This window comes from Xanthomonas sp. LMG 12460, from assembly GCF_009192895.1.
Classification (GTDB): Bacteria; Pseudomonadota; Gammaproteobacteria; order Xanthomonadales; family Xanthomonadaceae; genus Xanthomonas_A; species Xanthomonas_A sontii.
The window spans coordinates 1-55,613 of record NZ_NKUH01000043.1; the positions used below are offsets into that span (position 1 = coordinate 1).

The 55,613-nt window shown below is 68.2% G+C and carries 54 protein-coding genes and 2 pseudogenes (1 of these 56 running past the window's edge); 24 read left to right on the top strand and 32 right to left on the bottom strand.

Annotated features, from left to right (window positions below):
- Positions 1-307: 307 nt before the first annotated feature.
- Positions 308-1,345 (bottom strand): NADP-dependent oxidoreductase, encoded by a 1,038-nt coding sequence (locus CEK66_RS09845; RefSeq protein WP_152236799.1) that lies wholly within the window; start codon positions 1,343-1,345, stop codon positions 308-310.
- Entirely contained in the window at positions 1,342-2,301 is a 960-nt protein-coding gene (locus tag CEK66_RS09850; protein WP_152236800.1) for an aldo/keto reductase, read from the bottom strand. Before CEK66_RS09850 ends, CEK66_RS09845 begins: the two co-directional genes overlap by 4 nt.
- Positions 2,302-2,476: 175 nt before the next feature.
- Between CEK66_RS09850 and CEK66_RS09855 the strand changes: the two genes are divergently transcribed.
- Positions 2,477-3,334 carry a class I SAM-dependent methyltransferase gene (locus tag CEK66_RS09855; RefSeq protein WP_043094171.1) on the top strand — a complete coding sequence of 286 codons (858 nt, stop codon included), beginning with the start codon at positions 2,477-2,479 and terminating at the stop codon, positions 3,332-3,334.
- A gap of 85 nt (positions 3,335-3,419) precedes the next feature.
- The gene (locus tag CEK66_RS09860) at positions 3,420-3,956 is read left to right on the top strand and encodes a pseudouridine synthase (RefSeq protein WP_017908156.1); all 537 of its coding nucleotides are present in this window, start codon (positions 3,420-3,422) and stop codon (positions 3,954-3,956) included.
- 129 nt (positions 3,957-4,085) lie between these two features.
- Here the strand turns inward: CEK66_RS09860 and CEK66_RS09865 are convergent, their stop codons facing one another.
- The 3 genes and pseudogenes from CEK66_RS09865 to CEK66_RS20810 all read right to left on the bottom strand — a co-directional run.
- Positions 4,086-4,496, bottom strand: coding sequence for a hypothetical protein (locus CEK66_RS09865; RefSeq protein ID WP_017908157.1), 411 nt, complete (start codon positions 4,494-4,496; stop codon positions 4,086-4,088).
- Between the two features lie 115 nt (positions 4,497-4,611).
- Positions 4,612-6,390: pseudogene (hrpB, locus tag CEK66_RS09870) on the bottom strand (ATP-dependent helicase HrpB); the annotation flags it as partial.
- A 117-nt stretch (positions 6,391-6,507) separates the two neighbouring features.
- Positions 6,508-7,212 (bottom strand): annotated as a pseudogene (locus CEK66_RS20810) (DEAD/DEAH box helicase); the annotation flags it as partial.
- Positions 7,213-7,309: 97 nt separating this feature from the next.
- On the opposite strand from CEK66_RS20810, the gene CEK66_RS09880 reads away from it, so the two are divergent.
- The gene (locus CEK66_RS09880) at positions 7,310-8,107 is read left to right on the top strand and encodes a TatD family hydrolase (RefSeq protein WP_152236801.1); all 798 of its coding nucleotides are present in this window, start codon (positions 7,310-7,312) and stop codon (positions 8,105-8,107) included.
- 330 nt (positions 8,108-8,437) lie between these two features.
- On the opposite strand, the gene CEK66_RS09885 is transcribed toward CEK66_RS09880, so the two are convergent.
- The 20 genes from CEK66_RS09885 to CEK66_RS09980 all read right to left on the bottom strand — a co-directional run bounded on the left by CEK66_RS09885 (position 8,438) and on the right by CEK66_RS09980 (position 25,957).
- Positions 8,438-8,983 carry a hypothetical protein gene (locus CEK66_RS09885; RefSeq protein WP_318526785.1) on the bottom strand — a complete coding sequence of 182 codons (546 nt, stop codon included), beginning with the start codon at positions 8,981-8,983 and terminating at the stop codon, positions 8,438-8,440.
- Between the two features lie 137 nt (positions 8,984-9,120).
- Entirely contained in the window at positions 9,121-10,065 is a 945-nt protein-coding gene (panE, locus tag CEK66_RS09890) for a 2-dehydropantoate 2-reductase (RefSeq protein WP_152236802.1), read from the bottom strand.
- Positions 10,066-10,093: 28 nt separating this feature from the next.
- Positions 10,094-10,744 carry a hypothetical protein gene (locus CEK66_RS09895; protein ID WP_226978559.1) on the bottom strand — a complete coding sequence of 217 codons (651 nt, stop codon included), beginning with the start codon at positions 10,742-10,744 and terminating at the stop codon, positions 10,094-10,096.
- Positions 10,734-11,414: a TadE family protein gene (locus CEK66_RS09900; RefSeq protein ID WP_152236803.1), complete on the bottom strand. Its 681-nt coding sequence runs from the start codon at positions 11,412-11,414 to the stop codon at positions 10,734-10,736. The genes CEK66_RS09895 and CEK66_RS09900 overlap by 11 nt, the downstream gene beginning before the upstream one ends.
- Positions 11,411-11,773: a DUF192 domain-containing protein gene (locus tag CEK66_RS09905; RefSeq protein ID WP_226978560.1), complete on the bottom strand. Its 363-nt coding sequence runs from the start codon at positions 11,771-11,773 to the stop codon at positions 11,411-11,413. Before CEK66_RS09905 ends, CEK66_RS09900 begins: the two co-directional genes overlap by 4 nt.
- Before the next feature lie 29 nt (positions 11,774-11,802).
- The gene (locus CEK66_RS09910; RefSeq protein WP_226978561.1) at positions 11,803-12,639 is read right to left on the bottom strand and encodes a type II secretion system F family protein; all 837 of its coding nucleotides are present in this window, start codon (positions 12,637-12,639) and stop codon (positions 11,803-11,805) included.
- 50 nt (positions 12,640-12,689) lie between these two features.
- Positions 12,690-13,541, bottom strand: coding sequence for a type II secretion system F family protein (locus CEK66_RS09915; protein ID WP_043094193.1), 852 nt, complete (start codon positions 13,539-13,541; stop codon positions 12,690-12,692).
- Positions 13,534-15,261, bottom strand: a complete 1,728-nt coding sequence (locus CEK66_RS09920; RefSeq protein WP_152236805.1) for an ATPase, T2SS/T4P/T4SS family — start codon at positions 15,259-15,261, stop codon at positions 13,534-13,536. The genes CEK66_RS09915 and CEK66_RS09920 overlap by 8 nt, the downstream gene beginning before the upstream one ends.
- Before the next feature lie 25 nt (positions 15,262-15,286).
- The gene (locus tag CEK66_RS09925) at positions 15,287-16,720 is read right to left on the bottom strand and encodes a pilus assembly protein N-terminal domain-containing protein (protein WP_226978562.1); all 1,434 of its coding nucleotides are present in this window, start codon (positions 16,718-16,720) and stop codon (positions 15,287-15,289) included.
- 57 nt (positions 16,721-16,777) lie between these two features.
- Positions 16,778-17,557, bottom strand: a complete 780-nt coding sequence (cpaB, locus tag CEK66_RS09930) for a Flp pilus assembly protein CpaB (protein WP_043094195.1) — start codon at positions 17,555-17,557, stop codon at positions 16,778-16,780.
- Positions 17,554-17,739 carry a hypothetical protein gene (locus CEK66_RS09935; RefSeq protein ID WP_052250845.1) on the bottom strand — a complete coding sequence of 62 codons (186 nt, stop codon included), beginning with the start codon at positions 17,737-17,739 and terminating at the stop codon, positions 17,554-17,556. Before CEK66_RS09935 ends, cpaB begins: the two co-directional genes overlap by 4 nt.
- Before the next feature lie 11 nt (positions 17,740-17,750).
- Positions 17,751-18,410 carry a hypothetical protein gene (locus CEK66_RS09940; RefSeq protein WP_226978563.1) on the bottom strand — a complete coding sequence of 220 codons (660 nt, stop codon included), beginning with the start codon at positions 18,408-18,410 and terminating at the stop codon, positions 17,751-17,753.
- A 4-nt stretch (positions 18,411-18,414) separates the two neighbouring features.
- Entirely contained in the window at positions 18,415-19,236 is an 822-nt protein-coding gene (locus tag CEK66_RS09945; RefSeq protein ID WP_152236808.1) for a TadE/TadG family type IV pilus assembly protein, read from the bottom strand.
- Positions 19,237-19,249: 13 nt separating this feature from the next.
- Positions 19,250-19,963: a hypothetical protein gene (locus CEK66_RS09950; protein WP_193312614.1), complete on the bottom strand. Its 714-nt coding sequence runs from the start codon at positions 19,961-19,963 to the stop codon at positions 19,250-19,252.
- 80 nt (positions 19,964-20,043) lie between these two features.
- Complete coding sequence (locus CEK66_RS09955; protein WP_226978564.1) at positions 20,044-21,573, bottom strand: pilus assembly protein TadG-related protein; 1,530 nt, start codon at positions 21,571-21,573, stop codon at positions 20,044-20,046.
- A gap of 118 nt (positions 21,574-21,691) precedes the next feature.
- Positions 21,692-21,964 (bottom strand): pilus assembly protein, encoded by a 273-nt coding sequence (locus CEK66_RS09960; protein ID WP_152236810.1) that lies wholly within the window; start codon positions 21,962-21,964, stop codon positions 21,692-21,694.
- Positions 21,965-22,576: 612 nt separating this feature from the next.
- A complete protein-coding gene (locus CEK66_RS09965; protein WP_152236811.1) occupies positions 22,577-23,623 on the bottom strand; it encodes an OmpA family protein in 1,047 nt (348 codons plus the stop codon).
- 29 nt (positions 23,624-23,652) lie between these two features.
- Complete coding sequence (locus tag CEK66_RS09970; protein ID WP_152236812.1) at positions 23,653-23,988, bottom strand: hypothetical protein; 336 nt, start codon at positions 23,986-23,988, stop codon at positions 23,653-23,655.
- A gap of 132 nt (positions 23,989-24,120) precedes the next feature.
- Complete coding sequence (locus tag CEK66_RS09975; RefSeq protein WP_010340543.1) at positions 24,121-24,936, bottom strand: ABC transporter permease; 816 nt, start codon at positions 24,934-24,936, stop codon at positions 24,121-24,123.
- 19 nt (positions 24,937-24,955) lie between these two features.
- Positions 24,956-25,957 (bottom strand): ABC transporter ATP-binding protein, encoded by a 1,002-nt coding sequence (locus CEK66_RS09980; protein ID WP_152236813.1) that lies wholly within the window; start codon positions 25,955-25,957, stop codon positions 24,956-24,958.
- Between the two features lie 137 nt (positions 25,958-26,094).
- Between CEK66_RS09980 and CEK66_RS09985 the strand changes: the two genes are divergently transcribed.
- From CEK66_RS09985 to CEK66_RS10015, 7 genes are all read left to right on the top strand, one after another.
- Positions 26,095-26,805 (top strand): FAD-binding oxidoreductase, encoded by a 711-nt coding sequence (locus CEK66_RS09985; protein WP_255424694.1) that lies wholly within the window; start codon positions 26,095-26,097, stop codon positions 26,803-26,805.
- A 326-nt stretch (positions 26,806-27,131) separates the two neighbouring features.
- Positions 27,132-27,710 carry a hypothetical protein gene (locus CEK66_RS09990; protein WP_193312615.1) on the top strand — a complete coding sequence of 193 codons (579 nt, stop codon included), beginning with the start codon at positions 27,132-27,134 and terminating at the stop codon, positions 27,708-27,710.
- Complete coding sequence (locus tag CEK66_RS09995) at positions 27,707-27,907, top strand: helix-turn-helix transcriptional regulator (RefSeq protein ID WP_152236816.1); 201 nt, start codon at positions 27,707-27,709, stop codon at positions 27,905-27,907. Before CEK66_RS09990 ends, CEK66_RS09995 begins: the two co-directional genes overlap by 4 nt.
- 90 nt (positions 27,908-27,997) lie before the next feature.
- Complete coding sequence (locus CEK66_RS10000) at positions 27,998-29,512, top strand: alpha/beta fold hydrolase (RefSeq protein WP_043094208.1); 1,515 nt, start codon at positions 27,998-28,000, stop codon at positions 29,510-29,512.
- Positions 29,513-29,543: 31 nt separating this feature from the next.
- Positions 29,544-30,290 carry an ATP-binding cassette domain-containing protein gene (locus tag CEK66_RS10005; RefSeq protein ID WP_017908432.1) on the top strand — a complete coding sequence of 249 codons (747 nt, stop codon included), beginning with the start codon at positions 29,544-29,546 and terminating at the stop codon, positions 30,288-30,290.
- The gene (locus CEK66_RS10010) at positions 30,287-31,468 is read left to right on the top strand and encodes an ABC transporter permease (RefSeq protein WP_017908431.1); all 1,182 of its coding nucleotides are present in this window, start codon (positions 30,287-30,289) and stop codon (positions 31,466-31,468) included. The genes CEK66_RS10005 and CEK66_RS10010 overlap by 4 nt, the downstream gene beginning before the upstream one ends.
- A 174-nt stretch (positions 31,469-31,642) precedes the next feature.
- On the top strand, positions 31,643-32,551 hold the full coding sequence (locus CEK66_RS10015; protein ID WP_152236817.1) for a CPBP family intramembrane glutamic endopeptidase: 909 nt from the start codon (positions 31,643-31,645) through the stop codon (positions 32,549-32,551).
- Between the two features lie 96 nt (positions 32,552-32,647).
- Here CEK66_RS10015 and CEK66_RS10020 read toward each other — a convergent pair whose 3' ends face one another.
- Together CEK66_RS10020 and CEK66_RS10025 are read right to left on the bottom strand one after the other, a co-directional pair.
- On the bottom strand, positions 32,648-33,670 hold the full coding sequence (locus tag CEK66_RS10020) for an energy transducer TonB (RefSeq protein WP_152236818.1): 1,023 nt from the start codon (positions 33,668-33,670) through the stop codon (positions 32,648-32,650).
- Between the two features lie 171 nt (positions 33,671-33,841).
- Complete coding sequence (locus CEK66_RS10025; protein WP_017908501.1) at positions 33,842-34,450, bottom strand: TIGR00645 family protein; 609 nt, start codon at positions 34,448-34,450, stop codon at positions 33,842-33,844.
- A 113-nt stretch (positions 34,451-34,563) separates the two neighbouring features.
- On the opposite strand from CEK66_RS10025, the gene CEK66_RS10030 reads away from it, so the two are divergent.
- The 4 genes from CEK66_RS10030 to CEK66_RS10045 all read left to right on the top strand — a co-directional run bounded on the left by CEK66_RS10030 (position 34,564) and on the right by CEK66_RS10045 (position 40,245).
- Positions 34,564-35,253 (top strand): glutathione binding-like protein, encoded by a 690-nt coding sequence (locus CEK66_RS10030; RefSeq protein ID WP_043094212.1) that lies wholly within the window; start codon positions 34,564-34,566, stop codon positions 35,251-35,253.
- Between the two features lie 70 nt (positions 35,254-35,323).
- Positions 35,324-37,555 (top strand): S9 family peptidase, encoded by a 2,232-nt coding sequence (locus tag CEK66_RS10035; protein WP_152236819.1) that lies wholly within the window; start codon positions 35,324-35,326, stop codon positions 37,553-37,555.
- A 52-nt stretch (positions 37,556-37,607) separates the two neighbouring features.
- Positions 37,608-38,192 (top strand): cytochrome c oxidase assembly factor Coa1 family protein, encoded by a 585-nt coding sequence (locus CEK66_RS10040; RefSeq protein ID WP_152236820.1) that lies wholly within the window; start codon positions 37,608-37,610, stop codon positions 38,190-38,192.
- Between the two features lie 247 nt (positions 38,193-38,439).
- Positions 38,440-40,245 (top strand): DUF885 domain-containing protein, encoded by a 1,806-nt coding sequence (locus CEK66_RS10045; protein ID WP_152236821.1) that lies wholly within the window; start codon positions 38,440-38,442, stop codon positions 40,243-40,245.
- A gap of 40 nt (positions 40,246-40,285) precedes the next feature.
- Here CEK66_RS10045 and CEK66_RS10050 read toward each other — a convergent pair whose 3' ends face one another.
- Both CEK66_RS10050 and CEK66_RS10055 read right to left on the bottom strand, forming a co-directional pair.
- The gene (locus tag CEK66_RS10050; RefSeq protein WP_152236822.1) at positions 40,286-40,639 is read right to left on the bottom strand and encodes a hypothetical protein; all 354 of its coding nucleotides are present in this window, start codon (positions 40,637-40,639) and stop codon (positions 40,286-40,288) included.
- 275 nt (positions 40,640-40,914) lie between these two features.
- On the bottom strand, positions 40,915-41,379 hold the full coding sequence (locus CEK66_RS10055) for a hypothetical protein (protein WP_017908506.1): 465 nt from the start codon (positions 41,377-41,379) through the stop codon (positions 40,915-40,917).
- Between the two features lie 172 nt (positions 41,380-41,551).
- Between CEK66_RS10055 and CEK66_RS10060 the strand changes: the two genes are divergently transcribed.
- Positions 41,552-41,800 carry a hypothetical protein gene (locus CEK66_RS10060; protein WP_152236823.1) on the top strand — a complete coding sequence of 83 codons (249 nt, stop codon included), beginning with the start codon at positions 41,552-41,554 and terminating at the stop codon, positions 41,798-41,800.
- A 207-nt stretch (positions 41,801-42,007) separates the two neighbouring features.
- The gene (gene hemB / locus CEK66_RS10065) at positions 42,008-43,000 is read left to right on the top strand and encodes a porphobilinogen synthase (RefSeq protein ID WP_152181559.1); all 993 of its coding nucleotides are present in this window, start codon (positions 42,008-42,010) and stop codon (positions 42,998-43,000) included.
- A 241-nt stretch (positions 43,001-43,241) separates the two neighbouring features.
- Here the strand turns inward: hemB and CEK66_RS10070 are convergent, their stop codons facing one another.
- Positions 43,242-44,231: an NAD-dependent epimerase/dehydratase family protein gene (locus CEK66_RS10070; RefSeq protein ID WP_193312616.1), complete on the bottom strand. Its 990-nt coding sequence runs from the start codon at positions 44,229-44,231 to the stop codon at positions 43,242-43,244.
- Between the two features lie 91 nt (positions 44,232-44,322).
- On the opposite strand from CEK66_RS10070, the gene CEK66_RS10075 reads away from it, so the two are divergent.
- Positions 44,323-45,210, top strand: a complete 888-nt coding sequence (locus tag CEK66_RS10075; protein WP_152236824.1) for a LysR family transcriptional regulator — start codon at positions 44,323-44,325, stop codon at positions 45,208-45,210.
- A 112-nt stretch (positions 45,211-45,322) separates the two neighbouring features.
- Here CEK66_RS10075 and CEK66_RS10080 read toward each other — a convergent pair whose 3' ends face one another.
- A complete protein-coding gene (locus tag CEK66_RS10080; protein WP_017909707.1) occupies positions 45,323-46,078 on the bottom strand; it encodes a DNA/RNA non-specific endonuclease in 756 nt (251 codons plus the stop codon).
- 200 nt (positions 46,079-46,278) lie between these two features.
- Here CEK66_RS10080 and CEK66_RS10085 point away from each other — a divergent pair, with 200 nt between their 5' ends.
- Positions 46,279-48,786 carry a sulfite reductase flavoprotein subunit alpha gene (locus tag CEK66_RS10085; RefSeq protein ID WP_152236840.1) on the top strand — a complete coding sequence of 836 codons (2,508 nt, stop codon included), beginning with the start codon at positions 46,279-46,281 and terminating at the stop codon, positions 48,784-48,786.
- A gap of 269 nt (positions 48,787-49,055) precedes the next feature.
- On the opposite strand, the gene CEK66_RS10090 is transcribed toward CEK66_RS10085, so the two are convergent.
- Entirely contained in the window at positions 49,056-49,946 is an 891-nt protein-coding gene (locus CEK66_RS10090; protein ID WP_152236825.1) for a PD40 domain-containing protein, read from the bottom strand.
- A gap of 52 nt (positions 49,947-49,998) precedes the next feature.
- Between CEK66_RS10090 and aroE the strand changes: the two genes are divergently transcribed.
- The 6 genes from aroE to CEK66_RS10120 all read left to right on the top strand — a co-directional run.
- Entirely contained in the window at positions 49,999-50,847 is an 849-nt protein-coding gene (aroE, locus tag CEK66_RS10095) for a shikimate dehydrogenase (protein ID WP_152236826.1), read from the top strand.
- A gap of 52 nt (positions 50,848-50,899) precedes the next feature.
- A complete protein-coding gene (locus CEK66_RS10100; protein ID WP_226978565.1) occupies positions 50,900-51,229 on the top strand; it encodes a hypothetical protein in 330 nt (109 codons plus the stop codon).
- Between the two features lie 130 nt (positions 51,230-51,359).
- Entirely contained in the window at positions 51,360-51,704 is a 345-nt protein-coding gene (locus tag CEK66_RS10105) for a hypothetical protein (protein ID WP_226978566.1), read from the top strand.
- Between the two features lie 43 nt (positions 51,705-51,747).
- On the top strand, positions 51,748-52,104 hold the full coding sequence (locus CEK66_RS10110) for a hypothetical protein (protein WP_152236828.1): 357 nt from the start codon (positions 51,748-51,750) through the stop codon (positions 52,102-52,104).
- 67 nt (positions 52,105-52,171) lie between these two features.
- Positions 52,172-54,301: an ATP-dependent DNA helicase DinG gene (gene dinG / locus CEK66_RS10115; RefSeq protein ID WP_152236829.1), complete on the top strand. Its 2,130-nt coding sequence runs from the start codon at positions 52,172-52,174 to the stop codon at positions 54,299-54,301.
- 210 nt (positions 54,302-54,511) lie between these two features.
- Positions 54,512-55,613: the 5' portion of an HlyD family efflux transporter periplasmic adaptor subunit gene (locus tag CEK66_RS10120; protein WP_152236830.1), read on the top strand. It continues 182 nt past the right edge of the window; 1,102 of the gene's 1,284 nt are visible here — the first part of the coding sequence; its start codon is at positions 54,512-54,514; its stop codon lies beyond the right edge, outside the window.

Genomic DNA, 55,613 nt, shown 5'->3' on the forward strand with positions numbered 1-55,613 from the left:
CCCTGCCTCGCGCCCTCCGCGCTGCGCGCTCCGGGTCCGCGTCCATCACGGGGATCCGCGGAAGGGGCATCCTGCCCCTGCCGCGGACGGCGTACATCCATGTACGCCGCCCTTCGGGTGTTTCCCCGCGATGGCCGCCGCTTCGGAAGGGAACCCAGTAAGTCAAAAACAAGGGCAACAGCAACATCCAAAGCCAAGCGATCGCGACTGCTACAGCGACTCGCGGTGATCAGTGTCCGGGCACGATGTGGGAAGGACTCTCGTGCATTTTGTGGGATCAGTCCCGACAGCCTCGGACCTTCTCGCCTCAGTCGCCCAGCCGCACCACCAGCTTGCCGAAGTTGCCGCCGCTCAGCATGTCGATGAAGGCCTGTGGCGCGTTTTCCAGCCCGTCCACCACGTGCTCGCGGTAGCGTACGCGGCCGTCGGCCAGCCAGGCGCCCATCTCGCGCAGGAACTCCGGGTACAGCTTGACGAAGTCGCCGACGATGAAGCCGCGCAGGGTCAGGCGCTGGCGCAGCACCTGGCCCATCAGTGCCGGCATCCGGTCCGGCCCCGGCGGCAAGGCGCCGTTGGCGTTGTAGGTGGCGATGGTGCCGCACACCGGCACCCGCGCGAAATCGTTGAGCAGCGGCAGCACCGCATCGAACACGTGGCCGCCGACGTTCTCGAAGTACACGTCGATGCCGTCGGTCGCGGCGGCGCGCAACTGCTCGGCGAAGTCCTTGGCGCGGTGGTCCAGGGCCACGTCCACGCCCAGTTCCTCGCGCAGGTAGCGGCACTTATCCTCACCGCCAGCGATGGCGATCACCTTCGCCCCGCGCAGTTTGGCGATCTGCGCCACGGTGGCGCCGACCGGGCCGGTGGCCGCGGCGACCGCGACGGTCTCGCCCGGCTGCGGCTTGCCGATCTCGTGCAGGCCGGCGTAGGCGGTGAAGCCGGGCATGCCGTACACGCCCAGCGCGGTGCTCGGCGGCAGCGGCGAGTTGGGGTCGAGCTTGCGCCGCAGGCTGGCGCCGTCGACGACCAGATGGGTCTGCCAGCCGCCGTTCTGCACCAGCACCAGATCGCCTGGTGCGTGGTCGGGGGAGTTGGATTGCAGCACCTCGGCCACGGTGCTGCCGACCATGGTCTCGCCCAGTTGCACCGGCGGCGCGTAGGACGGCGCATCGCTCATGCGCCCGCGCATGTACGGGTCCAGCGACAGCCAGCGGTTGCGCAGCAGCACCTGGCCGGGGCCGGGTGGCGCCAGCGGCGCCTGTTCGGTGCGGAAGTTGTCGGTGCCCGGTGCGCCCTGCGGACGCGAGGCGAGGACGATGCGGGTGGTGTGGGTGGGGGCGGTCATGCGGTTTCCTCGCTTGCGGTATTCAATTGCGCGATGTCCTCGGCCGACAGCTGCAGGCGTGCGGCGGCGAGCAGGTCCTGCAGCTGCTCCAGGCTGGTCGCGCTGGCGATCGGCGCGACGATGCCGGGCCGCGCCATCAACCAGGCCAGCGCCACCTGCGTGGGCGCGGCGCCATGCTTGCCGGCGATGTCGTCGAGCGCGGCGAGGATGCGCAGGCCGCGCGCGTTGAGATAGCGCGCGACCACGCTGGCGCCGCGCGCCTGGCTCTTGCCCGCGTCTTCGGCCTGACGGTACTTGCCGCTGAGGAAGCCGCTGGCCAGCGCGTAGTAGCACAGCACGCCCAGGCCTTGTTCGCGCACCAGCGGCTCCAGCTCGGCCTCATAGCCGGCGCGGTCGTACAGGTTGTACTCCGGCTGCAGCGTCTCGTAGCGGGGCAGGCCATATTGCGCGGAGACGTTCAGCGCCTCGCGCAGGCGCGCGGCGCTGTAGTTGGAAGCACCGATGGCGCGCACCTTGCCCTGTTCGATCAACCGCCCGAACGCCGCCAGCGTGGCTTCCAGCGGCACCGAATCGTCGTCTGCGTGCGCCTGGTACAGATCGATGACGTCGGTCTGCAGGCGCTGCAGCGAGTCCTCCGCGGCGGCGGCGATGGTGTCGGCCGACAGGCCCGGGCGTTCGGCCCACTTGCCGACCTTGGTCGCGATCAGCACCTTGTCGCGCTTGCCGCTGCGCTTGAGCCACTGTCCGATCAGCGTTTCCGATTCGCCGCCGTGATTGCCGGGGACCCAGGCCGAGTAGATGTCGGCGGTGTCGACGAGATTGCAGCCGGCCTCGACGAAGGCATCGAGCAGGGCGAAGGAGGTCTTGGCGTCGGCGCTCCAGCCGAACACGTTGCCGCCGAACGCCAGCGGTGCCGCATGCAGGCCGGAGCGGCCGAGTTCGCGCGTGTGCAGCATGGAAAACGCTCCACTGTGGGGAAAGGCGACAGGATAGTCGCCGGGGGTCGAAGGATCGGCCAATGCTCGCGAAAACAGCGTTCCGCCGGCGTGATTCGCGCTAACGGGAGCGCAACATTCGGGCTTGTCGGGCCGCATGCTAGGCTCGCCCCACCTCCTCTTGCGGATGCCTGCCATGACGCTTCGAACCTCGCTCGCCTGCGCCTGTACTCTGGCCGTCGCCACCGCCTTGCTCGCCCCTGCCGCGCAGGCGATCAAGCCTGCCGACACCGCGACGCTGCCGGCGCCGGACGCGTCCCTGCAGGCGGCGATCAACGGCAGTTGGCGCGACCGCGCCAACGTCGCCCGCGACGCTTACCGCCATCCCGGCCAGACCCTGGCGTTCTTCGGCATCAAGCCGACCCAGACGGTGATCGAGGTCACCCCGGGCGGCGGCTGGTATGCGGAGATCCTGGCGCCGTACCTGCGCGAGCACGGCCAGTACATCGCTGCGGTGGTGGATCCGACCGCCGTGCCGGAAGGGCGCGGCCGCGACTACCAGCAGAAGGCGCGCGCCGGCCTGGAGCAGAAGTTCGCCGCGGCACCGGCGCAGTACGACCACGCGCGCATCGTCGCGTATGCGCCGAACGCACCGGTGTTCGGCCCGCCCGGCTCGGCCGATCTGGTGCTGACCTTCCGCAACGTGCACAACTGGCGCATGGCCGGCCAGGCCGAGGGCATGTTCAAGGGCTTCTACAACGTGCTCAAGCCCGGCGGCGTGCTCGGCGTGGTCGAGCACCGCGCCAAGGCCGACGTGCCGGCCGACGACAAGAGCGGCTATGTCGGCCAGGCGCAGGTGATCGCCATGGCCGAGGCGGCCGGCTTCAAGCTGGCCGGCAAGAGCGAGCTCAACGCCAATCCGCGCGACACCAAGGATTATCCGGGCGGCGTGTGGACGCTGCCGCCGAGCAACCAGCACGAGGCCGCCGATGATGCCAAGTACCAAGCGATCGGCGAGAGCGACCGGATGACCCTGAAGTTCGTCAAGCGCTGAGCCGGCGCACGAGCGGCGCGGCGCGGACGCATGGGACAATGCCTGCGCCGCGCCGTGCGGCGCAGGCCCGCCGCCGTTCCCGTCGATGCTGATCGCCTTCAACAAGCCCTTCAACGTGCTGTGCCAGTTCACCGACCGCAGCACGCCGCCGCGGCGCACCCTGGCCGAGTTCGGCCTGCCCGCCGACGTGTATGCGGCCGGACGCCTGGACTACGACAGCGAGGGCCTGCTGCTGCTGACCGACGATGGCGCATTGGCGCACCGTCTGACCGATCCCCGGCACAAGCAGCCCAAGACCTACTGGGTGCAGGTGGAAGGCGCGCCGCAACCGGAGCAGGTGCAGCGCCTGCGCGACGGCGTGCTGTTGAACGACGGCCCGACCGCGCGGGCCGAGGTGACGTTGCTGGACGCGCCGCCATCGCTGTGGCCGCGCGATCCCCCGGTGCGCTTCCGCAAGAGCGTGCCCGATGCCTGGTTGCAGGTCGTGCTGCGCGAAGGCCGCAATCGCCAGGTGCGGCGGATGACTGCCGCGGTCGGCTTGCCGACCCTGCGCCTGGTGCGTGCGGCGATGGGCGCGCACCGCCTGGACGGGTTGGCGCCGGGGGCCTGGCGCGCGCTGTAGTGCGTGTTGTGCCGAATGACGCGTACGTTGGAAAAGCAGAGGCGCGGCGAACCATAAAAAAAGCGACCGGGATGTCTCCCGGCCGCTGCGTTTCATGCGGCGGCTGCCGTCAGTGGCAGTGCGCGGATCTCACTCTTCGGTGGCGTCCTGCGCTGCGGCATTGCGGCGCGTGCCGCGGGTGCTGGCGGCGCTGCGGCGCGCACCCACGTTGCCGCGCTTGTTGGCCGCTTCGATGCGCTGCGCATTGCCTTCGATCGGCGCGCCCTTGTCGCGCTGGCGCTTGCGGTAGATGGCGTAGCCGAGCAGACCCACACCCACGGCGGCAGCGGCGATCGCGATGGCCGGGTTGCGGCGCACGGCGGTGCGCGCGACCTTGGAGCCGGTCTTCACTGCACCCATCGCTGCGCCCGCCTTGAGCGCGCCCATCGCCTTGCCCGACTGCAACCACTTGTTCGCCTGCGGGCCGAAGTGCTTGAGGCTGTCGCCGGCGTGGCTGGCGAGATCCAGGGCGCGATCGGTGATGATGGTCAGCTTGCTCATGGGCGTCCCCTACTGGCAGGAATGAAGGGCTGCAGTGTCGCCGGCCTACCGTATACGGGGCGTTAGCGCAGCGCCGTGGATTCGTCTGCCGGCTGAATGCGGTGCGCCAGACCCACTAGGTGCCGCGCGGCTTGGCGCGGTGGCTGGCGGTGGCGGTCCAGGGGTCGTCCGGCCACGGGTGGCGCGGATAGCGGCCTTTCATTTCCTTCTTCACTTCCGGGTAGGTGCTGGACCAGAAGTTGCGCAGGTCCTGGGTGACCTGCAGCGGCCGCCCGCCGGGCGAGAGCAGGTGCAGCAGCAGCGGCACGCGGCCGTCGGCGATGCGCGGGGTGTCGGCCAGGCCGAACAGTTCCTGCAGCTTGACCGCCAGCACCGGCGGCTGCGGCTGCCCGGCATGGTCCAGGCTGTAGTCGATGCGCCGTTCCATGCCCGAGGGCACCGCGATGCGCACCGGGGCATGGCGGTCGATGGCCTGGCGGCGGTCCCACGGCAGCCGCGCCTTCAGCGCCTCGCCCAGCTCGTCCTCGCTCAGCGCATCGAGCCGGGTCTTGCCGGCGAAGGCCGGGCGCAGCCAGTCGTCGAGGCTGGCCAGCAGCGCGGCATCGCCCAGGTCCGGCAGCTCCAGTTCCGGCATCCACTGGCGCAGTCCCGCCACCCGTGCGCGCCATTGCGACAGGTTCTCGCTCCAGGGCAGCGCCTGCAGTCCCAGCTCGCGCACTGCCTCGGTCAGCGCCGCGGCCGCCTGTGCCGGTGCGACGCGGCCGGCGGGGCGGCTGTCGAGCACGATGCGATCGAAACGAGTTTCGCGCAGCGCCGTGAGCGCGCGCCGTTCCGGGTCCCAGCGCACCACGTCTTCCTGTGCGAAGCGCTGCGGAAACTGCGCGCGCAGGTAGCGCTCGTCCACCGGTGCGGCGCGCAGCAGCAACGCGTCCTTGGCCTCGTGGCGCAGCTCGGTGGCGACCAGCCAGGGCTCGCCGCGCAGGTCGCTGTTGTCGAACAAGCGCACGCTGCGGCCATTGGCCAGCTGGTAGCGCAGCGGATCGCTGGGGTGACGCGTGCCGATGCGGTCGGGAAAGGCGTGCGCCAGCAGATCGCCGAGTTCGTGCGCCTCCACGCTGTCCGGCGCGGCGGCGTCGCTGCGCAGGCGCCGTCGCCACTGCTTGGCGGCGGCATCGATCGCCGCCAGCGCGCTGCGGTTGGCGTCGTGCGGCACGCGGCCGCGGCGAAATGCGGCCAGGGCGCGCCAGCGCGCGGCCAGCGCATCGCCGCCCTGGCGTAGCGGATCGCGCGCTTCGATCAGCGCGGCGAGGTCGCAGGCCAGTGCCTGTGCGCGCGCATCGCCAGCGGCCAGCAGCATCGCCGCCAGCCGCGGATGCGTGCCCAGCGCGAGCATGCGCCGGCCGCTGGCGGTGATGGCACCACTCTCGGCGAGTGCGCCGAGCCGCTGCAGCAGCTCGCGGGCGGCGGCGAGTGCACCGGCCGGCGGCGGATCGACGAAGCGCAGGCCATCGCTACCCCAGGCGGCCAGTTCCAGCGCCAGCCCGGCCAGCTCCACCTGCAGGATCTCGGCGCGGCGTTGCGCCTCCAGGCGTTGCGATTGCGGCCACAGCCGGTAGGTCCAGCCGCTGGCGACACGGCCGGCGCGGCCGGCGCGCTGATCGGCCGAGGCCTGGGCGATGGCGGTCACGTCCAGCCGCGAGAAGCCGCTGTTGGGATCGTAGTGCGGCTCCCGCGCCAGCCCGGCGTCGATCACCACGCGCACCCCGGGCAGCGTCACCGAGGACTCGGCGACGTTGGTCGCCAGCACCACCCGCCGCCGCCCCTGCGGATCCGGCTGCAGCACCTTGCTCTGCTGTTCCACCGGCAACTCGCCATGCAGCGGCAGGACCTCCACTCCGCTCCCTTCTCCCCCCGGGAGAAGGTGGCGCGCAGCGCCGGATGAGGGTACGCCAGAGGCGGTGCCGGCTGGTGTAGCGCCCGACGCGGCACCTGCTGGAGCAACCCCCGCCGCTTCCAGCGCCGCCTGTACCCGCCCGATCTCGCGCTGCCCGGGCAGGAACACCAGCACGTCGCCCGGGTGCTGCTGCAGCGCGTGCTCGACCGCGCGCCGGGTCTGCGCCTCCGGCGATTCCTCGCGCCGCGCGGGAAAGTGCGCGATCTCCACCGGGAAGCTGCGCCCGGCGCTGGACAGCCGCGGCGCATCGAGGAACTGCGCCAGGCGCTCGCCGTCCAGCGTGGCCGACATCACTACGATGCGCAGGTCCTCGCGCACCTGCGCCTGCACGTCCAGGGCCAGCGCCAGGCCCAGGTCCGCGGCCAGGTGGCGCTCGTGGAACTCGTCGAACAGCAGCGCGCCGACGCCCTCAAGCATCGGGTCGTCCTGCAGCATGCGGGTCAGGATGCCCTCGGTGACCACCTCGATGCGGGTACGCGCGGACACCTTGTTCTCGAAGCGGATGCGGTAGCCCACGGTTTCGCCCGGCGTCTCGCCGCGCTGCCGGGCCATGAAGGCGGCGGCGCTGCGCGCGGCGACCCGGCGCGGCTCCAGCATCACGATGCGCCGGCCCTGCAGCCAGGGCGCGTCGAGCAGCGCCGGCGGCACCTGGGTGGTCTTGCCGGCGCCGGGCGGGGCTTCCAGCACCAGGCGCGGATGGGCGGCGAGGCTGTCGCGCAGTTGCGGCAGCAGCGGATCGATCGGAAACACGGCGGACGTCATCGGCAAAGGATACGTGGCCGCCGCGCCGCCGGGGAGCGGCGACAGGCGCGTGGCCCGTACAATTGGCTGCTGTCCCGGCTGATTCCCGCGCAACCGCATGACCCTGATCGACATCGGCGCCAACCTCACCCACGAGTCCTTCGACCGCGACCGCGACGCCGTGCTGCGGCGCGCCCGCGCCGCCGGCGTCGCGCAACTGGTGGTCACCGGCGCCAGCCGCGAGCACTCGCCGCTGGCGCTGCAACTGGCGCAGCAGCATCCGGGCGTGCTGTACGCCACCGCCGGCGTGCATCCGCACCACGCGGTGGAGTACACCGCCGAGTGCGATGCCGAACTGCGCGCGCTGCATGCGCACGCCGAGGTGGTGGCGGTGGGCGAGTGCGGCCTGGACTACTTCCGCGATTTCTCCCCGCGGCCGGCGCAGCACCGCGCGTTCGAGCGGCAGCTGCAGGTGGCGGTGGACACCGGCAAGCCGCTGTTCCTGCACCAGCGCGACGCCCATGCCGACTTCATGGCGCTGATGCGCCAGTTCGACGGCAAGCTCGGCCCGGCGGTGGTGCACTGCTTCACCGGCAGCCGCGAGGAACTGTTCGACTACCTCGACCGCGACTGGTACATCGGCGTCACCGGCTGGCTGTGCGACGAGCGCCGCGGCGCGCATCTGCGCGAGCTGGTGAAGCACATTCCCGCCGAGCGCCTGATGATCGAGACCGACGCACCGTACCTGCTGCCGCGCACGCTCAAGCCGACGCCGAAGGACCGCCGCAACGAACCGGCGTTCCTGGCGCACATCGTCGAGGAACTGGCACGCGACCGTGGCGAGGACGTGGCCACTGTCGCCGCGGCCAGCACTTCTGCCGCGCGGACATTCTTCCGTTTACCGATGCCGGGCTGAGTACGTCGACGCGGCGTTTCGTGTTTGGGGATTCGTGATTGGGGATTGGGGATGCGTAAAAGCGCGTTTGGCTGTACGCGTCTTTTGTGGGAGCGGCTTCAGCCGCGACCGGGCAACGCATCGCGGCGGATGGTCCGGTGGCCATGCCGATCCTCTGCGCGACCGTGCTGGCCGATGCGCCGGTGGAGATCCTGGACGGAATGGGCTGGCATTTTCTTGTGGGAGGGACTTCAGTCCCGACGCACGACGGTGTCAGTTGGCTTTAGTCTGCATTCGTCGCGGGTGAAGCCGCTGCTGCGCAGGTAACGCCATTGGCGGCACTACCGCCTCTCAATCGACCTGCGCGTCCTCGCGTTTGGCTTCCGCCATGGCTTCCGGCTCCAGTTCCTCGGCACTGCGGTTGAGCTTGACGAACACGCCCCAGGCGACCAGCAGCAGCGCCGCGCACAGGCCGACCGCCGAAGCGTAGGGCAGCTTGGACGGATCGTCGTGCATCAGTTCGAAGATCGACACCAGGGTCTCGATCGCCAGGGCGATGACGATGACCACGAAGAACCGCGACAGATAGCGACGCACCCGCGTCGGTCCGCTGACCTTGACGTCGCGCTGCACCTCCTCCTCGTAGATGGTCTGGCCCAGTTCCAGGGTCACCAGCGCCACCGTGAGCAGCCCGATCGCTTCCAGCACCACGTTGAAGCGGTCGCGCACCACCAGTTCGCCGCCCGGGGTCAGGCCGTGCCACAGCTCGAGCACGGCCATGCAGATCAGCCCGGCCGCGCACAGCAGGAACAGCAGGATGATGAGGAAATGCCCGCCGCGGAACAGTTTTTCCATGTGCGTGTCCGCTCGCTCGCCCCCTGTGTGGTGGGCGAGCATAGGCGCCAGGCGCGTCAGCGGCGCGCGAAGATGCAGGGCCGCCCTCGGGGCGGCTTGGCAACTACCCCGGAACACCACGGCAGGAGTGCGCATGGAAGGGGTGCGCTGCGCGCGGCGCCGGCTTTCCGCGGCAAACCTCAGCGCGCGGGCAGACCGGCCTGGTACGCCTGCAGGTGGCAGTACGCCGCCATCAGCAGCGGCGCGTCCTGCCCGGCGGCGCGGGCGCGGACCAGCATGTCGCCGACGATCTGCTGCGCCTCCACCTGCTGCCCGGCTTCCAGGTCGCGCAGCATCGACGCCTTCATCGGCGAGCCTGGTTGCGTCAGCAGGTGCAGCGCACTGGCCTGCGCTTCCTCCGGCACCGGTTCGCCGGCCGCCGCAGCCACCGCCGTGCACTCGGCATACAGGCCACGCACCAGCGCCACGCCATCGTCGCTGGCGACGATACGCCCGATCGGCGCACGCATCAGGCAGGTGGCCGCGGCCAGCGCGGTGAGGAAGGTGTACTTGATCCATTGCTCCTGTGCGATCCGCGGCGTGGCCAGATGGTCCACATCGGCTTGCGCGCAGGCCTCGGCCAGGGCGCGCACGCGCGCGCTGTCGGCGCCGCGGCCGTCGCGTTCGCCGAAGGTCAGCGAAGCCGGCTTGGCCAAGTGCTGGATCGCGCCGTCGGCGTCGAGCACCGCGCTGATGAAGCACAGCCCGCCGATCACCCGCTCCGCACCGAAGCGCGCATCCAGCGCCCGGTAGTGGCGCAGGCCGTTGAGGATCGGCAACACGCTGGTGCCGTCGTGTACCGCCGGCGCCACCGCGTCCAGCGAACTTTCCAGGTCGTAGGCCTTGCAGCTCAGCAGCACCAGATCGAACGGCCGCGCCTGTGCCGCGCTGTGCAGCGTCTCGGCGGTGAGCGTGCTCACCGCGATCGCCGCGTCGCCGCGCGGGCTGCGGATGCGCAACCCATCGCGTTGCAGGCGTGCGGCCCGTGGTGGTCGCACCAGAAAGCTGACATCGACGCCGGCCTGGGCCAGGCGTCCGCCGAAATAACCGCCGGTCGCGCCGGCTCCGAGAATCAAGATACGCATGAGACGTTGATAGAAAAGGGATAGGCGCTCAGTGCAGCGGCCTGGAGCCGTCCGGTGTACGCAGGCCCTCTGGGGGCGTGACTACCTCGGCAGGAACGGCTTCGAAACTTACCGCATCTACGCGCAGGCTGCGCTCCTCGCGGCGGTTGCCGACCTTGCCGCGATAGCCGAGCAGCAGGCCGCTGCGGTCTAGCCATAGCGTGCCGGAGGTCGTGCCGTCAGGGCCTTGCGCGGCGTCGTAGCGCCACCCCGTAGCCAAACGGCCGGCGATGAATTCCCCGGGCGCCGGCGCGCAGCGACCGCCAATCCTGGCGCAAGGATCGGCGGGATCGTACCAATAGGGGCCGCTGGCGTCGGCGATCGGCAGGCGATAGTCCCCGGAGTGGCTGACGAGCCAGCCGCGGCCGCGGGTCCCTGGGTTGATCAGATAGGCATCGGGCGCCTGCGTACCGACGAAGTCGATGCGGATGGCATCGCCACGCAAACGTACCTCGACCAGGACGGCGTCGCCTGCCTGTTTCGGACCCAGCGGACCCACGCCATAGGCGCGTGCCTGCAGGCGCGCCTGCAACGGCTCCGCTGCTTCGCTCTGCTCCTGCGCAGCTGCATCTCTGGGATCGGTTGTCGCAGCGATCAGCAAGCTAGCCAGCAACACCAAGATCGGTCGTTCAATGGTCAAGATTGCCAGCTTCGTAGATAGGGGATTGCATGCGTACCACCGCATAGGATTCGATCGGCAGGCGGCGATGGCCGCTGATTGGCTCTTCGAACAGCATTGAGGCAGGCGTATAGCTTTCGCCCCCGCTGACCAGATCCGACAGGCCGACGATGACGCGGTCGACGAAGGGCACGATCAACGGCATGTTGTAGGTAACCTTGATCTTGAGGATGTTGGCATCCTGCACATTGACCTGGCTGCCGCCGACGTTGGCGTTGCGGAACGCCAGGCTGTCGTTGGGCAGCGCGTAGCGGCCGTCGTACTGGCGTTCGCGGAACTCGTTGTAGGCGGCCCGGGTCGGTGCAATGACCTCGATTTTGGAAAACAGCTGCACTTCTGTGTAACGGATCTTCTGCTTTGTCAGCATGACGTTGGCGATGTCAGGCGATTGAGCGAACAGCGGCGTCAATCCGCCCGCCAATGCGTCTGCCATGTCATTCTTTCTGACGCCGTTGACCGCTCCAGCCCGGGCTGCCTGAAAAGCGGCATAGTCCAGCACTGTCTTGGTACGGTAGATCAGCACGAACTGGAAGATCACCAGGACCAGGAAGAGGAAAGTCGGGACGACGATGCAGAACTCGATCAGGGATTGACCATGCTGATGTCGCGGCGAATGTCGGAGTACGGTCACGAACGGTCTCCTGCGGGAGCGACGATGCCTGTGGCGATGGGAGATTCCGCGGGCAACCACGCCAGATGCTCGCCGCGGACGGGTTGCAACGCCTGCAGCGTACCGGGTGGCAGTTCGAGTGTGGCGTGGGCGTGCAGGCACAGGGCGCCACGCCAGGGACGCACACGCTCGCGCCAGTCCAGGACGCGGCCACCGCGATCGAAGAACAGCAGATCGAGCGGGTACGTCATGGCCAGGGTGTGCACGCTGTTGCACGGCTCGATCAGCAGGCCTTCGCCCGGCTGCAGCGTTGCGCGCCCAAGCAGGCCGCGCAGTCGCAACCACCACGTGTCAGCGCGCCATACGCTGTGCAGCAGCACCTGTCCCTCGCGTTGGAGTGTGCCGCACCTCACAGGATCCCCTGCTGCTTCATCTGCAAGTAGATGAAGTACGCCAGCACCACGAAAATCAACGGAAAGAAGAACAGCACCAGCGGCAGCATCATCTTGACCGGTGCTTCCAGCGCCAGCTTCTCCGCACGCAGGAAGCGCTCTTCGCGCCTTTGCATGGCTTGCGAGCGCAGGGTTTCGCTGAGGCTGGCACCGACCCGGTCGGCCTGGATCAGGGCACTGGTGAAGTTGGAGATCTGCGAGATATCCATGCGGTCGGCCATGCGGCGCAGCGCTTCGGCACGCGGCAGTCCGGCGCGCAGATCGCGCAGCATGCGCGAGAACTCCTGCGCCAACGGGCCGGGCGGACCCTTTTGCACCGATTGCTCGATCGCGCCGGTGATGTTGAGGCCCGCCTCCACCGCCATGGTGATGAAATCCAGGAATGTCGGCAGGTCGCGGACCACATGTTTGCTACGCTGCTTGCGTCGTTCGCCCAGCCACAGCGTGGGATACATCCATCCCAGCGGGATGCCGAACAGCAAACACATGCAAAACGCGCCGACGCTGAGCTTGCCGAGCAGCATCACGACGACGATGAAGACCACGCTGACCGTGCCGGCGGCGACGATGCGGGTCCCGTAGAGCTCTTCGGGGGTCAGCACGAAATCCTGGCCTGCCGACTGCAGGCTACGGTGGGCACGTTCCAATTGCGAGGACTTGAGGCGCGGTCCGACCACATGCGTGGCAGCCGTGACCAGGGGCCACAGCATGCGCAGGACCGACGGCAGCGGATCCTGATAGTTGCGGTCGTCCTGCGGTACCGCCTGCAACATGCCGCGCAGCGCGAACAGCACCAGGCCGACGGCGGTGACGGCCAGCACGGCGACAAGGGCAAGCATCCAGTTCATATATCGATCGTCATGATCTTGCGGCACATGCGATAGCCCAGATACTCCAGCACGCACATCAGGGCGATGACGCACCAACCAAGCAGCGTATGGAACATCGGGTTCATGGTTTCCGGGTAGAACAGCACCAGGAAGCCGACCAGTCCAGCTGGCAGCATCGCCATTACGATGCCCTGCAGGCGGCCCTGCGCAGTCAGCGCCTTGACCTTGCCTTCCATGATCAGCTTGCGGCGCAGGGTTTCGGCCAACGTGGACAGGCTTTCTGCGAGGTTGCCGCCGACCTCGCGCGAAATGCTGACGGCAGCCACGAACAGCTTCACGTCGGGAATGGGAACGCGGTTAGCGAAGTTTTCCAGTGCCTCGTCGGTCCGCACGCCCATGTGCTGCTCGCGCAGCACCAGGGCCAGTTCCTGCGCGAGCGGGGGCTGCCCGTCATGCGCCAGCGCCTCCAGCGCAGGGTTGAAGCCGACACCGGCGCGCAGGCTGCCGGACATCATCAGCAGGCTGTCCGGCAACTGCTGCTGGATCTGGTCGAGGCGGCGCTGCTTGAGCCACAGATACACCTTGCGCGGTGCGATCGCCAAAACGATCACGGCCACGACCGGCAGCAGCAGGTTGCCGCTGAGCAGCCACAGCAACAGCGGAATCAACAGCAGTACGACGCCGTTGGCGACGAAGAGCATCTGCGGATCGACGAACAGAAACATGTCCGCGAGGTTCAGGCGCGCCTGGTCGACGAAGCGCTCGTGGTAGCGCTGCATGAAGTTCGCGCTGGCCCGAACCAGCATCAGTCCGGAGACCGTGACGCAACTGAAGGCCAGCAGCGCGACGAGCCAGATATTATCCATTGCCCTGGCCGCCGTTGCGGAAGATCGACAGGTCGACCGAAACGCCGCGCTCTGCCAGCTCCTCGTAGAACTCCGGCACTGCGCCGGTTGCGATGAACTCGCCGCTGACTTTGCCATCGCGGCCGCTGTTGGACCTGGCCTTGAACAGGAAAACGTCCTGCAACTGGATCGTGCCGCTCTCGACGCCAGTGATTTCGGTGATATGACTGACTTTGCGTGAACCACAGGGGAAACGCTTCTGATGCACGATGAGGTCGACGGCAGAGGAAATCTGCTCGCGGACCACGGTCATCGGCAGTTCCATGCCGGCCATCATCACCATGACTTCCAGGCGCGATAGCGCCTCTCGCGGATTGTTGGCATGCGCAGTGGTTAGCGAGCCTTCGTGACCGGTATTCATCGCCTGCAACATGTCCAGCGCTTCGCCGCCGCGACACTCGCCGACCACGATACGGTCAGGGCGCATGCGCAGCGCATTACGCACCAAGTCGCGAATAGAGATATGCCCTTTGCCTTCCATGTTCGGCGGCCGCGCTTCCAGCGCGACCAGGTTGGGCTGGACCAGTTTCAGTTCCGCCGCATCCTCAATGGTCACGATGCGGTCGGTGTCGGGAATGAAGTTGGACAGGATGTTGAGCAGGGTGGTCTTGCCGGATCCGGTGCCGCCGGTGACGACGATATTGCGCCGTTCGCGCACGGCCATGGTCAGGAATTCCAGCATCGGCGCATTGAGCGAGCCGAAGTCGATCAGATCCTTGCCTTCCAGTTTGCGCTTGGCGAACTTTCGGATGCTGATGCTGGGCCCGCGCAGGGCGATCGGAGGAATGATCGCGTTGACACGGGAGCCGTCCTTCAGGCGCGCGTCGACCATCGGTGAGCTCTCGTCGATACGCCGGCCGAGCGGCGTGACAATGCGTTCGATCGCCGACAGCACGGCACGATCGCTGGTGAAGCAGACCGCGGACTGCTCGATGCGGCCGGCGCGTTCGATGAAGATCTGATCGTAGGCGTTGACCATGATTTCGGTCACCGTATTGTCTTCGATCAGGTCCTCCAGCGGCCCCAGTCCGATCGCTTCGTCCAGCACTTCCTTGGCCAGGCGGCGGCGGTTGATGGTCTTGGGAAGATCGGCGAACTCACGCTCCAGTACGTCGTCGATCAGACTGATGGTGGTGGCGCGCAAGGTGTCGTCGCCCATGCTGCGCACATCCAGGCGTCGCAGATCCATCTGCTTGACCAGCGCGGCATGCACTTTTGCGCGGTAGACCGCGATGTCCGGTGGCAGATCCTGTGGTCGCGCCAGCTGCCGCTGCTGCTCAGGCTCGGCGATCGGCTGATTGGCCGCCGCAGCGACGTGCTCACCGATCGGCGCCGCTGGCGCATTGAAGGCACTGGCATCCTGCCTCGGCGTCGGTGCCGACTCCGGTTCGTCGCCGACAACCTGCAGACGATAGTCGCCGATCTGCACCAGGTCGCGGCTGCTCAGCGGGCCACGGCTGCCGGTCACCTTCTCACCGTTGACCAGGACGGACGCCCGGCCACCGAGCGTCTCGATGAAGATACCGTTGTCCTCTCGCTTCAGCGCCGCATGCTGCTGCGCGATGCTCCAGCCTTGCAGGACCACCAGATTGCCGTCGCCGCGGCCGATGCCGCATTCGCGATGCAGACAGCGGACGTGGCGCCGGTCGCGGTTGGGAGTGTCGATCAAGATGTTGAACATGGCGTCTGTCTACGAGTCGTGGCGATTACTGGACGTAGTCCTTGCTGCGCTTGGGCATCGCCTCCTTGCCGCGCTCCTGGATGCGACGCCCACGTTCCAGGCCTTCCTGGTTTTCTGCCGAATCGGGGGTGAGGATGCGCGGGGTCACGAACATCACCAGTTCGGTCCGATTGCCGCGGAAGCCATCGGAGCGGAAAAGCTTGCCCAGAATCGGAATCTCGCCCAACAGGGGAAGCTTCTTGGCGTCCTGCTGCGCGCTGGAATCGATCAGGCCGGAAATCACGATGGTCTCGCCCGCCTTGACGTTGAGTTCCGATTCGGTGCGACGCGTGGTGAAGCCGGGCACGCCCTGCACTGTCACGGTGGGATCGACCCGGCTGACTTCCGCGAGCAGGCGGGTGGAGATCTCCTGGTTGCCGTTGACCAGGGGCTCGATGTCCAGCTTGATGCCGTACTCCTTGAAGTCCACGGTCACCTGGCCGAATCCCTGCGGGATCGGAATCGGCACCTCGCCGCCGACCAGGAACTTGGCTTGGCCGCCGCTGCGTGCACTGAGCTGCGGCGACGCCAGCAGGAATGCCTTGCCCTTGTTCATCAGCAGGTTGATCGCCGAGCCGATCTGGGTGGCGATGCCGAAGAAGGCCTGGGTGCCGGGCACGCGATTGGGCAGAACCACGCCCGCGGCCGGGGTGCCCGGTGGATTGATCCGGTAGTAATCGTTTGTGGTGAAGTCCTTGAGCAGACCACCCACCGGTCCCTGAATCACGTTGTCCCACTGAATGCCAAGCTCTTCGAGGGCATTGCTGTCGAACTCCATGATCTTCACGTCCATCAGCACCATCGGACGCATCCCCACCGGGTCGGCGGAGGTAAAGTCGAGCACGCTCGGGTAGAGCTTCATCAGCGCCTCGATACGCTTGGCCACGCCAGGGTTGATGTCTTGGCCGGTGATGACCACCCGATCCGCGACAGCGTGCACGCCCAGGTTGGGCACGTCCGCGAGCAAGGTGCGAATGGTCTCCACGGTGGCGCCGGCGTTGCCGTCCATGACTTCGACCGGCACATCGATCTGGCGCCCGTCCTGCAGCCACAGATGCACGCTGGTCGCGCCGGGCTTCTGCCCGATGATGACCAGTTCACGCTTGCCGATATTGGTCACCTGGACCAGTTCGCCGTTGCCGACGGCCACACGCTTCAGTGCCTGCGGCAGGCTGTGCACGGCGGCCTGACCCGCATAGATGCGCGCGCGCTCGGGCAGCGGCGTGACCTGGGCATTGCCCGCAGCTCGCTGATAGGCAGGGTTGGGGACCGGAGTGGGAAAGCTGCCGCTCATCGGCACGGGCGACTGATTGCCTGTCGGCTGGGGTTGTGGCTGGGTCCTGGTATCTGGCGCGACCCTGACCGGCACCGGCACCAGTCCCGATTGCTGTTGCGCCTGAACTTCGCCGTTCATGGTCATGGTCGCTGCGGCGAGCATGGGAAGGAAAGAAACACTCCATGTAGTCCTGCGCATGCGTCAGCCTTTGCCTCCGATGATGAATTCCACGCCGCTGCTACCACCGGGCTTGGCGGTGCCGAGCAACTCTTTCTGGGTCATGCCGTTGAGTCCGAACGAGTTCCGGTCCTCGACCTGGCGCAGCATCACCCGCATCGCACCGGCCTTGGCCGCCACCGTCAGGCGCTCTGCCTGCTGCGGGCTCAGTTCCAGGGTGATGTTTGAGAAACCTTGTTGATCTTCCTGCGCGGGCGTATCGCCGACCCGGTTGCCGGTCGCCAGGACGTTGATGTTTTCCAGCAGCGGGATGACACGCGAGCCGGCGTTTTCCTGTTCCACCGTCAGCAAGATGTCGACATGGTCGCCCGGGGCAATCATCCCGGAGATCGAATTGGTCTCGTCCACCGGCAGCGTGTAACCGACATTGCCGGGTCTGATCACGCGCGAGAACTGGTCGTACAGCGGCACCAGCGCGCTGGCCCCCAGCGGTGCACCCTGGCGGACGGGCGCGCGCAGCACGCGCCCGCTGAACTGGTCCACGTTCTCCGGGGTCACCGCATCGGCGGGCTGCAGGTCGGCAGGCACCTCGCGGACGGCCAGATCGGATGTGGTGACGACCGTACCCGGCGCCATATCGGATTTGGGCACGGCCACCGCGACGGTCTGGCCAACGTCTTTGGTGCGCGCGGCCACTGCGCTCTGGACGTAGCGCACTGCCACGAAGGCCGCCAAGGCGCCAAGACCCAGGGCGACCACGATGAAGAGCAGGTTGCGGTTCGGCTTGAATGCGGGGGCCTTCATAGCCACCCCAACGACAGTGCGTAGGTGAAGCTGGCGTAAGCCTTGCGCAGCGAATCGATCAGTTCCAGGATGATGTTGGGCTGCGCCACGAGCACGATGACCGCCAGCATAGTGACGATGCTGTACTCGATCAGGGCCGCGCCGCGTTGGTGCCGGGCGGAGGGCGGGAAGGCAGATCTCACGGCGTTCGTCCTCATTGCTGGAGCTGATTGACCACGATCGAGGTGCCCTTCTCGCGGCGGTTGAAGGTCAGGGTCATCTGCTGCTTGCCCTTGCTGTAGCTGCTGACGCAACTGTTGGAAATCATCGAACAGGCCGTCGCCGACGACTGTGCCGTCCAGCCTTCGGCCGGCAGCCGATTGCGATAGAACGCTTCGCTCTGATAGGGCGACAAGCTACTCTCCATCGCCAGCGTGCGTCCGGGGTTATCCAGGTACTGGATGTCGTTGACGACTGTGGTGCCGGAGGGCTTCATGAAGTCGGCGCCGGGTGCAGTCCGCGGCTTCTCCTTGAGCAGGCGCACGATGCCGATCTGTGCTTCGCTGCCGGTACCCGCTCCGTTGATTTCCACGGTGATGTAATGCTCGTCCTGGGCATGGCCAACGATGGTCTTGCTGCCGACGTCGTTGATCGTGACCTGCCCCGGCCATTGCTTCGAATAGAACGCGATCAGCTGCTGCGGCGACTGCTGGCTGGTATAGCGCGCCGAGCGCATGTGCAGGCCGTTGTAGATCATGTGCTTGGACACCCACTCGCTCTTCGCGTCGTCGGGCTCGGGCACGTCGGGCCACTCCGCGGCGCAAGCGGTCGCCGGCACCAGCAGGACCAGAAGCGCCAGGATCAGGTGAAACATAGGCTCAGCGCGGCGGGGCATAAGGTTCCAGCTTGTCCACGGGCACCACGTCGGGAGCGATGTAACCCGGCTCGAACCGACTGATGGTGCCGACGATCGGGATGATCTTGAGCGGATCGAACAGCTTCGCCGAGTCGCTCAGGTAAGAACTGGGCACCAGCGTGCGCACCTGGCCGATGACGGAGCGCTTGGCCGGGTTCTTCGCGGTGCCTGGTCCGGCTGCATTCCATGGGTCGGCCAGCAAACTGTTGCTGCCTTGCATACGCAGCCCGAGTTGGTCGAACGGTTCCAGGAACGACGCTGACCCGCCGTTGGCAAGCTTGAGGTCCTGCACGCTGACGCTCAGGTTGGACGTCACCAAGCCTTTGTCATTGGGTGGGAAGTTGCCGGGAATCTTGCTGATGAGATTGCCGAGGCGATCAAGGATGCCGGAGGACCGCTCGTTCCTGTAGGCGTTGACACGGATATCGCCGCGCTCCAGCAACGGTTGGTTGGAAAAGGTATTCAGCAGCGGGTTGTCCACGCGGTCGCGCGCAGTGCCGGTGCTTGCGCGGCTGATGATCGGCGCATCCGCCTTGCCGAAATGCCGGTCTACCGTCAGGTCTCGCATGCGCGTGGCGGACGGCAGGGTGTAGTCCTTCGCCACCGTCGCCTCCCAAGCGGCGGCGCGCGCCGCCTGCTGAGTGGCCTGGCGCAAATGTATGTACTTCCCCATGATCGGAATCAACAGGAACAGTGGAACCAGCACGGCGCACAGCACCGCGGCCTCGGTGAGGCTCTGACCGTCCTGGCGTCCGCGCAATCGCGGTTGTCGACGCTGGCGCATGCTTGCGGTCCTCCTAGTTGATCTTCCCCGGCGCGCGCTGTGCTTCCAGTGCGGCGGAGTCGAATGCCTCGCCGACGCTGATCACCTGGGTGGTGACCTTGTAATCCGCATAGGCACCCGGTGTTTGTTCCAGGACAATGAAGCCACGGTTGGGGCGATGGTCGTTGGCCGGCTCGGAAGTGAATCCCCACTTCGTTCCGGCGGACCAGACGCACTGACGCAGCCCGGTCGGCTTGACCCATTCGTTGCAGGGCTGACCGGCAACACTGCGTTGGGTCGGGCCTCGGAAATCGGACAGGGCGGCAGGCGCGCTCTTCTCCACCGGCGTGCGGATCAACGCGTCCTGCGGTGCCGCTTCGTCGGTTTTCTCCCCGGTCGCCAGATCTACCTGTTGGTAGCGACTGGCAGTGGTGGTTTCCTGGGTGCCAGTTGTTTCCAGCCGGAACAGACAGGTGCCGCCGCCGCCATCGTTGGCGACACTCCAACTGGTCTCGCGGACGACCTCGGTCTCGCGATCGAACCAGAGTTCGTAGCGGGTCGTGCCGAGCAAGGCGACATCCTTATCTGACAAGGCACGGCTCTGCAGTCCCCCTGCCTGGCAGTCGCGCAGCGTCGCCAGGTAGTTCTCTCGCGCTTCGTTGACGCCGTTGCGCGTCATTTCCACGGTCTGCCGAACGTGGATCGGCGGCATCGAGCTGCGCGTATCCTCCACGCCATCGGCATCCACTGCGGTGGCACTGCAACTGCACAGGGTCAGTAGCAATACTCCAAATACGCTGTTGCGGCAGTGGAGGAGGGTTGGCGACCTCATAGTGCACCGGTTCCTGCGACGACGGCCTTGATCGCACTCGGGGTATCGACCAGGCGCGCTTGCCAGTAGGGACTGAACAGATTGCCGGACTCGACCTTGTTGTCGCCGCGACGGAACAGCGCATAGTTGGGCGGCCGGTTGAAGTACACCTGCGCCGAGGACAGTGCGCTCAGCTTGCCGTTCTGCGCCTTGTTCTGCATGGACATGCGTGACCCCGCCGCGTTGCCGATGCCGACGGTCTCGCTGGTGCGCGCATTGCGCATTTCGGTTTCCGCGTACACGCTGAACACCGGGCCGGCGTTCTCGTCGAAGATCTGATTGCCATTGCCGGAATACGGGCGCATGGCCATGTTTTTCTTGACGTCGTGATAGTCGCGAAGGCCGTTGTAGCTGGTGAAGAACGCGTTCTTGTGCTGACCCTTGGCGGCCCTGACATTCGCATCGCCTTCGACCATGCGGCTGACCAACCGGTTCTTGCGCAGGCTGTCGCCGTAGGGGCGATAGCGACGCTTGTCCCAATCGGAATACCATCCTTGACCATTGCCGAAGCCGTTGAGGAAGCGCTGGTTGCGGTAGCGGTCGACCGCCTGCGCGCCGCCCCAGCCCATCGGCAGATCGATGTCCACGATCGGCCAGATCTTGACGTCCATCGACATGGTGTCCAACGCCGCCCAGCGGTTGTAGTCGACCATGTCGGTACCGCCGGTGCTCTCGAAGTTGATCAGCCCGATGCCAACCCGATCCCCGCGGTCCTTGCTGAAATCGTCGCGCGACTGCATCACCACATTGCGGAAGCGATCGGCGCCATTGCGCTGCGCCGCACTGCCGGTACCGGTCGTGCGCGGAATCCTGTTGAAATCGAGGAACTTGCTTTCTGCGGTGAGCAACTGCTCGGCTAGCACACCTGTACCAACGGTTCCCAGGCTCGCATTCGCGGAGTTTCGTTGCACCACATCTCTTGCGATCAGCATGCCATCTACACGGGATACGCCTTCTATCACCGACGTCGCCGCCGTGGCGAAGATGCCGTTGAGTTCGTCAAGCGCGGTGACGACGCCTTGTGCGAACGGTTGAAAGGCACTTCGAACGCCTTTCAAGATGTTTTCCGCCGCCTGGAAGCCGGTAGCGAGCGCTTTGAACACCGCGCCGACATATGGGATCAATGACAACGCGTTCATCGTCAGACGCATCGTGATGGTCGTCATCTGCAGCTGGTTCATCCACGAATACAGGCTGATCGTCTGCGCGATCGCCACTTCGTTCGCCACCCGTGCGCGATTCATGTAAGCGGCGAAGTTGAGCGCACGCGCCTGCTGCACCGCGACGCTGTATGCGGCCGCATCGGCGGCGTTGGTGAGCTCGACTTTCTTGTTGACCGATTGCCCGCTGTCGAACAGCACGATGGCGCCGACACAGAGCACGAGGATCAGGACCAACCCCAGCACCATGGCTTGGCCGGCCATGCCGCGCTTCCCGTCCAGGCGGGGCGGCACACGTGATTTGGCAATCGCGATCGCTGCACGCATCTGCAGTTCCTTTGCCGAATGCACTTCCTACAGCGGCGTCACCGGCATGTCGGAAAATAGAAGAAGGGCCTGGGCAGCGTGACTGCCCAGGTACCTAGGACATCAGGGCAACAAGTAATTACTTGTTGTTGTACGCGTCCATGCCCTTGGTCTTGTCAGCTTCCTGCTGCGCGCTGTTGGACTGGTTCTTGGCGCGGTTGATCGACTGCGTGGCGCTCTGGCCCGCCAGTTCCTTCGACATGCCCGCGACCTGGCTGCGGACGGTGCCGCCGAAGAAGGTGACGGCGGCGATCGCGGCGATCGCGATCAGGGCGGTGATGATGATGTACTCGGTCATGCCTTGGCCCAGCTGCTTGCGGCCAAATCCAATGTGACGGCGATGGTTCTTCATCTGAATCCTCTCCTTGGCTCTTTCGCCCGATTACCGGCAGCACACAGACGTCCCGCGGCAACGTGTGGCGAGTGGGTGATTTAAGTGAAATCATTCACAGAGATGAAGCTGATCTCTGGCCCGCGGATGCATCGAACGAGAACGGATGCGGACGGCGCCAATGTAGCGTCAAGATATTGCCGTTACAAGAAAAATGGCGTTAATAAATTGACGCTAAATGGAGTTCACATCACATAACCTGTCAAATCTCAGGCACGTAGCGAGGTCTACGCAAGTCCGGACCTGAGGTGTTGCAAGGCGCGGTTTGCCTTAGTGTGGCCCGCTATTTGTGGTTTTAATCACAAAGTTATCGATGTCGCCAATCAAAAGAAGGACGGAAGCGGGTTGATCCGATCGCCGCGGTTGCCAGTCATACCGCGGCGGCCAAAGCGCCTTTCAAAAACATGGCGATCGCCGCTGCTTGATGACACGCTGCGGGTGAGTATTCGCAAATGCCCGTCGGCTCAGGCCAAGAATATTTTCCCGTTCCTTGAATCAGCCACCGTTGGGGCATTCGCTACAGACGCGTTGCCCCAAAAGTGGCAAAACGAAGGGGCGTGAACCGTCTTCCGCTCAGAGCTTGACCAGCTCGACGCGCCGGTTGCGCGCTTTGCCGTCTTCGGTGGTATTCGGTGCGATCGGTTGTTCCTGGCCGAAGCCCGCGGCACGTAGGCGATCGGCGGCGATGCCGGCACCGGTCAAATAAGCCACCACCGCGTTGGCACGGGCTTCGGACAGCGATTTGTTGTGCGCCGCGTCGCCGCTGTTGTCGGTATGCCCATTGACCGCCAGGCGCAAGGCGCTATCGGATTTCAGCAACTGCAGGACTTGCTCCAGTTGGGGCTTGGAGTCGGGAAGTATCTGGGCGGCGTCCGAGGCAAAGTTCACGTGGATGGCCACCTTGCCTGCACTTGCCAGTTGCTGCTGCAATGCGTCCGCGGGCAGCACCTTGGCGGTGGCCTGGAATGGTTTCGTCTCCGCAATCAGCAAGCCACCGCTACTGGGGCCGCTGCAGACATGGATCCAGATGTCGCGATCGGCGCGATGGATGACGAACGTATCGGCCGGCTCGTTATAGATGTCGCCGATGCCATCGACATAGGTCACCGCTGCCTTGCTGTCGCCGATGGCCTTGGCTGCGTCAGCGGGGATTGGTCCGCTGGCGATGCGCTGTCCTCCCAGCGATTCCACCAGTGTCTGGATATTGCGGCTCAGTTCCACGCCCGAAAAGGGCTTGCCTTCAGTGGTGCCAAGCGCGGCGGCATAGACCTTGCCCTCCACCCATTCAACGCGGTCACCGGTCCAGAACGGCGCACGATCGAAATCGTTGCGGACCGGTGCATTCTTGGTGACGTAGCCCTCGGGCAGGCCGAGGTACGGAAAGCTGCCGAGCGGCGCCTCGGAGACCGGCATGCTGGCGGCATCGAAGCGGTGCGCCGTTTCAGCGGCAGGCGCTGCCGCTGGCGCGGATGCGGTGGGCGGCGCGGCGTTCGTTGCCGGAGCGGGGGCTTCGGTTGCAGGCTGCTGAGGGTCGGTGCGTTTGCAGCCGGCAGCAGCGGCGATCAAGAGCAGGCAAGCGCTGAGAGCGGCGCGGCGCGCCGTGGGGGTTATCGCGGTCATCGGGAATCTCGGGTGCGGACGGGGAGCGCTTAGCGCATCTCGCTCAAGAGTTGCTTGCAGATCGCTGCGTCAGGCTTGTAGGTGCCTGTGGCGTGGGCCTTTTGCATGGTTTGCTGGCCCAACTTGTAGCCATTGTCGAAGTCGCTGCCGAAATTCTTGACCTGTGCGTACATGCCCTGCATCACCTGCTTCTGCTTGGCCTTGTAGCCGTCGATCTGCGCCTGGCTGGCGCCGCAGGCCTTGCCGTTCTCGGCGTTGCCGCCGACGATCTTGCCGAAATTGACGATCCCGTCGTCCTGAGCGTGAACCCCGCCGCTTGCACATGCCAGCACTGCTGCTGCGATGACTGCCGTGTATCGGTTCATTCCTTGCTCCTCTTGCGGCCCGCGGCGAGCGGGCCAGTAAAACCCCTGTGGCGCGGAGGATAGCAATGCCATGCGCAACGCCCAACCCCGTTCGGGCGGCGCTAACGGGGGGCGTTCAAGGAGCGAACAGAATCAGCTCCGCAACCCCACCCCGCGCCGCAGCAGCCACAGCGCCAGCGCCGCCAGCACCGCGACGAAGCCCAGCATCAGGCTGTAGGCCACCCACACCGGCACGTCGCTGCTGCCGAGCAGGCCGTAGCGGAAGGCGTTGACCATGTAGAAGATCGGGTTGGCGTGGGTGGCGGCCTCGGCCCAGCCGGGCAGCAGCTTGACCGAGTAGAACACGCCGCCCAGGTAGGTCAGTGGGGTGAGGATGAAGGTCGGCACGATCGCCACGTCGTCGAACTTCTTCGCGTAGACCGCGTTGATGAAGCCGGCCAGGGAGAAGATGGTCGCGCCCAGCAACACTGTGGTCAGGGTCACCAGCGGGTGCGGGATGCGCACCGGCGTGAAGAACATGGCGATGATCAGCACGATCACGCCGACCATCAGCCCGCGCAGCACCGCGCCGGCGACGTAGCCCCACAGGATCACCCAGTTGGGCATCGGGCTGACCAGCAGTTCCTCGACGTGGCGGCCGAACTTGGCGCCGAAGAAGCTGGAACTGATGTTGCCGTAGCTGTTCTGGATCACGCTCATCATCACCAGGCCGGGGACGATGAACTGCATGTAGCTGTAGCCGCCCATGTCGCCCACGCGCGAGCCGATCAGCCCGCCGAAGATCAGGAAGTACAGGGTCATGGTGATCGCCGGCGGCACCAGGGTCTGGCCCCAGATGCGCAGGATGCGCTTGACCTCGCGGCGCACGATGGTGCCCAGCGCGACCCAGTTGCGCTGGGCGGGCGTGGCGTCGGAAACGGGGAGGGTGGAATCGGTCTGGGAAGTCATGGTCGTCGCCGTGGGGGCATCAGGGAGTGGCGGACGGCGTGGCCGTGCCGGTCGTGGCCGCAGCGGCATCGCGGTGTTCGCCGGTGAGGCGCACGAACAGTTCCTCCAGGCGATTGCTCTTGGTGCGCATGGAGCGCACGCGGATGCCGGCGTCGCCCAATGCGGCGAACACGCGGTTGAGGTCCATCGCCCGCGGCATGTCCAGGTCCAGGGTGTGCGCGTCCAGGGCGAGCAGGGTGGTGCCCTCGATCGCCGGCAACTGCGCCGGCAACTCGCCGTCGATGTCCAGCAGGAAGCCTTCCACGTCCAGCTTGGCCAGCAGGGCGCGCATCGGGCCCTGCTCGACGATGCGGCCGCGGTCGATGATCGCCAGGTTGCGGCACAGGCTCTCCGCTTCCTCCAAGTAGTGCGTGGTGAGGATGATGGTGGTGCCGGCGGCGTTGATCTCGCGCAGCACGCGCCACATGTCGCGGCGGATCTCGATGTCCACGCCGGCGGTGGGTTCGTCCAGGATCAGCAGGCGCGGCCGGGTCATCATCGCGCGAGCGATCATCAGCCGCCGCTTCATGCCGCCGGACAGGGTGCGGCTCATCACCTGGGCCTTTTCCCACAGGTGCGCGCGCTTGAGTTCCACTTCGGCCAGGCGTTCGGCCTCGGCGCGCGGCATGCCGTAGAAGCCGGCGTAGTTGACCAGGATGTCGAAGGGCTGCTCGAACAGGTTGAAGTTGATTTCCTGCGGCACCAGGCCGATCAGGCGCATCGCCGCGCTGCGCTGGCTGCTCAGGTCGGTGCCGAACACCTCGACCTGGCCGGCGCTGAGGTTGACCAGCGAGCTGATGATGCCGATCAGGGTCGACTTGCCGGCGCCGTTGGGGCCGAGCAGGGCGAAGAAGTCGCCGGGCAGGACGTCCAGCGACACGCCATGCAGGGCCTGCACGCCGTTGTCGTAGGTCTTGCGCAGGTCGCGCACGCGCAGGGCGGGCGCCGGCGTCTGGGGAGAAAGGGCAGGTGCGGGAGTCAAGGCGGGCCTTCGCGCCGCATCGACGGCGCAGGAGAAGTTCAGCCGTTATTATAGAAGACCTCGTGGGGTCGCCCCCGGCCACAGACTGTTGCATCTCCGTGCCTGCCCAATTCCCGCTGAAACTGGTCGACCGCCACATGCTGGCCCCGGCCGTCGGCCACTACCGCTTCGTCCGCGATGACGGCCAACCCCTGCCGTTCGTGCCCGGCCAGTTCGTGCAGGTGCACTTCCACTATGCCGATGGCACCGCGACCAAGCGCAGCTACTCGCTGGCCACGCGTCACGATCCGGCACAACCGGCCGATGCCACCGTGGAGATCGCGGTCAGCTTTGTCGCCGGCGGCGCGGCCACCGCGCTGTTCGAAGGCCTGGAGATCGGCGGGCAGATCTGCGCCAGCGGCCCGTACGGACGTTTCTGCCTGCAGCCGGGCGACAGCAACCGTCGCTATCTGCTGATCGCCACCGGCACCGGCGTCACGCCGTACCGCTCGATGCTGCCGCTGCTGGAAGCGGCGATGGCCGAGCGCGGCGTGGAAGTGGTGCTGCTGCTGGGGGCGCGGACCCCGGCCGAGCTGCTGTACGGCGACGAATTCCGCGCCTTCGCCGATGCGCATCCCGGTTTCCGCTTCGTACCGTGCTTCTCGCGCGAGCTGCCGGAGGCGCCGCATGCGGACGTGCGGCATGGCTACGTGCAGCAGTTCCTGGGAGAGTTCGCGCCGCAGGCCGAAGGCGACATCGCCTACCTGTGCGGCAATCCGAACATGGTCGATGCCTGCTTCGATGCGCTGAAGGAGGCTGGCCTGCCGGTGCAGCACATCCGCCGCGAGAAGTACGTCAGCAGCAAGTAACGGCCGCTGTCGGCGCCGGACATCCCGCGTAGGCGCGGCTTCAGCCGCGATCGCCACACCTGCGGTCCGTCCAGGGCGAAGCTGCGTGTTTCCGAAGCGTCGAGCGCGCTTCGCGCCCGTACCCTCACCCCAACCCCTCTCCCGGTGGGAGAGGGGCTCGTTGCGCTGGCTTGCCGGTGATTTCGTTCTGTCTGTAAAGGACGCTTGACAGCCGACCTTGGTGCGCGCATTCTCCTGTCAAGCGTGCTTGACAGGGGGGCGGCACGGCATACGCGGCAGCCGCGAGGGTGCCGGATCGGGGATCGGCTGAGTATCGGGGACAGATGATGGGCAACTGCAGGCGCAACGCGATCGTGGTGCTGTGCGTGAGTCTGGCGCTGCTGGTGGCGGGGGCCTGGCTGCCGCTCGGCGGCAGCGATTATCTGCGTGGGGTATGCATGGGCGTCGGCATCGGCGGCCTGTTCATGGCGCTATTGATGTGGTGGTCGCGGGGCAGCCTGGCCGACAGCGCACCGCGGGCGCTGGCGCGGCGCTACTACCGCGAGTTCTTTCCGCCGATGGGCGCCTACGTGGTGGTGATGCTGTTCTGGAAGCGCCTGCTCGACAGCGTCGACGCGCACTGGCTGCGCGTGGTGGTCGCGCTGCTGCCGGCATTGACGTTGGCGCTGGTGATCCGCGCGGTGGCGCGTTTCGTGCGCGACTCCGACGAACTGCAGCGGCGCATCGAGCTGGAATCCATCGCCATCGCTGCCGGCCTGACCTGTGGCGTCTACATGGCCGCCGGCTTCCTGCAGGCGGCGCAGGTGATCACGGTGCCGGCCTCGAGCGCGATGCTGTGGGTGTTTCCTGCGCTGTGCATGACCTATGGGGTGGTCAAGGTCGCGAACGCGCGCCGCTACCAATGAACAGCCGCATCCGCGAACTGCGCGAGGCGCACGGCTGGTCGCAGGGCGAACTGGGCGAGCGGCTGGGCGTGTCGCGTCAGACCATCAATGCGCTGGAGACCGGCAGGTACGATCCGAGCCTGCCGCTGGCGTTCCGTATCGCGCGGCTGTTCGCGCACAGCATCGAGCAGGTGTTCCTGTTCGATGAGGCCGAGTAAGCGCGCACTCCGTTCCATGCCCCACCGGGCACCGACGACGCCATGTTCCGGCATGGCATTCTGCAAGCCATGAACTCAAGGATGCGAACCATGCGACACCCTTCCCGGCCGTTCGCCATCGCGGCGGCCACCCTCTTGCTCGCCGCCTGCCAGGCGGCCCAGGCACCGGCGCCGCAGACGTCCGAGCGCAGCTACGGCGCGCTGCGCTTCCACCCGTGCACGCTGACCAATCCGGTGGCCTCCAACAACGTGCCGGCGCAGTGCGCGCGCATGGCGGTGGCGGAGAATCCGGCGGCGCCGAACGGCCGCAAGATCGAACTCAACATCGCCTGGCTGCCGGTCACCGGCGAGGGCGGCAGCGACCCGGATCCGGTGTTCTTCCTCGCCGGCGGTCCCGGCCAGGCCGCTACCCAGGTCGCCAGCATCGTCGACATGGCGCTGCGCGAGACCCGCAAGCGCCGCGACGTGTTCCTGATCGACCAGCGCGGCACCGGCCAGTCCAATCCGCTGAGCTGCCTGGGACCGGACGGCAAGGAGATGCCGCTGGCCGATCCGGCACGCGCGCCCACCGCGAACGAACTGGTCGACTACGCGCGGCGCTGCGCGCAGTCGCTGCAGGGCCGCGCGGATCCTCGTTACTACACCACCACCCAGGCGATCGGCGATCTGGATGCGGTGCGCGCCGCGCTGGGCGTGGACAAGATCAACCTGATCGGCGGCTCCTACGGCACGCGCGTCGCCCAGCAGTACGCGCGCCGCTACGCGCCGCATGTGCGCAGCGTGGTCATCGATGGCGTGGCGCCGAACGATCTGGTGGTCGGTGGCGAGTTCGCCACTACCTTCGAGGATGCGATCGCCCTGCAGGCCGAGCAGTGCAAGGCCGATCCGGCTTGCGCCAAGCGCTTTCCCACCGATACCCGCACGCAGTTGCGCGCAGTGGTGGAGCGGCTGCGGCAGGCGCCGGTGGACGTGGACTACCGCGATCCGGCCAGCGGCGAGAGCCGCCACGACCGGGTCACCGCCGACACCGTCACCAGCCTGGCGTTCTCGTTCTCCTATGCGCCGCAGACCGCGTCGCTGCTGCCGCTGGTGCTGGACGAAGCGGCCAACGGCCGCTACGGGCCGCTGATGTCGCTGGCAAAGATGATGGGCGGGCAACTGGACGGGCAGATGAATCGCGGCATGCAGTGGTCGGTGATCTGCGCCGAGGACGCCGACCGCTATCGCGCGCCGCAGACGCACGACACGCTGCTCGGTCCGGAAGTGGCGCAGATGTTCTTCGCGCCCTGCCCGGTGTGGCCCACCGGCACCCGCCCGGCCGACTTCACCGCGCCGTTCACCTCCACTTTGCCGGTGCTGCTGACCTCCGGCCAGCTGGATCCGGTGACGCCGCCACGCTATGCCGAGCGCGTACTCAAGGGCCTGCCCAACGGCCGCCACCTGGTGGTGCGCGGCCAGGGCCACGGCACCATGACCCTGGGCTGCATGCCCAAGCTGCTCGGTCAGTTCTTCGAGACCGCCGATGCCAAGCACCTCGATGCCACCTGCCTGGACGCGATGAGCGGCGTGCCGGCCTTCACTTCATTCAACGGATGGGAACCATGAGCTGCGCAGCGTTCGACAGGGAGGGGCACGCATGATCGTCGCCGACAATCTGCACAAGGCATTCAAGACCCGCGCCGGCGCCGTGCAGGCGGTGCAAGGGGTCAGCTTCCAGGCCGCCGACGGCCAGATCACCGGCCTGCTCGGTCCCAATGGCGCCGGCAAGACCACCACCTTGCGCATGCTGTACACGCTCATGGCGCCGGACCAGGGCCAGGTGCGCGTGGACGGCGTGGACGTGGGCCAGGATCCGATGGCGGTGCGGCGCGCGCTGGGCGTGCTGCCGGATGCGCGTGGCGTGTACAAGCGGTTGACCGCGCGCGAGAACATCGCCTACTTCGGCGAGCTGCATGGGCTGTCGGCGGCACGTATCGCCGAGCGTACCCGGTTGCTGTCGAAGGCGCTGGACATGGACGACATCCTCGACCGCCAGACCGAAGGCTTCAGCCAGGGCCAGCGCACCAAGACCGCGATCGCCCGCGCGCTGGTCCACGATCCGCGCAACGTGATCCTGGACGAACCCACCAACGGCCTGGACGTGATGACCACGCGCGCATTGCGCGGCTTCCTGCGCGAGCTGCGCGAGGAAGGGCGTTGCGTGATCTTCTCCAGCCACATCATGCAGGAGGTGGCGGCGCTGTGCGATCGCATCGTCATCATCGCCAAGGGCACGGTGGTGGCCGCCGGTACCGCCGATGAACTGCGCGCCCTGACCGGCGAACCCAATCTGGAAGACGCCTTCGTCAAGGCGATCGGCAGCGACGAGGGACTGCACGCATGAGCCTGCTCCGTACCGTATTCACCGTGATGCGCAAGGAATTGCGCGACCTCTCGCGCGATCGCCGCACCCTGGCGCTGGCGCTGCTGCTGGGCCCGCTGCTGTATCCGGCGCTGATCCTGGGCATGGGCGCGCTGGCCGAGAGCCGCGTGCGCACCCAGATCGACAAGCCGCTGGACATTCCGGTGATCGGCCGCGAACGCGCGCCGAACCTGGTCGCCTTCCTCGCCGCGCAGGGCTTGAACGCGGTCGCGCCGCCGAAGGACCTGACCGGGGCGATCCGCAGCCAGGACGTGGATCTTGCGCTGAAGATCGACGAGGACTACGCCAACGCCTGGCACGAAGGACGCCCGGCGCTGGTGGAGATCATCAAGGACAGCACCCGCCGCGACGCCGACATCCCGACCCAGCGGGTGCAGGCCGCGCTGAGCATGTACGGCCAGCAGGTCGGGGCCTTGCGCCTGCTGGCGCGCGGCATCGATTCGCAGGTGTCGCGGCCGCTGGATGTGGCACTGCAGGACCTGGCTACGCCCGAGGCCAAGCGTGGCGCGTTGCTGGCGATGCTGCTGCCGGTGCTGCTGACCATCACATCGTTCATCGGCGGTGCCTACCTGATCCTCGACGCCACCGCCGGCGAACGCGAGCGGCAATCGCTGGAGCCTCTGCTGGCCACGCCGGCCTCGCGCAGCGCCATCGTCAGCGGCAAGATCGCCGCCGCCTGCGTGGTCGGCCTGGTGTCGCTGCTGCTGACCCTGCTCGCGTTCAAGCTCAGCGCGCAGGTGGCCAGCGGCATCGGCCGCCAGCTCAACGTCAGCTTCGTGGCGATGCTGCAGATGCTGTTCGTGCTGCTGCCGATGCTGTTCATCGGCACCTCGCTGCTGACCTATCTGGCGGCCGCGGCCAAGAGCATGAAGGAAGCGCAGAGCCACATGACCTGGCTGATGCTGCTGCCGATGCTGCCGGGCTATGCGTTGATGGTGTATCCGCTGAAGACCACGCTGTGGCAGTTCGCGGTGCCGTTCCTGGCGCAGAACCAGATGCTGATGAAGATCATCCGCCGCGAGACGATCGATCCGCAGATCTGGGCGGTGTACCTGCTCACCGGTTTCGGCCTGGCCGCGGTGCTGTGGCTGGCGGCGGTGCGCCGCTACCGGCAGGAACAGCTGGCGATCTCCAGCTGAGCAGGAGGCAGCGCGCGGGCCGGGTCCGCGCGCTGCACGCCCGTCCGTCGCGGAGACGCGCAGGAAACGCGATCGTGATGCACACTCGCTGCGCGCAGCGGCGTTGTCCGTCCTGCCGATGCTTCCTCCGCAGCGAGCCTTTGCATGTCTCCAGATCCACACGATGCCCCAGCAATGATGGCGGCCGGCGCCGGGCGCCTGCTGGTGCTGGGCGAGGCGCGCATCCTGCAGCCGGGAAGGGTGCGCTGGCTGCGGGCGCTGCTCTGGGCGATCGCGTTGCTGGCGCTGATGATCGTCGTGGCGACGGCGGTGCCGCTGCTGTGCGCCAGGCTGCTTCCGCCGGGCGCGAATCGGCTCGCGCCGTATGCGACGGCGCTGACGGCCGCCGTGTTCTACGCAATCGCGGTGCGCCTGGGCGAGCGGCGCTGGCCGGCGGAACTCGCCTGGCACGCTGCGCCCTTGCAGTTGGGCGTGGGGCTGCTGTTGGGAGCGGCCATGTTCGCGGCGGTGATGGCGATCATGGCGGCGTTCGGCGTCTACACGATCCGCTGGACCGGGGCGGCGCCGGTGTGGGCGCCGCTCGGGAAGGCGTTGCAGGCCGGCGTGGTGGAAGAACTGATGTTGCGCGCGATCCTGTTGCGGCTGCTGTGGCGCGCATTCGGGCCATGGTTGGCGTTCGCGCTTTCGGCGCTGCTGTTCGGCCTGGCCCACCTCGGCAATCCGAACGCGAGCGTGTTCGCCGCGTTGTGCATCGCGGTGGAGGCGGGCGTCATGCTGGGCGCGTTCTATGTGCTCAGCGGCCGGCTCTGGGTCTCCATCGGCGTGCATGCGGCCTGGAACTTCACCCAGGGCTATCTGTTCGGCGCGGCGGTATCGGGGACCGACATGGGGCCGGCGATCGCGCGCAGCACGGCGCAGGACGGGGTGCCGGAATGGTTGAGCGGTGGCGCGTTCGGTCCGGAGGCCTCGCTGCCCGGCTTGCTGGTGTGCACGGTGGTGGGCGCGATCGCGACCTGGATGGCCTGGCGCAAGGGGCGCTTCGGCGTCTCCGCGCGCAGTGCGGGCATGACACCGACGTTCTGATCGCGCCGGTCTAAGTGTTGCGGTCGGCGCGGTGTTGCGCCTGCGCCTTCGCTGCGCGCCCGGCAGCCGCCGGGCACGCAGGTGTCAACATTGGGCTCAGCCGCCGGGATTGAACGCCAGCGTGCGGCGGGTGGTCACCGGCGCGCCGACCGGTTCGAAGCGCCAGCGCTTGGTGGCGTTCAACGCCTCGCGGTCGAATACCCGCGGCGGCGTGGAGCGCAGCACGCGGGCATTGGTGACCGCGCCGTCGGTGCCGACGGTGATCTCCACCAGCACTTCGCCTGCGGTGCCCGAGCGCAGCGCTTCGGGCGGATAGCGCGGCGCCGGGGTGCTGATCGGGCGCAGCGTTTGTGCGGTAGCGGTAGCGGTAGCGGCAGCGGCCGGCGCGGCCGCGGGGGCTGCTGCCGGTGCCGGCGTCGGTTGCGCGGTGGCGGCGGGCGTGGCGGGGCGCGCGGCGGCCTGGCGCTCGGCCTCCTGGCGTGCGCTCTCGCGGCGCGCGGCCTCCTGCTGTGCGGCGATCTGCTGCGCCGCTTGCGCCTCGCTGGCCTGCTGCTGCGCCTGCTTCTGCTGCTCGGCCGCCAGCTTGGCCTTCTGCTCGGCGTCCTTCTTGGCCTTCTCGGTCTCGTCCTGGCTGCGCTGGGCCACGGCCTCCATGCCCTTGCTCACGCCCTGCTTGAGCCGCGGCAGCGCCGGCGCCTGCGGATCCATCTTCTCGATCAGGCCGATCAGGCGCTGGGCTTCCGGGAAGTCCTCGCGGTTGATGCTCTGTTCGGCGGCGATCAGCGTGTACGGCATCAGGTCGGTCAGCGCGCTCTTGACCCCGGCGTCGTCCGGCTGCTTGTCGCGCAACGCTAGGTAGTACTCGACCGCGTTGTTGCCGGCCGGTGCGTACATGCGGTTCTCGCGCAGCGCCTGGCTGGCCGAGTCGTGCAACTGTTCGGTGCCCATCGACTGCACCTTGGCCGAGACCGCCGGCTGCGCCGGTGCGTTGGCCGCGGCGGTGGCCGGTGCAGCGTTGGGTGGTGCGGCCTCTTCCTGCTTGGAGCAGGCCGCCAGCGCGGCCAGCAACAGGATCGGCGCGACCCGGCGCGCCTTGGCGAGTGTGGTGAGTTGCGACATGCGTCCCCCTGAATCCCCGGTGTTGGCAATCAACGATGCGACGGCGGTGCGTTCGCGGTGCTGCGGCCCCCATGCCGCCAGCGCACCCCATCGGTCAATCTAGCATCCGCGGCCGCCGCGTGCGTGGCAGCCGCTGCCATGCGGCAAAAAGCGTGACGCGGCGCGCGCCGGTCAATGCGCCGGCCGCGCCGGCGCGGACGCGGACATGATCCGGTCGGTCCAGGCGATGCCGATCGCCGACAGGATGAAGATGCCATGGATGATGGTCTGCCACAGCACGCCGGTGGCGGTCAGCGTCGCGCAACTCTTCAGGTCCACCGTCCCCACGGCGCTGGCCAGCTGTTCCGGCGAGCACATCGGCATGCCGCCGAGCGCGCCGACCGCGATGAAGGTCTTGAGCAGGTGGATCGAGGAGATGCCGATGATCGACAGCGCCAGCTTGACCTTGAGCACGCTGGCGTTGACGTGGCTCAGCCACTCCGGCTGGTCCGGATGGCCCTCCAGGCCCAGCCGCGACACGAAGGTCTCGTAGCCGCCGACGATCACCATCACCAGCAGGTTGGAGATCATCACCACGTCGATCAGGCCGAGCACGATCAGCATGATCTGCTGCTCGCCCAGGCTCGGCGCCTCGTGGATCAGGTGCCACAGTTCCTTGCCGAACAGGAACACGTAGACGCCCTGGGCCACGATCAGTCCCAGGTACAGCGGCAACTGCAGCCAGCGCGAGGCGAAGATCAGGTTGGACAGGGGATGCAGGCGGGGCCGCTCTGGAGTCATGGCGTGGTCTGGAATGCTGCGTTGCGGGAGCGGCCAGGGTACCCGGCCGGCGATGACGCTGCCAAGCCGGGCGCCGCCGCTACACTCGGGATCCCCTGTCCAGGAACGCCGCCATGATCGATCTGTACTACTGGCCCACCCCCAATGGGCACAAGGTCACCCTGTTCCTCGAGGAAGCCGGGCTGGACTACACGCTCAAGCCGGTCAACATCGGTGCCGGCGAGCAGTTCGCGCCCGAATTCCTGGCGATCTCGCCCAACAACAAGATGCCGGCCATCGTCGACCATGCCCCGGCCGACGGCGGCGCGCCGCAGAGCGTGTTCGAATCCGGCGCGATCCTGCTGTATCTGGCCGAGAAGACCGGCCGCTTCCTCCCGGCCGATCCGCGCGGGCGCGTGGTCGCGCTGGAATGGCTGTTCTGGCAGATGGCCGGGCTCGGCCCGATGACCGGGCAGATGGGGCATTTCAACGTCTACGCGCCGGAGAAGATCGGCTATGCGATCGAACGCTACGGCAACGAGGTGCGGCGCCTGCACGGGGTGCTGGACAAGCGTCTGGCGCACAGCGCCTACCTGGCCGGCGACGACTACGGCATCGCCGACATGGCCAGCTACCCGTGGATCGAGGTGTACAACGGGCTGACTCCCGACTACGCCGCCTTCCCGCACCTCAAGCGCTGGCACGAGGCCATCGCCGCGCGCCCGGCCACCCAGCGCGCCTACGCCTTGAAGGAGCAGGTGAACCCGAATGCGGGCAAGCCGCTCAGCGACGCCGAGCGCAAGCACCTGTTCGGACAGCGCTGAGCCGGCGCGCTTCTCAAATCCAGGGCGCACGCGCATCATCCGTGCGCTCGGTGCTCCATCAGGAACCTTCATGCGCTCTCTGTTCGCCGCTCTCGCCCTCATGCTCGCCACCCCCATCGTTCCCGCCCACGCCGAGAAACTGACCCTGGAGGCCATCACCGGCAGCAAGCCGCTGTCCGGGCCGACCCTGATGAAGCCCAAGGTGGCGCCGGACGGCTCGCGGGTGACCTTCCTGCGCGGCAAGGACAGCGACCGCAACCAGCTGGATCTGTGGGAATACGACATCGCCAGCGGGCAGACCCGCATGCTGGTGGATTCCAAGCTGGTGCTGCCCGGCACCGAGACCCTGAGCGACGAGGAGAAGGCGCGCCGCGAGCGCCAGCGCATCGCCGCCTACACCGGCATCGTCGAGTACCAGTGGGCGCCGGACGCGCATGCGCTGCTGTTCCCGCTCGGCGGCGAGCTGTACCTGTACGACCTGCGCAAGAGCGGCAGCGCCGCGGTGCGCAAGCTCACCCACGGCGAAGGCTTCGTCACCGATCCCAAGATCTCGCCCAAGGGCGGCTACGTCAGCTTCGTGCGCGGGCGCAACCTGTGGGTGATCGACCTGGCCAGCGGCCAGCAGCACCAGCTCACCCGCGACGGCAGCGAGACCATCGGCAACGGTGTGGCCGAGTTCGTCGCCGACGAGGAGATGGATCGCCACACCGGCTACTGGTGGGCGCCGGACGACTCGGCGATCGCCTTCGCGCGCATCGACGAAACCGAGGTGCCGGTGCAGAAGCGCCCGGAGGTCTACGCCGACCACACCGAGGTGGTGGAGCAGCGCTATCCGCAGGCCGGCCAGCCCAACGTCAAGATCCAGCTCGGCACCATCGCGCCGCGTGCCGGCGCGCAGCCGCAGTGGATCGACCTGGGCAAGAACCCGGACATCTACCTGGCGCGGGTGGACTGGCGCGATCCGCAACGGCTGACCTTCCAGCGCCAGTCGCGCGACCAGAAGCGCCTGGAGCTGATCGAGGCGACCCTGGCCACCGGCAAGCAGCGCCTGCTGATCACCGAGACCAGCCCGACCTGGGTGCCGCTCACCTACGACCTGCACTTCCTCAAGGATGGGCGCTTCGTCTGGGGCTCGGAGCGCAGCGGCTACGAGCACCTGTACCTGGCTTCGGAAGACGGCCGCACGCTGCGCCCGCTGACCCAGGGCGATTGGGTGGTGGACGAGCTGCTCGCGGTGGACGAGGCGGCCGGCAAGGTCTATTTCTCCGCGACCAAGGCGTCGCCGACGCAGACGCAGATTTACGCGGTGCCGCTGGCCGGCGGTGCCATCGCGCAGCTGTCCAAGCCCAATGGCACGCATGCCGCCAGCTTCGCCAAGAACGCCAGCGTGTATGTCGACAGCTGGTCCAACACCACCACGCCGCCGCAGATCGAGCTGTTCCGCGCCACTGGCGAAAAGATCGCCACCCTGCTGGTCAACGACCTGGCCGATCCGCAACACCCGTATGCGGCCTACCGCGCCGCGCAGCGTCCGGTCGAGTTCGGCACCCTGACCGCCGCCGATGGCAAGACCCAGTTGCACTACCGGCTGATGAAGCCGGACGGGTTCGACCCGGGCAAGCGCTACCCGGTGGTGGTCTATGTGTACGGCGGTCCTGCCGCGCAGACCGTGGTCGACGGCTGGCCCGGCCGCGGCGATGCGCTGTTCGACCAGTACCTGGCGCAGCACGGCTATGTGGTGTTCTCGCTGGACAACCGCGGCACGCCGCGCCGCGGCCGCGATTTCGGTGGTGCGCTGTACCAGCGCCAGGGCACCGTGGAAGTGGACGACCAGTTGCGCGGCGTGGCCTGGCTGAAGGCGCAGCCGTGGGTGGATGCGGCGCGTATCGGCGTGTACGGCTGGTCCAACGGCGGCTACATGACCCTGATGCTGCTGGCCAAGCACAGCGAGGCCTATGCCTGCGGCGCCGCCGGCGCGCCGGTGACCGACTGGGGTCTGTACGACAGCCACTACACCGAGCGCTACATGAACCTGCCCAAGGCCAATCCCGATGGCTACCGCGACAGCCGCGTGGCCGCGCACCTGGACGGGCTGACCTCGCAACTGCTGCTGCTGCACGGCATGGCCGACGACAACGTGCTGTTCACCAATTCCACCTCGCTGATGAGCGAACTGCAGAAGCGCGGCAAGCTGTTCGAGCTGATGACCTATCCGGGCGCCAAGCACGGCCTGTCCGGCAGCAACGCGCTGCACCGCTATCGCACCACCGAAGCCTTTCTGGCGCGCTGCCTCAAGCCCTGAGTGCGCCGTTCCGCTTCCACCTTCCCGCTTCCGCACGACAAGGAGTGACGTCATGTCGAGTCCGCCACCGCTGCCCGGCACGCCCGGTCCCACCTCCGACACGGCGCTGCCACCGGCCAAGCGCGGCTGGTGGGCACGGCACTGGAAGTGGGCGGTGCCGCTGATCGTGCTGGTGCTCGGCGCCCTGCTGCTGGCGTCGATCGCGGTGTTCGTGGTCGGCATCGCGCGCGTCACCAAGTCGTCCGAGCCGTACCGGGTCGGTGTGATGGCCGCGCAACACGACCCGCGCGTGGCGGCTGCGCTGGGCGCGCCGATCAAGGACGGCATCATGCCCAGCGGCAGCTTCAACAGCAGCGGCGGCGGCAGTGGCAATGCCGAGCTCAGCGTGTCGCTGCACGGCAGCCGCGCCAACGGCACCCTGTACATCGAAGCCGAGCGCCATGCGGGCGAGTGGCACTACACCACCTTGCAGGTGTTGCCGGATGCGGGTGAAGCGATCCCGCTGCTCGATGCGCTCGGGCGGGACGCCGAGGACGAGGACGAAGAGGCGGACGGGATGGCGGTCGAGGCGCCGCCGGTGCCCGCCACAGACGTCGACGACAGTGCCACGCCGGCCGAGGCCGACGCGACGAAGTAAGCAGCGGCGAACGATCTGCCGCGCCGCGCCGCGTGGTGCGGTGGGGCCGCCTTGGGTAGGGCGCGATCGCACCGCCCATGTCCTGCAATCATGCGCTCTGCTGCCGGCACAGCATGTGCGCGACCGCGGCGGCGTAGTCTTCACCCGTATGCTGCACCGCGGCGTGGCGGCGGCCATGACCTCCGGCAGATGGCCGAGCCGGCACGCGCCGCGTACGGTCCTGACATCATTCTGTCGGAGCTGTGCCATGAAGCCACGTGTCCTCGCCATCGCCCTGACCCTGGCACTGGCGACGCCCTTGCCGTTTTCGGCGATGGACGCGGCGGCCGCACCGGCTGCCGCATCCGCCACGCGCGCGCCGGCCTGGGTGGAGCGCAGCAATGCGTTCGCGCAGATCCTGCTGCAGGCGCAGGCGCCGTTCCAGGCCGAGGAAGTGAGCTTCTTCGGCGTGCCGGGATTCGACGACCAGGTCTCCGATTTCGGGCCCGACAACGCGCGGCGTTTCCGCGAGGCGACCGCTGCCGCGCGCCGCACGCTGCAGGAAAAACTGCAGGTGGAGCGCGATCCGAACGTGCGCCAGGATCTGGCGATCCTGATCCACGCCGCCGACCAGTCCATCGAGGGCAGCACGCTCAACGAGCGTTTCTTGCTGCCATGGACCGACGCGCCGCAGCACGTGTTCGGCGGCATCAACAACCTGTTGTCCGAGCAGGTGCCGGCGGCGCGCCGCGCCAAGGCGCTGCTACGGCTGCAGCGCTACGTCGGCCTGGCGCCGGGCAGCACCTCGATCCTGATGCTGGCGCGGCAACGCTACGAAGAAAAGCGCACCGACGGCAACCTCCTGCAGCCGACCAGGCGCGAGGTCGAGCAGGCCTTGAGCAACGTCGATACCTACGCCAAGGGCATTCGCGCGCTGTTCGCCGAGTACAAGATCACCGGCGCGGATGCGGCGCTGGCGGCGCTGGACAAGCAGTTCCAGGACTACGCCACGTGGACGCGCACGGTGGTGCTGCCGCAGGCGCGCGAGGATGCGCGCCTGCCGCCCGAGCTGTATGCGTTCCAGCTCAAGCAGGTCGGCATCGACATCGCACCGCAGGTGCTGATGCAGCGCGCGCAGCTGGAATTCATGGAAACCCGCGCGGCGATGCAGCAGCTGGCGCCGCAGGTGGCCGCGGCCAAGGGCCTGCGCGGCGACGATGCCCGCGACTACCGCACGGTGCTGCGCGCGCTCAAGCGCGACACCATTGCCGACGACAAGCTCGAAGCCCACTACCGCAGCGTCATCGACCGCATCGATCCGATCATCCGCCAGCAGCGCATCGTCGACGTGCCGCAACGGCCGATGCAGATGCGCCTGGGCTCGCCGGCGGAAAGCGCCGCGCAACCGGCGCCGCATTTCCGCCCGGCGCCGCTGGTCGGCAACACCGGCGAGCAGGGCACCTTCGTGCTGCCGCTGGGCAATCCGGACAGCGCCGGCAAGGGCGAGCACTACGACGACTTCAACTTCGGTGCCGCGGCATGGACGCTGAGCGCGCACGAGGGCCGGCCCGGCCACGAACTGCAGTTCACCGCCATGGTCGAGCGCGGCGTGTCGCTGGCGCGCAGCCTGTTCGCGTTCAACTCGGTCAACGTCGAAGGCTGGGCGCTGTACGCCGAGGCCGAGATGGTGCCGTACGAGCCGCTGGACGGGCAGTTGATCGCCTTGCAGTTCCGCCTGCTGCGCGCGGCGCGGGCCATGCTCGACCCGATGCTCAATCTCGGCCTGATCGACCGCGAGCGTGCGCGCCTGGTGCTGGAGAACGACGTCGGCCTGTCGCCGGCGATGGCCCGGCAGGAGCTGGACCGCTACATGGTGCGCGCGCCCGGACAGGCCGGCAGCTACTTCTACGGCTACAGCCGCATCCTGGAACTGCGCATGCGCACCGAACTGGCGCTGGGCGCCAGGTTCGACCGCCTGAAGTTCAACAACTTCCTGCTGGACCAGGGGCTGTTGCCCCCGGACCAGCTGGCCGCGGCGGTGGACGAGGAGTTCGTGCCGTCGCAGCGCAAGTGAGGCGTTGTCGGGCTGAACCCTTGATGGTTGGACGCCGCTCTCAGTGATTTCCTGGAACGGTTTCTGGCCGCTGCCGTCCCGTCCAGTCGCTGGCCTTGCCGCCGCCGACGTGGCAGATGCGCTGGCGTTCCCACCATGCGTTGTACGCAATGACGGACCACCCTTTGCAGTATTTGGTGCCGACGACCGTGGGGTAGGGACAGTAGGGGGCAATCGGCGCCCATCCGCTGCCGGTACCTACGGGTCTCCAATGTCGGTCGGGTGGTTTGCAACCTTGCGTACAGAACACGAACGGGTCGTTGGAACGGCAAGACAGGTTTTCATAGGCTTCCTCCGCACCAGCGACGCCCTGCAGCCCAAGGAACGCAACCAGAATCCAGATCAACTTCTTCATCGCACTTCCCTCTGTCGAAAGCGGTCCATCCCAGACGTTCGGACCAAACGTGTCACTGCGTGGCGAGCGGCATCCCGAACCCGCACCCTTGAAGGGGTCCGGTCGATTCTGCCTGCAAATAGCTTAGCAAGGGTTTCAGCGGCGGAGGGTGCTCGCTGTCGGGCCAATCCGCTGGCCCGGGGGACCCGGACGATTCGTTTCGGGGGAGCGGTGCATGTGCCAGAGCCGGCGCATCGACAGGGCAGGTCAGCGGTTGCCGACCGACCTGACTCGATTCAGCGAGCGGGGGGCGGCGCAGGTTGCGGTCCAGCTGCCGCTGGCGCCTGCGCCCCCGGCGGTACCCAGATCGCCATGCCGGCGGCGCGCTTCTGCGTGGTGGGGATGCCGATGCCCAGGCCGCCGCCGACGTGGCCGCCGTAGCTGCCCGCGCCGACCGACAGGCCGCCGCCGGAGCGCTGCGAGCCCACGCCCATCAGCACCACGCCGTTGGCGCCGAGCTTGGCCGCGTCGCGCTTGAGCCGGTCCACGGCCGCGTCGGTCTGGCCCTGGGTGCCGAAGCCGGCCGCGCTGGAGGCTTCGAGCTGGGCGATATCCACCGCCCCCGGCGGCGGCGCGGAGTAGATCTGCACCAGTGCCGGGTCGATCGGCGGGCGCGCCGCGCCGACCATCACTTTCGAGGAACTGGCGCAGCCGGCCAGGGCCAGCAGCAGCGCCAGCGGCAACAGCGGTCGGATGTTCATGGCCTTACCCCCGTGTTCGGATCTCACGCGATCATAGGCGGGCCGGGTGAATCGTGCCGAACCCGCCGCTGTCGCACCCTCGCAGGGCCGCCGTGATCCCCGTGCCAAGAGTTGGGTTGCCTGGCGTTCGCCGCGCGCTATGGTGCAGGCTCACATTCGCACGGAGGCCGGCATGGGCCTGATCAGTCTGCTGTGGGGCATCGTGGCGTTGCTGTGGATGATCCTGGCCTTCATCCCGCTGCTCGGCTGGGGCAACTGGTTCCTGATCCCGTTCGCCGCGGTCGGCGCGCTGATCGCCGCGATCGGGCTGCTGTTCACCGCAGCGCCCAACCGCGGCCGCGCCAAGACCGGCCTGATGCTCAATACGCTGGTGATCGTGGTCGGGGTGATCCGGTTGAGCCTGGGCGGCGGGGTGATCTGACCTGCGTGCCGGGCGACCGGCATGCTGTGTTGCAGCATGTCGCGCTGCGCACCGCGTCGGCGGGAGTAACATGCCCAGCCGACGGCGGCCCGCGCGCGGGCCGCCCTGCGTTCACGCCGGTGCCGGCGGCGCGGCCTGCGGTGCCTGGCGGCATCGGCTGCGCGACTGGCGCGGCCTCCCAACATCCGCCCACCCAGGAGCCTGCACGTGGCCCATCCCCACTATCGCCCCCGGCGCATGCGCCGCGATGCCTTTTCGCGCCGCCTGATGCGCGAACACACCCTCACCGTCGACGACCTGATCTGGCCGGTGTTCGTGCACGACGTGCCCGGGCGCACCCCGATCGCGTCCATGCCGGGCGTGGAGCGGCTGTCGATCGAAGAACTGCTGAAAGAGGCCGAGGCCGCGCTGGAACTGGGCATTCCGGTGATCGACCTGTTCCCGGTGATCGACCCGGCCGGCAAGTCGCTGGACGCGGCCGAGGCCTGGAACCCGGACGGTCTGGCGCAACGCGCGGTGCGCGCGCTGAAGATGCGCTTCCCGGAGCTGGGGGTGATGACCGACGTGGCGCTGGATCCGTACACCAGCCACGGGCAGGACGGCATCATCGACGACCGCGGCTACGTGCTCAACGACATCACCGTCGAGGCGCTGGTGCGGCAATCGCTGTCGCATGCGCAGGCCGGCGTGGACATCGTCTCGCCGTCGGACATGATGGACGGACGCATCGGCGCGATCCGCCGCGCGCTGGATGCCGACGAACATCTGCACGTGCGCATCATGGCCTACTCGGCCAAGTACGCCTCGGCCTTCTACGGGCCGTTCCGCGAGGCGGTGGGCAGCGCCGGCAACCTCGGCAAGGCCGACAAGACCACCTATCAGATGGATCCGGCCAACGGCGACGAGGCCCTGCGCGAGATCGCGCTGGACCTGGAAGAAGGTGCGGACATGGTGATGGTCAAGCCCGGCATGCCCTACCTGGACGTGGTGCGGCGGGTGAAGGACGAATTCCGCGTGCCCACCTTCGCCTACCAGGTCAGCGGCGAGTACGCGATGCTCAAGGCAGCGATCGGCAACGGCTGGCTGGACGAGCGCGCCTGCGTGCTGGAGTCGCTGATGGCGTTCAAGCGCGCCGGCGCCGACGGCGTGCTGACCTACTTCGCGCCGCAGGTGGCGCGCTGGCTGCGCGAGGCGCGCTGAGCCGGCGTCCGCTTGTTGGAGGCGCCTCCGTTGCGACGCCGTTCTCGGGAAGGCCCTGTCGCGACTGAAGGGCACCTCCAGCAACGGCGAAGGCCATTGGGAGGAGCGGTTCAAGCCGCTCCTGCCATCGAGACAGCACATCATGCCGAGCCGCGGCAATGATGCGTCATTCGAGGTGCCCTGAAGTCGCTCCTGTACAGGCAGCGATCTTGCGATCCATTTGCGTGGATCTTCGTAGGCGTCATGTCGATGGTGTCGCCGCCGGCAGACAGCCAAGCCCCAGCAGCGTCGCCTCCACCGCCACATCCAGCGGTGTGTGCGGTTCTTCGCCGAGCAGTTCCAGCAGCCGCGCGTTGCGCATGCGCAGCGGGTGCCGCCACAGCGGGCGCATCTCGTGCAGTTCGCGCGCCAGCGGCCAGAACGGCACGGCCAGGGTCAGCAGCGGCCATGGGAAACGGCGCGTGCGTGGCGGTGCCAGGCCGTGGCGCTGCACGACCCGCGCGATCGCCGCTGCCATCTGCGTGCCATCGGCGTCCCAGTGCCCGTCCATGTGCAGGCGGGCGAACGCCGGCAGACGCTCGCGCCGCTGCAGCAGCGCCAGCATGGTCCGCGCCACGTCCGGCACATAGGCCCACTGGTGGCCCACGCCCGGGTCGCCCGGCAGGGTCACCGTCGCCACCGGTCGCCCGGGGCGCACCAGCCCCTGCGCGAACCAGCTGTTGCCCACGCGCGGGCCGAAGAAGTCGCCAGCGCGCACCACGATGGCCCGCGCGCCCTGGGCGGTCGCCGCCTGCAGGCGCCGCTCCAGTTCCACCCGGATCGCGCCCTTGCGGGTGACCGGGGCCTGTGGCGCGTCTTCGTCCGGCGCCGGATAGGCGTCCGGGCCGTAGTTGTAGACCGTGCCCGGCAGGACCACGGTGGCACGCTCGGTGATCGCTGCGGCCAAGGTGTTGTCGATCATCGGCAGCACCAGCTCCGACCAGCGCCGGTAACCGGGCGGGTTCACCGCATGCACGATCACCGCGCAGCCCCGGGCCGCCTGTAGCACGTCGGCCCGTTGCAGCGCATCGCCGCGGAGCCAGTGGATGCCGTCGCGCTCCGCGCTGGGGTGGGCGAGGCCGCGCTGCAGGGCGCGCACCTGCCAGCCGGCGTCGCGCAACTGCCGCGCCAGTTCGCCGCCGATGCCGCCGCTGGCGCCCAGCACCAGGGCCGTGGAAGAAGAAGAGGACATGGCAGCGCTCCGTCGGGGTCGGCGCTCAGTCTCGGTGCGGGTGCCGCAGAAGAAAATTGGCGAAGAGCGCCGACCAGCTATACATTTCTGTATGGACAATACGATCGGCTGGGAACTCTACCGCTCCTTCCTGGCGGTGCTGGAGGAGGGCTCGTTGTCGGCGGCGGCACGCGCGCTGGGGCTGACCCAGCCCACGGTCGGCCGTCACGTGGCGGCGCTGGAACAGGCGCTGGCGGTGCCGCTGTTCGTGCGCTCGCAGACCGGCCTGCTGCCCACCGATGCCGCCCTGGCCTTGCGCGGGCATGCGCAGGCGATGGGCAGCCTGGCCGCGTCGCTGCAGCGCGCGGCGGGCCGCCACGGCGATGCGGTGCGCGGCACGGTGCGCATCGCCGCCAGCGAGGTGATCGGCGCGGAAGTGCTGCCGCCGGTGCTGGCGGCCTTGCGCCGCGCGCATCCGCACCTGCGGCTGGAACTGGTGTTGAGCAACCGGGTGCAGGACCTGCTGCACCGCGAGGCCGACGTGGCGGTACGCATGACCCGGCCCACCCAGGACGTGCTGGTCGCGCGCCGCGTCGGCGAGGTGGCGGTGGCGCTGTTCGCGCACCAGGATTACGTGGACCGGCATGGCCTGCCGCAGGCGCTGGAGGAACTGCCGCAGCACGCGCTGATCGGATTCGATACGGAAACGCCGTTCCTGCGCGCCGCCCGCAGTGCGCTGCCGCCGTGGCGGCGCGAGGCGTTCGCGTTGCGCGCCGATAGCGACCTGGCGCAACTGGCCTTGCTGCGCGCCGGCTGCGGCATCGGTTTCTGCCAGGTCGCGCTGGCGCGGCGCACGCCGGCGCTGCTGCCGGTGCTGTCGCAGCAGGTGCGCGTCGGCCTGGAGAGCTGGATCGTGATGCACCAGGACGTGCGCGGCAGCGCCTCCTGCAGCGCGGTGTTCGCGGCCCTGGTCGAGGCGATGACCGCGCACACCGCCTGAGGTGCGCGCGCGATGGCGGCCGGCCGGCGCACACGCGCCGCCGGCCGCCCCAACCCGGGCAGGGAATCAGGACGCTTTTACCAATCCCGACTCCCCACTCCCGAATCCCCGCTTACGGCAGCGTCAGCGCGATCGGGTTGGCCTTCATGCTGGCGCTGATCGCCGGGAACGGATCCACGCCGGACATGGTGATGACGTCGTTGATCGACACCACGTCGCAGTTGATGGTGCTGTCGTTGACGCACATGTAGGCGGCCGCGCCGTTGCCGGGTTCGTACACCGCCTTCCACACGTAGTCCGGGATCTGCACGTGGTCGGCGCCGATGCTGCTGCGCGTGCCGCTGTCGAAGGCCGGGCCGGTGACCACGTAGACCTCGCCGCGCTGCTTGGCCAGCTGACGCACCTGCTCTTCGATCCGCGCCCACTCGCCGGTGTTGAGCTTGTGGTCCTGCGGGACCACGTTGGCCATCGAGAAGGTTTCCTTCTCCGAGTTGGTGGTCGAGGCATCGCCGGCCGGGGTCATGTGGCCGCGGTCGAAGCCGGAGTTGGTGTAGTCCGAGGTGTGCGAGCGGTCGGCGGCCGGGATGCCGGTCTCGTCGTGGAAGGAGCCGACGCGGCCGATCGATTCGGCGCCGGCGACCTGCTGGTCGGTGATGTGCTCGGCCGAGTACAGCGGACCCTTGGTCACGCCGGAGGCCATCAGCACGTATTCGGTATGGCAGACCTCGGTGGTGCGGCTGGTGATCGACGCGTCGAGCGTCGGCGCCTTGCCGCCGGCGTAGAGCGTGGGACAGCTGGTGGCGGCGCTTGCCGCCTGGGCGGCGAACAGCGCAAGCAGGGCAAGACAACCGCGCAGGGAGACGGACATTGCAGGAACCTCGGCTGGTCAGGGGAGGTGAAGAAACTGGCGAGATTCGATGTCTGTCGGGTGACCGCTGGATGTGCCGCAAATGGCAACTGCGCCGTGGGTCACGCTTGGCGGTAGACGCCGCGCGGCGACGGATCAATCGCATGCGATAAGCGTTCTCATTTACAATGCGCGACCGCCCTGTCCCGCACCGCGCCGACGTGATCAAGTCCTTGTTGTTCCAGCTGCACTGGCTGCTCGGCATCAGCGCCGGGCTGGTGCTGTCGGTGATGGGCCTGAGCGGTGCCACGCTCGCCTTCGAGGACGAGATCGTGCGCCTGGCCAATCCGCCGCTGGCCGCCATCGCCGCGCGTCATGCCGCCGGCGAGCAGCCGCTGCCGCTGGCCGAACTGGCGCGGCGCCTGGACCTGGAAGGGGCGCACCGCAGCAACCGCGTGTTGATCGATCCGACCGGCACGCGGCCGTCCGCGGTGCGCCTGCCCGGCCGCGACGGCGGCCGCCTGTACTTCGACCCCTACACCGGCGCGGTGCTGCCGGCGCCGCGCCTGGATGGGTTCTTCTCCTTCGTCGAAGACCTGCACCGGCGCCTGGCCGCCGGCGAGCGCGGCAAGGCGGTCACCGGGGTTTGCGCCTTCGTGCTGATCTTCTTCTGCCTGTCCGGCCTGTACCTGCGCTGGCCGCGGCGCTGGTGGAGCTGGCGCGCCTGGTGGGCGGTGGAGTGGAACCGGCAGGGGCGCAGCTTCCTGTGGAGCCTGCACTCGGTGATCGGCACCTGGTGCCTGCTGGTGTACCTGCTGATCGCCGCCACCGGGCTGTACTGGTCCTACGACTGGTACCGGCAGGGGCTGGTGGCGATGCTCGGCGGCGATGCCGCGCCCAAGGAGAAGGAGGGCGGCCGCGGCGGGAAGCCACCGGCGGTGGACTACGCGCGGCTGCAGGCGGCCCTCGCCACCGTGCCGGCCGCGCAGCGCGCCTACCTGGACCTGCGCCTGCCCGGCCGCAGCGGCCAGCCGATCGTGGCCCGCTACCTGCCGCCCGATCCGGCGCACGACCGCGCCTACGACAGCGTGGAGGTCGATCCGGCCAGCGGCCGCGTCCTGCGCCACCTGGAATATCGCCAGCAACCGCTGGGCCGGCGCCTGCTGACCAGCATGTTCGCGCTGCACAGCGGCAGCTTCTTCGGCCTGCCCGGGCGCGTGGCGATGCTGCTGGCGAGCCTGTGCATGTCGCTGTTCTTCGTCACCGGCTGGATGCTGTACCTGGACCGCCGGCGCAAGAAGCGCGCATTGCGCGCCGCGCGCCGCGCGCTGCCGGGGCTGGTCGGCGATGCCGCCGGCGCCTGGCTGGTGGGCTTTGCCAGCCAGAGCGGCCTGGCCGAGCGCCTGGCCTGGCAGACCGCCGCGCAATTGCAGGCCGCCGGGCTGGCGGTGGAGGTGCGTTCGCTGGCGCAGCTGGACCTGGCCCAGCTACGCGGCAGCCAGCGCGCGCTGTTCGTGGTCAGCACCTTCGGCGACGGCGAACCGCCGGACGCGGCGCGCGGCTTCGTGCGCCGCGTGCTGCGCCAGGCGCAGGCCCTGCCGGACCTGCGCTACGCCATGCTCGGCCTGGGCGATCGCCAGTACCCGCAGTTCTGCGGCTTCTCGCGGGAGGTGCAGCACTGGCTGGACGCGCAGGGCGCACAGGCGCTGTTCCCGCCACTGGAAGTGGACAACGCCGATCCGCAGGCACTGGCGCAGTGGCAATGGCAACTGTCCGCGCTCACCGGCGTGGCGGCGTCGGCGCCGGTGCTGCAGGCGCCGGAGCCGCTGGACTGGCGCCTGACCAATCGCGTCCTGCTCAATCCCGGCAGCGCCGGCGCGCCGGTGTGGCGTATCGACCTGGTGCCGCCGCCGCAGGCGCACTGGCATGCCGGCGACATCCTGGAAGTGCAGCCCTGCCATGCGGCCGACGCGATCCGCACCTGGCTCGCCGCACGAGCGCTGGACGCGGAACAGACGGTACAGGCCGATGGCCTGCGGCAGCCGCTGTGGCAGGCGCTGGCGTCACGCGCGCTGACGCCGCCAACGCCGGGCGACGACCTGCAGGCCTGGCTGGACGCGCTGCCGACCCTGCCGTTGCGCGAATACTCGATCGCTTCGGTGCCGGCCGACGGGCTGCTGCAACTGGTGGTGCGCCTGACCCTGCGCGACGACGGCCGCCCCGGCGTGGGCGCCGGCTGGCTGTGCCAGCATGCGCCGGTGGGCGCGGTGCTGCGCGCGCAGGTGCGCGCCAACCCCGGGTTCCGCCGGCATGGCGATGCGCCCATGCTGCTGATCGGCAACGGTACCGGTATCGCCGGACTGCGCAGCCTGCTGCGCGAGGCCGCGCAGGCCGGTGTGCAGGGGCACTGGCTGCTGTTCGGCGAACGCAATGTCGCGCACGATGCGCTGTTCGGCGACGAGCTGCGCGCCTGGCGCGACGCCGGCCATCTGCAGCGTCTGGATCTGCTGTTCTCGCGCGACCAGGCGCACAAGCGCTACGTGCAGGACGGGTTGCGCGAGTCTGCCGACGCGGTCCGCGACTGGGTGGCGCGTGGCGCCACCGTGTACGTCTGCGGCAGCCTCGCGGGCATGGCGCGCGGCGTGGATACGGCGTTGCGCGAGATCCTGGGCGAGGACACGCTCGATGCGCTCAGCGCGGATGGACGCTATCGACGCGATGTGTATTGAGGCGATGCGCCGATCGCAGTGCGATCCAGGGTCTTCTTGCGTGCCAGCCCCGATCGTCGCTGCGCATCATGGTGACGGGCAGAGGACGGCGGCAGCCATTTCAGCGAGCCACTGATCCGAGCGGAATGCGCGCGTGCAGCAACCGGGCGATGCGTCCGAGTGCCATGCGTCGGGACTGAAGTCCCTCCCACAACGGCCTTGTGGTCCCGCTTGTTGTGTGTCGGCGCGGCAGCAGACCGGCATCTGCCTCGCGTCGCCGCGCAATCCGCTTACCTGCAGTCGCCGCTACCGGTGGCGGCCGGTGCCTTGATCCGGTACAGGTCGCGCTTGCCGGCCTTCGGCGCGCGGGCGCTGCCGGACAGCAGCAGTTCGCTGGGCTTGGACGCATCCAGCACGGCGCCGGCGGTGTGGCCGTCGCTGCCGTTGAACGATAGCGACAGCGGCTGCGGATCCACGTAGCGGCCGCCGGCGCATTGCGCCAGCAGCACCTGGCTGCTCGTACCGCCATGGGCACGCGCGAACAGCAGCGCACGGCCGTCGCCCAGCCACGCCGCATCGGTCTCGTCGTCGGCGCTGTTGACCCCGGCCAACGCCTGCGGTGCTGCGAACGCCTGGCCCTCCTGGCGCGCCACGAACAGGTCCAGGCCACCGGCGCCGCCATGGCCGTCGCTGGCGAACAGCAGCCGCGTGCCGTCCAGCGACAGGGTCGGCGCACGCTCGTTGCCCGGCGAATTCACCGCCGCGCCCAGGTTCTGCGGCGCGCCGTAGCCGCCGTCGGCCAGTACCGGCGCGCGGTACAGGTCGCTGCCGCCATGGCCGCCGGGGCGATCCGAGGCGAAGTACAGCCAGCGCCCATCGGCGCTGAAGAACGGGTCGCTGTCCAGGCTCGGCGAGTTCACGGGCGCCGGCAGCGGTTGCGGGTCGCGCCAGCGGCCGTCGCGCAGCACGGCCTGCCACAGGTCGCCGCCGCCGGGCCCGCCGGCGCGGTCGGGACTGGCCCAGACGATGCGCTGGCCGTCGGGCGCGACGCTGGCGCGGGTCTCGTCGGCGGCGGTCGATACCACGCCCATGCCCTCGATGCCGAATTCGGAAAGCGCGAACGCACACGGCGCGCAGAGTAAACTCGCGGCCAGCGCGAGCGGCAGGACAGGGGTCCGCATGTGGGAGTCCATGGAATGTCGCCGCCAGTCTAAAACAACCAACGAGCGCTCCATGCCCAACTCCCGTTTTGCCGTGTTCGGCCATCCCGTCGCCCATTCGCTGTCGCCGCACATCCATGCCGCCTTCGCCAAGCAGACCGGCATCGCCCTGCAGTACGAGGCGATCGACGTCCAGGCCGACGGGTTCGCCGCGGCGCTGGCCGCCTTCGCCGCCGCCGGCGGTGTCGGCGCCAACGTGACCCTGCCGCTGAAGGAAGCCGCGTTCGCCCTCAGCGTGGTGCACAGCGCACGCGCCCAGTCGGCCGGTGCGGTCAACACCCTCAGCTTCCGCGACGGCCAGTGGCATGGCGACAACACCGACGGCGCCGGCCTGGTGCGCGACCTGACCGGCCGCAACGGCCTGGACCTGCGTGGCCGCCGTGCGCTGCTGCTTGGCGCCGGCGGCGCCGCGCGCGGCGTGGCGCCGGCGCTGCTGGAGGCCGGCGTACAGCAACTGGTGGTGGTCAACCGCGCGCCGGAACGCGCCGACGCGCTGGTCGATGCGCTGGGCGAGCCGGCGCGCGCGATCTCGCGCTACTGGGAAGACCTGCGCGAGCTGGGCGATTTCGAGCTGATCGTCAATGCCACCACCATCGGCCGCGACCCGGCCGCCAGCTTCACCCTGCCGCTGTCGCTGATCAACAGCATGACCCTGGCGGTGGACCTGAACTACGGCGAGGTGGCGATCGCGTTCCTGGCCTGGGCGCGTGCGGCGCACTGCCGCGACACCGTGGACGGCCTGGGCATGCTGGTGGAACAGGCCGCCGAGAGCTTCGAGGCCTGGCACGGCGTGCGCCCGGACACCGACCCGGTGTACGCCGCGCTGCGCGAGCGTGATGCCGTGCTGGTCAGCGCCGACTGAAACACTTCGCCTCCACCCTCTATCCGGGAATAAACGCATGGACGAATCATTGATGCTGCAGGTGCTGACGCGACTGCTCACGCAGTTGCCGCTCGCGCTGGTCTATGTGGTCGGACTGGCGCTGCTGTTCACGCGCCGTCCTGGCCGTGCGCGCACCTTGGGAATCTGCGGGCTGGCGGTCCTGCTGCTGGCCCTGGGCTTGGGGCTGGCGTTGTGGTTCGTGCCGATGTGGTTGATTTCCCAAGGCCATAGTTACTCGTCGATCTCGAGCTTGTTGGGCATCGTCAACGGCGCGGTCGCCTTGATCTTCGCGGTGGGCATGCTGCTGGTGGTGCTGGCGTTGCGCTTCGCCATGCCGCCGCGCGTCGCAAACCCGCGCTGATGGCGTCGCGGCGACCCGCGTCCAGGGAGATCGTGCTGCGAGCACTGCAGGGACGCCCGGGTCGCGCCTATGGCGCGGTCCTGGTCGGCGCCGATCGCCCCGTTCGCTGCCCATCAAGAGGAGGTCCTGCGTGGACTCTGTCGCCGTGAACTATCTCTTGCTCACCGCGCTGTTCCAGTTCCCGATCCTGGCGATGTCTGCGGTCGGGCTGGGGTTGCTGGCCACGCGCGGCCCTGGCCGGCCGCGTACCCTCGGCTTGTGGGGGTTGGGAGTGCTGGTGCTGGCCGTGGTACTGACGACGGGCATGTCGTTGTTGCCGGCGTGGCTGATGTCGCGCGCGGCGAACGCGACCGAATCCAACCTGTGGATGGTCACGTCGGAGGCGATCGTCGCGCTGCTGACGGCAGTGAGCGCGCTGTTGCTGGTGCTGGCGTTGTGGTTCGCCCTGCCGGCGCGGCGGGCGCCATCGCAGTGAAGAACAAGGGCGTGCGTCGTCCAGGGAGGCGAGGATGTTGGCGATGAGCGTGCACCCGGTGCTGGACATGAGCGTGCTGACCGGCGGGCTCGGCCTGCTGGCGCGGCTGTTGCTGCCGCTGATCGCGTTGCTGCTGCTCCCGCGGCTGGCGCCGGGCCGCGCACGCACGCTGGCGCGGCTCGGGCTGACGGTGCTGCTGATGGGCGCGATCCTGCCACGCCTGTTGAACGCGGTGCTGGGCTGGGTGGAACTGATGACGCCCCAGTTCCGCGGCACCCATCCGGACGCCTATGCGCTGGTGCATCTGCTGGACGATGCGCTGTACGTGGCTGGGCTGGCTCTGCTGCTGCGCGCGCTGTGGCTGGCGCTGCCGCGCAAGGCCGCGCCGCCGCAGCCGTAACGCGGCGCGCAGCGCCGTTCATTTCCCGCGTTTCAGTCCTTGCGACGGGACGTGAGAAAATGCCGGGATGACCGATTCCGCTTCGCCGTCGACGCCGCCCGCGTCCGGCCCCTCCCCGCGTCAGCTCACCGAACCGGTCAAGCTGGCCATCCGCGATGCCTACGCCAAGCTGCAGGCCAATACGCCGGGCTTCCGCGTGCGCCGTGCGCAGAGCCAGATGATCGGCGTGGTCTCGCGCGCGCTGGGCACCTCCGGCGGCGTCGGCGTGGCCGAGGCGCCCACCGGCGTCGGCAAGAGCCTGGGCTATCTGACCGCCGGCGTGCCGATCGCCCTGGCGAGCAAGAAGAAACTGGTGATCAGCACCGGCACGGTGGCGCTGCAGTCGCAGCTGGTCGAGCGCGACATCCCGGCCTTCCTCAAGGCCACCGGGCTGGAGGCCACGGTGGCGCTGGCCAAGGGCCGCACCCGTTACCTGTGCACGCGCAACGTCGCCGAGCTGCATGGCGAGGCCGCGCAGGACAGCATGTTCGAGGACGAGGCGCCGCTGTACGACCGCCCATTGAGCCCGGCCGAGGCCGAGCAGGCGCGGGCGCTGGCCAAGGCCTACGCCGACCGGACCTGGAACGGCGACCTGGATGCGGCGCCGGAACCGGTGCCGCCGTCGCTGCGCGCGCGCATCACCACCAATGCGGCCGGCTGCGCCGGGCGCCGCTGTTCGTTCGCGGTGCAGTGCCCGGTGCTGAAGGCGCGCAGCGAGGTGCGCGATGCGCAGATCGTGGTCACCAACCACGCCCTGCTGCTGTCGGCGCTGTCGCTGGGCGACAGCGACAACGGCCAGCCGCTGATCGCGCCGCCGTCGGACATGCTGCTGGTGCTCGACGAGGGCCACCACATCGCCGGCGTCGCCATCGACCAGGGCGCGGCGAACCTGCCGCTGGACGAGATGGCGCGGCGCACCGGCCGCCTGCAGGCGCTGGTCGGCGCCGCCTACCGGCTCGCCGACAAGGATCGCATCGGCAACCAGTTGCCCAACGAGGCGGTCGAACTCGCCGCGCGGGTGGCCAAGGGCCTGAAGGCATTCCGCGCCGAGATCGAACGGGTGTGGGTGCCGGAGCCGGGCCAGGACGAACCGATGTGGCGCGCGCCCAACGGCCGCCTGCCCGAGGACTGGAAGCCGCTGATCGATGCGCAGGCGCAGGACACCGGGGCGCTGCTGAACTGGGTGCAGGCCGCACACCAGATGGCGGCCAAGTCCAAGCAGGAGGATGCGGCCAAGGAACGCCTGCAGCGCAACCTGGGCATGGCCCTGGAGATGGTCGAGCAGCAGTACGCGCTGTGGCTGGGCTGGCGCCGCGAGGACCAGGACGGGCAGCCGCCGATGGCGCGCTGGATCACCGCCTCGCGCGATGCCGATCTGATCTGCCATTGCTCGCCGGTGTCGGCCGCGCAGGTGCTGCGCTCGCTGCTGTGGAGCGAAGTGGATGCGGCGGTGCTGACCTCGGCCACGCTCACCGGCGGCGGCGACTTCCAGGCGCTGGCGATCGACAACGGCCTGCCCGCGCATGCGGAGATGGTGTCGCTGTCCTCGCCGTTCGATCTGCCCAACCAGGCCGAGCTGATCGTGCCGGCGTTCCCGGTGGCGCCGGACGACCGCGAGGGCCATCCGCGCGAAGTGGCACGCTACCTGGTGCGCGAACTGGACTGGGGCAAGGGCTCGATCGTGCTGTTCACCTCGCGCTGGAAGATGCTCAAGGTGGCCGACCTGCTGCCGCTCGCGCAGCGCAACCGCGTGCTGGTGCAGGGCGAGGGCTCCAAGTCGCAGATGATCGGCGAGCACATGCGCCGCATCGGCGCCGGCGAAGGCTCGGTGCTGTTCGGCCTCAATTCCTTCGGCGAAGGCCTGGACCTGCCGGGCGAGGCCTGCACCACCGTGGTCATCACCCAGGTGCCGTTCGCGGTGCCGACCGATCCGCAGACCGCCACGCTTGGCGAATGGTTCGAGAGCCGCGGCCTCAACGCCTTCAACCTGATCGCGGTGCCGCACGCGCTGCGCACCCTGACCCAGTTCGCCGGCCGCCTGATCCGCACCGCCGACGACCACGGCCGCGTGATCATTCTCGATTCGCGGCTGCTGACCAAGCGCTACGGCAAGCGCATCATCGACGCGCTGCCGCCGTTCAAGCGGGTGATCGGCTAGCCGCTGCAAACGCGACGGCGATGGCCGCGTGCCTGTCGCCGAGTACGCGGGCCACCGCGTGTCACGACGCGCTGCGTGCGGCGTCGTCGCAATCGGAATTGTCTACCGCACCGTCCATGGAGATGCAGTTGCGCGCTTGACGGCTTTTAGCCGGCACGCGATAAAACATCACGCGCTAGGAACGCATGCAGCGCCGCTCAGGGGATGGCAATGGCGGACGGATTCTTCAGGGAAGAAGTGTTTCGAGCGCGCCGCGAGGGCTGGCTCGGCGCTGTGCGCCTGGACGCGCCGCGCTTCGGTTGGGCTTACTTCTGGGTGGGCATCGCGCTGCTCGTCATCGTGCTGGCGCTGCTGTGCATCGGCAGCTATACACGACGCGAAGCGGTCAACGGCACGCTGGTTCCCGATCGCGGACTGCTGACCCTGACGCCCTCCGCGTCCGGGCGTGTCGTGCGTACGTTCGCCAAGGAAGGCGCAAACGTCCGCGCGGGCCAACCGCTGGTTGAGATCTCCGGCGAACAGGACAGCGCATCGCTCGGCGATACGCAGGCATCGGTGATCGCGCAGTTGCGCCTCAAGCGCGAGCGCTTGCGTTCCGACATCGAGGAACAGCGCAGCCTCTCGCAAGCGCAGGATCGTGACCTGCGTACGCGCATCGCGTTGCTGAAGAGTCAGATCGCCAGTACCGAAGAACAGGTCGTTCTGCAGCGGCAACGCGCCGAAAGCGCCGCTCGCCTGTATGAGCAATGGTCCAGTCCCGGCAATCGCGGGGTGCTGACCAAGGTGCAGCTGCTGCAGCAGCAGGATGTGGCGATTCAGAATCAGGCGCAGCTCAAGGATCTGCAGAAGCATTCGCTGGAGTTGCGGCAGCAACAATCGCAGTTGCAGACACAGTTGGAACAGCTTCCGGCAACGCTGATCGGAAAGAACAACGAGATCGATCGGCAACTGGCGGACGTGGCGCAGTCGATCTCGGAGAGCGAGGCTCGCCGCGCGGTGATCCTGCGCGCGCCATCGGACGGGATCGTCGGCAATCTGCTGGTGTATCCGGGACAACCTGTCGCCGCGCAGCAGCCGTTGATGACGCTGTTGCCGCGGGATACGCGTCTACGCGCCGAGCTGTGGGTGTCGTCGCGGGCCGTCGGGTTCGTCAGTCCAGGCGATCGGGTGGTCTTGCGCTATCAGGCATTCCCGTATCAGAAGTTCGGACGCCACGCCGGCCGCGTCGCGGAGATTTCGCGCAGTGCGATGAGTTCGGGCGATCTGACCCGGTTGCTGGGTCAGGACATCAAGGAGCAGCGTTATCGGGTGA

What these genes read in the sequence shown, in the direction of transcription:
- CEK66_RS09845 (WP_152236799.1), bottom strand. Translation starts at nt 1,345, where the DNA reads ATGACCGCCCCCACCCACACCACCCGCATCGTCCTCGCCTCGCGTCCG.
- CEK66_RS09850 (WP_152236800.1), bottom strand. Translation starts at nt 2,301, where the DNA reads ATGCTGCACACGCGCGAACTCGGCCGCTCCGGCCTGCATGCGGCACCG.
- CEK66_RS09855 (WP_043094171.1), top strand. Translation starts at nt 2,477, where the DNA reads ATGACGCTTCGAACCTCGCTCGCCTGCGCCTGTACTCTGGCCGTCGCC.
- CEK66_RS09860 (WP_017908156.1), top strand. Translation starts at nt 3,420, where the DNA reads ATGCTGATCGCCTTCAACAAGCCCTTCAACGTGCTGTGCCAGTTCACC.
- CEK66_RS09865 (WP_017908157.1), bottom strand. Translation starts at nt 4,496, where the DNA reads ATGAGCAAGCTGACCATCATCACCGATCGCGCCCTGGATCTCGCCAGC.
- CEK66_RS09880 (WP_152236801.1), top strand. Translation starts at nt 7,310, where the DNA reads ATGACCCTGATCGACATCGGCGCCAACCTCACCCACGAGTCCTTCGAC.
- CEK66_RS09885 (WP_318526785.1), bottom strand. Translation starts at nt 8,983, where the DNA reads ATGCTCGCCCACCACACAGGGGGCGAGCGAGCGGACACGCACATGGAA.
- panE (WP_152236802.1), bottom strand. Translation starts at nt 10,065, where the DNA reads ATGCGTATCTTGATTCTCGGAGCCGGCGCGACCGGCGGTTATTTCGGC.
- CEK66_RS09915 (WP_043094193.1), bottom strand. Translation starts at nt 13,541, where the DNA reads ATGGATAATATCTGGCTCGTCGCGCTGCTGGCCTTCAGTTGCGTCACG.
- CEK66_RS09920 (WP_152236805.1), bottom strand. Translation starts at nt 15,261, where the DNA reads ATGTTCAACATCTTGATCGACACTCCCAACCGCGACCGGCGCCACGTC.
- CEK66_RS09925 (WP_226978562.1), bottom strand. Translation starts at nt 16,720, where the DNA reads ATGACCATGAACGGCGAAGTTCAGGCGCAACAGCAATCGGGACTGGTG.
- cpaB (WP_043094195.1), bottom strand. Translation starts at nt 17,557, where the DNA reads ATGAAGGCCCCCGCATTCAAGCCGAACCGCAACCTGCTCTTCATCGTG.
- CEK66_RS09940 (WP_226978563.1), bottom strand. Translation starts at nt 18,410, where the DNA reads ATGTTTCACCTGATCCTGGCGCTTCTGGTCCTGCTGGTGCCGGCGACC.
- CEK66_RS09945 (WP_152236808.1), bottom strand. Translation starts at nt 19,236, where the DNA reads ATGCGCCAGCGTCGACAACCGCGATTGCGCGGACGCCAGGACGGTCAG.
- CEK66_RS09955 (WP_226978564.1), bottom strand. Translation starts at nt 21,573, where the DNA reads ATGCGTGCAGCGATCGCGATTGCCAAATCACGTGTGCCGCCCCGCCTG.
- CEK66_RS09960 (WP_152236810.1), bottom strand. Translation starts at nt 21,964, where the DNA reads ATGAAGAACCATCGCCGTCACATTGGATTTGGCCGCAAGCAGCTGGGC.
- CEK66_RS09965 (WP_152236811.1), bottom strand. Translation starts at nt 23,623, where the DNA reads ATGACCGCGATAACCCCCACGGCGCGCCGCGCCGCTCTCAGCGCTTGC.
- CEK66_RS09970 (WP_152236812.1), bottom strand. Translation starts at nt 23,988, where the DNA reads ATGAACCGATACACGGCAGTCATCGCAGCAGCAGTGCTGGCATGTGCA.
- CEK66_RS09975 (WP_010340543.1), bottom strand. Translation starts at nt 24,936, where the DNA reads ATGACTTCCCAGACCGATTCCACCCTCCCCGTTTCCGACGCCACGCCC.
- CEK66_RS09985 (WP_255424694.1), top strand. Translation starts at nt 26,095, where the DNA reads ATGCTGGCCCCGGCCGTCGGCCACTACCGCTTCGTCCGCGATGACGGC.
- CEK66_RS09990 (WP_193312615.1), top strand. Translation starts at nt 27,132, where the DNA reads ATGGGCAACTGCAGGCGCAACGCGATCGTGGTGCTGTGCGTGAGTCTG.
- CEK66_RS09995 (WP_152236816.1), top strand. Translation starts at nt 27,707, where the DNA reads ATGAACAGCCGCATCCGCGAACTGCGCGAGGCGCACGGCTGGTCGCAG.
- CEK66_RS10000 (WP_043094208.1), top strand. Translation starts at nt 27,998, where the DNA reads ATGCGACACCCTTCCCGGCCGTTCGCCATCGCGGCGGCCACCCTCTTG.
- CEK66_RS10005 (WP_017908432.1), top strand. Translation starts at nt 29,544, where the DNA reads ATGATCGTCGCCGACAATCTGCACAAGGCATTCAAGACCCGCGCCGGC.
- CEK66_RS10010 (WP_017908431.1), top strand. Translation starts at nt 30,287, where the DNA reads ATGAGCCTGCTCCGTACCGTATTCACCGTGATGCGCAAGGAATTGCGC.
- CEK66_RS10015 (WP_152236817.1), top strand. Translation starts at nt 31,643, where the DNA reads ATGATGGCGGCCGGCGCCGGGCGCCTGCTGGTGCTGGGCGAGGCGCGC.
- CEK66_RS10020 (WP_152236818.1), bottom strand. Translation starts at nt 33,670, where the DNA reads ATGTCGCAACTCACCACACTCGCCAAGGCGCGCCGGGTCGCGCCGATC.
- CEK66_RS10025 (WP_017908501.1), bottom strand. Translation starts at nt 34,450, where the DNA reads ATGACTCCAGAGCGGCCCCGCCTGCATCCCCTGTCCAACCTGATCTTC.
- CEK66_RS10030 (WP_043094212.1), top strand. Translation starts at nt 34,564, where the DNA reads ATGATCGATCTGTACTACTGGCCCACCCCCAATGGGCACAAGGTCACC.
- CEK66_RS10035 (WP_152236819.1), top strand. Translation starts at nt 35,324, where the DNA reads ATGCGCTCTCTGTTCGCCGCTCTCGCCCTCATGCTCGCCACCCCCATC.
- CEK66_RS10040 (WP_152236820.1), top strand. Translation starts at nt 37,608, where the DNA reads ATGTCGAGTCCGCCACCGCTGCCCGGCACGCCCGGTCCCACCTCCGAC.
- CEK66_RS10045 (WP_152236821.1), top strand. Translation starts at nt 38,440, where the DNA reads ATGAAGCCACGTGTCCTCGCCATCGCCCTGACCCTGGCACTGGCGACG.
- CEK66_RS10050 (WP_152236822.1), bottom strand. Translation starts at nt 40,639, where the DNA reads ATGAAGAAGTTGATCTGGATTCTGGTTGCGTTCCTTGGGCTGCAGGGC.
- CEK66_RS10055 (WP_017908506.1), bottom strand. Translation starts at nt 41,379, where the DNA reads ATGAACATCCGACCGCTGTTGCCGCTGGCGCTGCTGCTGGCCCTGGCC.
- CEK66_RS10060 (WP_152236823.1), top strand. Translation starts at nt 41,552, where the DNA reads ATGGGCCTGATCAGTCTGCTGTGGGGCATCGTGGCGTTGCTGTGGATG.
- CEK66_RS10070 (WP_193312616.1), bottom strand. Translation starts at nt 44,231, where the DNA reads ATGTCCTCTTCTTCTTCCACGGCCCTGGTGCTGGGCGCCAGCGGCGGC.
- CEK66_RS10075 (WP_152236824.1), top strand. Translation starts at nt 44,323, where the DNA reads ATGGACAATACGATCGGCTGGGAACTCTACCGCTCCTTCCTGGCGGTG.
- CEK66_RS10080 (WP_017909707.1), bottom strand. Translation starts at nt 46,078, where the DNA reads ATGTCCGTCTCCCTGCGCGGTTGTCTTGCCCTGCTTGCGCTGTTCGCC.
- CEK66_RS10090 (WP_152236825.1), bottom strand. Translation starts at nt 49,946, where the DNA reads ATGCGGACCCCTGTCCTGCCGCTCGCGCTGGCCGCGAGTTTACTCTGC.
- aroE (WP_152236826.1), top strand. Translation starts at nt 49,999, where the DNA reads ATGCCCAACTCCCGTTTTGCCGTGTTCGGCCATCCCGTCGCCCATTCG.
- CEK66_RS10100 (WP_226978565.1), top strand. Translation starts at nt 50,900, where the DNA reads ATGCTGCAGGTGCTGACGCGACTGCTCACGCAGTTGCCGCTCGCGCTG.
- CEK66_RS10110 (WP_152236828.1), top strand. Translation starts at nt 51,748, where the DNA reads ATGAGCGTGCACCCGGTGCTGGACATGAGCGTGCTGACCGGCGGGCTC.
- dinG (WP_152236829.1), top strand. Translation starts at nt 52,172, where the DNA reads ATGACCGATTCCGCTTCGCCGTCGACGCCGCCCGCGTCCGGCCCCTCC.